The sequence below is a fragment of the Microbacterium oxydans genome, assembly GCF_900095745.1.
In the GTDB taxonomy this organism is placed as follows: domain Bacteria; phylum Actinomycetota; class Actinomycetes; order Actinomycetales; family Microbacteriaceae; genus Microbacterium; species Microbacterium oxydans_B.
Genome location: NZ_FMIR01000019.1, coordinates 1 through 55896, shown reverse-complemented (window position 1 = coordinate 55896; position 55896 = coordinate 1). Strand labels below are relative to the sequence as shown.

The window sequence follows — 55896 nt, the reverse complement described above, 5'->3', positions numbered from 1 at the left end:
TGTCCGGCACCGACCGCTCCCGCCACGAAGCGGGCTTCGTGTACGACGGGTACTCCAGGAGACCGTCCTCATGCGACTCCTCGACAAGACTCTCCGGGTTGCCGACGACACCGGGGATGAGCCTCCCGATCGCCTCGATCATCGCCATCGTGGCGACCTCTCCCCCGTTGAGGACGTAGTCCCCGAGGCTGATGAGGCGCACCTCGCCGAGGTCGGCGGCGTACTCGAAGACGCGTTCGTCGATGCCCTCGTAACGCCCGCAGCCGAAGACGAGGTGCTCGCGGGTCGCCAGCGACCGTGCGGTCTTCTGCGTGAAGACCTCGCCGGCTGGCGAAGGGAAGATGATGGTCGGCCGCTCGGCATCCGACGCCGTTTCCGAACGAGCGGTGACCTCATCGAGAGCGAGTCCCCACGGCTCCGGCTTCATGACCATGCCGGCGCCACCACCGTAGGGGGTGTCGTCGACCGTGTTGTGACGATCGGACGTCCAGGCACGGAGGTCGTGCACGCGAAGGTCGATAATGCCGGCGTGCTGCGCCTTCCCGAGGAGGGAGAGCGTCAGGCCGTCGAAGTAGGACGGGAAGATGGAGAGGACGTCGATGCGCACGGGGGAACCGTATCAGCGGTCACTCAGAGGCTTCGGCGTCCGCGCCCGACGGCTGCTCGGCGTCCCCGGCGTCGGGGAGGTCCTCGAAGAGTCCGGGCGGCGGCGTCACGATCAGACGACCGGCCGCGACGTCGACGGTGGGGACGATGGCGGCCACGAAGGGCACCATCACCTCGGTGTCGGCGGACTTCACGATGAGCAGATCCTGCGCCGGGAAGTGCTCGACACGGATGACCCGGCCGACGACCGCATCATCGCGAACGACGTCGAGCCCCACGAGCTGGTGATCGAACCAGGCGTCGTCCTCGACCTCATCGACGTCCTGATCGATCCAGAGGATCGCCTTGACGAGACTCTCGGCGGCTTCTCGATCATCGACATCTTCGAAGAAGACGACCGGATTCCCGTTCATCAAGCGGTATTCGCGAACGGTGATGTCCTTGCCGTGCCACGGCGATGCCTCGGGCACCTGCACCGTGAAACCGGCACCGGGGGTGAAACGACCAGCCGGATTGTCGGTGTACAGCTCGAGCTTGAGCCCGCCTTTGAGGCCGTGCGCCTTCACGAGGCGCCCGACGCGCAGCTGATTCTTGCCCTGGTTACGGTCCTTCGGCACCACGTCAGTCGTCCGCGACATCGACGCGGACCCGACGCCCGTCAGCGAGCGCGCTGACGAGGGTGCGAAGGGCCTTGGCTGTGCGGCCGCCGCGCCCGATCACGCGTCCACGGTCATCGGGGTGCACGCGCACCTCGAGGAGATCGCCTCGCGGCGATGTGGATTCATTGATACGGACATCCTCCGGGTGATCGACGATCCCCTTGACGATGTGTTCGAGCGCGGCGGCGAGCACGGCGGATTACTCTGCGTCGGCGGCGGGAGCCTGAGCGGCTTCCGCGTCGGCCGCGGCGGGAGCCTCCTCAGCGGGGGCCTCCACCTTCTTCTCGACCTTGGGCTTGACGACGGACTTCTTGGATGCGTCGATCTCGAAGGGAGCCTTGGGCTCCTTCACCTTGAGGGTGGACTTCGCGTCGGCGTCGCCCTTGAACTTGCCCCAGTCGCCCGTGATCTTGAGGATGGCGGCGACCTGCTCGGTCGGCTGTGCGCCGACGGAGAGCCAGTACTGCGCACGCTCGGAGTCGACCTCGATGAACGAGGGCTCCTCGGTGGGGTGGTACTTGCCGATCTCCTCGATCACGCGACCATCGCGCTTGGTCTTCGAGTCGGCGACGACGATGCGGTAGTACGGCGCACGGATCTTGCCCAGGCGCTTGAGACGAATCTTGACAGCCACGATTCTCCTGAATTGTGTGGAAGGAAACGAACTGATCGCCTGGAGAGTGGGGTGCACACCCGGCGGAAGCTCAAATGAGTGTGGACACCTGCTGGATAGAGGGTCGAGCAGGTCGTCCGACCCTCTATTCTGCCAGATCCTCGCGCCCGGCGCGAAACGTGGCGAAACGGCCGTTGTCGTGTCGTGTCGCCCGCATGTCAGACTGTGCGGGTGAAGCTCGAGTTCGCCTCTTCCGCCCGATCCACCGTCGGCCTCGAATGGGAGATCATGCTCGCGGACCCCGTGAGCGGTGACCTCGTCGGACGCGCCCCGGAACTGCTCGCGGCGCTCGAAGCCGAGAGCGAGGATGAGCGCCATACCGTCACGGGCGAGCTGCTCACGAACACGATCGAAGTCACGAGCGGGATCGGCGATTCCGTCGCGCACGCCGTCGACGACATCGCGAACGCCATCACCGCCGTGCGCACCGCGACCGACCCGGCGGGCATCGAACTGCTGTCGGCCGGCAGCCACCCGTTCGCGCAGTGGTTCGATCAGGAGGTCACCGACAAGTCGCGGTATCACACCCTGATCGAGCGCACTCAGTGGTGGGGGCGCAACATGATGATCTGGGGAATCCACGTGCACATCGGCGTGGAGGACCAGCGCAAGGTCTTCCCCATCATCAACGCGCTCTCGGCATACCTCCCCCATCTGCAGGCGCTGTCGGCGTCGAGTCCGTTCTGGGCGGGCGAGCGCACCGGCTACGCCTCGAACCGCGCCCTGGTGTTCCAACAGCTGCCGACGGCCGGACTCCCCTGGCCGCTACGCGACTGGGCACAATACGAGTCGTATCTCGACGACATGGTCCGCACCGGCGTGATGGCGGACGCCACGGAGGTGCGCTGGGACATCCGTCCCGCTCCGCGATGGGGAACCATCGAGGTGCGAGCCTGCGACGGCCTGTCGACGCTGCCGGAGCTCGCGTCGGTCGCGGCGCTCGTGCAAGTGCTCGTCGAGCACTTCTCCCGTCAGCTCGACGAAGGACGGACCCTTCCCGAGCTCCCCGCGTGGTTCCACCGGGAGAACAAATGGCGCGCGGCGCGGTACGGTCTCGACGCACGCGTCATCGTCGATGCCGCCGGAACGCAGCGTCCCGTGCGTGAACACCTCGCCGAAGTGCTGGAAGAGCTCGCACCCGTGGCCGTGGAGCTCGGCTGCGTCCGGGAGTTCGGCAACAACGCCGTCACTCTCGAGAACGGGGCCAGTTACGAGCGTCAGCTCGTGATCGCGAATGCCACCGCCGGAGATCTCACCGCCGTCGTGCAGCACCTCATCCGCGAGTTCCGCTCCGGACCCGAGGCGTCGACAGAAGGCGCGTAGCCACGACCTCTGTCGGCGGTCGACTCAGTCCTCGACGAGGCGCCGGGCGAGTCCTTCATCCAGGACGACGTCGGTGATGAGCCCTGCGGAGAGGGCGGCCCGGAGGCTGACCAGCTTCGGGACGCCCGACACGACGCATATCCGACGAGGAACGCGGCGCAGGCGGTCGAGTCCCGGTCCGGTCGCCCGGGCGTTCACGCGGATATCCCGCCAGGATCCGTCGGATCGGAAGAACACCGTGGCGACGTCGCCGATCGCGTGGTCCTCGCGCAGGCTGCGGTAGTCGTCGCGTCCGAGATATCCGCCGACGTACACGCGACTCGGAACCTCAGCAGCCGGAGACCCCAGGCTGAAGACCGCGACGTCCATCTTCGCCTGCAGATCGAGCACTCGACGGGTGCTGCGCTCGCGCCACATCGCCTCACGGGTGGCGGGATCGTCGAAGAACGCGGGCACGGGGAACTGCTGCACCTGCGCACCGAAGGCGCTGCCGAACCGCTGCAGGATGTCACTGGAGTACTCCACGCCTGTGGTCTGGGTGTTACCGGCCCCGTTGAGCTGGACGAAGGTCGTGTTGTGCGTCTCCTTCTGCGTGAGGCCGCGGCTCACCGCACTGATCGTCGATCCCCAGGCCACACCGATGATCATGTTGGAGTCGACGAACTGGGACAGCAGGCGGCCGGCCGTGAGCGCGACGCGCTCGAGACGTTCCACCTCGCTGAGGATCTCGGGCATGGGAACGACGTGTGCGGCCACGCGGTGCCGGTCGCGGATGCGCTGTTCGAGCATGCCGAGCCGCTCCAGCGGCGAGTTGATGCGGATGTCGACGAGGCCGCTCTCCCGCGCGAAGCTCAAGAGGCGTGAGACCGAGGAACGGGAGGTACCGAGCTCCTGCGCGATCACCTCCATCGTCTTGTCCTGCATGTAGTAGAGCTGCGCGGCCGTGAGCGCCGCGATCAGCTTGCTATCGCGGGTTTCCGCGCTCTGACCGGCCATCGTGACCTCCTCACCCTCGATCCTTGCACATATGTGCAGTGGGCTTGCGCGGGATGCCACACAGGTCGATGCTGGTTGGCAAGTAAGGAAGAGAGGGTCGACGATGATCGATTCCACACACTCGTCAGCGGAGCGCGCAGAGGTTCGTGCCGTCCGCGAATCCGGACGCACCAAGGTGCTCGTCATCGGTGGCGGGATCAACGGCATCTCCACGTTCCGCGACCTGGCGCTCCAAGGTGTCGATGTCGTGCTCGTCGAGCGTGGCGACTTCGCATCGGGCGCATCCGCAGCGTCGAGCCACATGATCCACGGCGGGATCCGCTATCTCGAGAACGGCGAATTCCGGCTCGTGCGCGAGTCCGTCGAGGAGCGCAACGGACTGCTCAAGATCGCCCCTCACTACGTGAAGCCGCTGCAGACGACCATCCCGATCTACTCCACCTTCTCCGGCATCCTGTCCGCTCCCCTGCGATTCCTGACGCACAAGAGCGGCAAGCCCCAGGAACGCGGCGCGTTCCTGATCAAGGTCGGCCTGACGATCTACGACACGTTCTCGCGTGACGGCGGAATGGTGCCCCGACACCGCTTCCTCGGTCGGAAGAAGTCGCTCGCCGAACTGCCGTCGCTCGACCCGAACATCAAGTACACGGCGACCTACTACGACGCGTCGATGCACGACCCCGAGCGTCTCGCGCTCGACGTGCTCCAGGACGGTCGCGCAGCACACCCCGAAGCACACGCGCTCAACTACGTCGAGGCGATCGCGCGCGAGGGCGATGAGGTGGTCCTCCGCGATCGCGAGAGCGGCACCGAGTTCCGCGTTCACGCCGATGTCGTGGTCAACGCGTCCGGCCCCTGGACGGACCTCACGAACGACGCGCTCGGCGAGGACACCCGGTTCATGGGCGGAACCAAGGGCTCGCACATCGTGCTCGACCACCCCGAACTGCTGGAGGCGACGCAGGGGAGGGAGATCTTCTTCGAGCATTCCGACGGCCGCATCGTTCTCATCTACCCGCTCAAGGGGCGAGTGCTCGTCGGCACCACCGACATCGACGCCGACCCGCGCGAGGTCCCGGTGTGCACCGAGGAAGAGGTCGACTACTTCTTCGAACTGATCCACCACGTCTTCCCGACGATTCCGGTCGCCCGCGATCAGATCGTCTACAAGTTCTCCGGAATCCGACCGCTGCCGCGCCACGAGGACACCGCCCCCGGATTCGTCTCCCGTGACTACCGCATCGAGGTCGACGAGAAGGGCGCCGTTCCCCTCGTCAGCCTCGTCGGCGGCAAGTGGACGACGTTCCGTGCGCTCGGCGAATCGCTCTCCGACGTCGTGCTGGGCCTGATCGATCGCACCAGGACCGTCTCCACCGCAGGACGGGCAATCGGTGGCGGCCGAGAATTCCCGCGCACCGAGAAGGCACGCCGCATCTGGGTCCAGGAGAACCTGCCCGGTGCCGGAGCACGTGCCGACCAGCTGCTCGCGCGTTATGGAACCCGCGCAGCCGATGTGTGGGCGCATGTCGAGCAGGGACCGGATTCTCCCCTCGCGGGCGGCGACCTCTCCACGCGGGAACTCGAGTGGATGGTGCAGAACGAGATGGTGGCGCGCCTCGAAGACATCGTGCTCCGCCGCACCAGCATCGCCTTCACCGGGAACGCGAACGCCGAGGTGCTCGATGAGATCGCCGACGCGCTCGCTCCCATGCTCGGCTGGGACCGCGCGCGCCACGACGCCGAACTCGACCAGACCCGCCAATTGCTGAACGAACGACACGGACTCGATATCCGCTCCCGCACCCGCGGCTGACAGGACTTCGGACTGCCGCCCTCCTCGCGGTGCAACCCCATAAAGTGTCGGGGCAGAGGGGCCTCGACACACAAGAAAGGTCAAAGAAGACATGGCTGATGTGAATCTCGGTCTCTACTTCCTCTCGGAGTTGGTCGGTACAGCGATGCTGGTCCTCCTCGGTTGTGGTGTGGTCGCCAACGTGGCCCTTGCGAAGAACAAGGGCTTCGGCGGCGGCTTCCTGATGGTCAACTGGGGATGGGGCCTCGCGGTCTTCGCCGGTGTGCTCGTCTCCGCGTACTCCGGTGCGATCCTCAACCCCGCAGTCGGCATCGGCCTCATGGTCGCCGGCAAGATCAGCGTCGTGATGTTCCTCACCGCCACGGCGGCGGAACTCGTCGGCGCCATCCTCGGTGCGATCGTCGTCTGGCTCGCCTACAAGCAGCACTTCGATGAGGAGCCGGAGGCCGCCAACAAGCTCGGCGTCTTCTCGACCGGCCCCGCCATCCGCTCGTACGGGTGGAACCTCGTCACCGAGATCATCGGCACCTTCGTGCTCGTGTTCGGCATCTTCGCGTTCGCCGACTACGGCGACATCGAGGTCGGCGTGCCCGGAGGCCTCGGGCCGCTCACCGCGCTGCCGGTGGCGCTGCTCGTGGTCGGAATCGGCGCGTCGCTCGGTGGTCCGACCGGCTACGCGATCAACCCCGCCCGTGACCTCGGTCCGCGCATCGCTCACGCGATCCTGCCGATCAAGGGCAAGGGTGCCAGCGACTGGTCCTACTCGTGGGTACCCGTCGTCGGGCCCCTCATCGGTGGTGTGATCGCCGCCCTCGCCGCACCCGTGCTGCTCGGCCTCGCCGGCTGACGCACATCCCATCGCACTGAATTCAAAGGAGAGCACAAGTGGCTGACTACATCATCGCCATCGACCAGGGAACGACGTCGAGCCGCGCGATCATCTTCGACAAGAAGGGCAGCATCGTCGCGACCGGCCAGAAGGAGCACGAACAGATCCTCCCGAAGGCCGGTTGGGTCGAGCACGACGCCGCCGAGATCTGGCGCAACGTGCAGGAGGTCATCGGGCTGGCCCTCGGCCGCGCCGACCTGACGCGTCACGACATCGCGGCAGTCGGCATCACGAACCAGCGCGAGACCGCCGTCGTGTGGGACAAGAAGACCGGGAAGCCGGCCTACAACGCGATCGTCTGGCAGGACACCCGCACGCAGGACATCGTCGACCGCCTGGCGGCTGACGGCGGCGTCGAGCGGTTCAAGCCGGTCGTCGGCCTCCCGTTGGCGACGTACTTCTCCGGCACCAAGATCGCCTGGATCCTCGAGAACGTCGAGGGTGCGCGCGAGAAGGCGGAGGCGGGCGACCTGATCTTCGGCACCACCGACAGCTGGGTCCTCTGGAACCTCACCGGTGGAGCCGATGGCGGCGTGCACGTCACGGATGTCACGAATGCCTCCCGCACGATGTTCATGGACCTCGAGACGCTCGAGTGGCGCGACGACATCCTCGAGGCGTTCGGCGTGCCGCGCTCGATGATGCCGGAGATCCGCTCCTCCTCCGAGGTGTACGGCACCGCCGAGAGCTCGTCGCTGCTGCGCGAGACGCCGATCGCCGGCATCCTGGGCGACCAGCAGGCGGCGACGTTCGGGCAGGCCGCGTTCCAGACCGGCGAGAGCAAGAACACCTACGGAACGGGTTGCTTCCTGATCTTCAACACGGGCGAGGAGATCGTCCACTCGAAGAACGGGCTGCTCACCACTGTGGGGTACAAGCTCGGCGACGGCCCGACGCACTACGCACTGGAGGGCTCCATCGCCGTCACCGGGTCCCTCATCCAGTGGCTGCGTGACCAGCTCGGCATCATCTCCTCGGCCCCCGAGGTCGAGAAGCTGGCCGAGCAGGTCGAGGACAACGGCGGCGTATACATCGTCCCGGCGTTCTCGGGTCTGTTCGCGCCGTACTGGCGCTCGGACGCCCGTGGCGCGATCGTGGGCCTCACCCGCTACGCGAACAAGAACCACATCGCGCGCGCCGCGCTGGAGGCCGTGGCCTTCCAGACCCGCGACGTGCTGGATGCGGTCAACGCGGACGCTGGTGTGGACCTGACCGAGCTCAAGGTCGATGGTGGCATGGTCGCGAACGACGCGCTCATGCAGTTCCAGGCTGATGTGCTCGGCGTTCCGGTCGTGCGTCCGGTGGTCGCCGAGACCACCGCACTCGGCGCGGCATACGCGGCTGGTCTCGCCGTCGGATTCTGGAACGGCCTGGACGACCTGTCCGCGAACTGGCAGGAGGACAAGCGCTGGGAGCCCTCGATGGAGGACGCGGAGCGTGACCGTCAGCTGCGCCTCTGGCGCAAGGCCGTCACGAAGTCGATGGACTGGGTCGACGAAGACGTGAAGTGATCTGACGTCACAGGGAAGCGGGTCCGGAGTTCTCCTCCGGGCCCGTTTTCGCGCCCGCGGGGACGACGTCATCGATGACGGCGAGGAAGGCTCTCGCCACGTTCCGCGGTGCCGCGAGATCCCATGCCAGGTGCTCGACGCGTACGGGACCGTCGCGGACCTCGGCGGTCGCGACATCCGCCGCAGATCGTTCGATCGTCCCCGGTGCGAGCAGAGTCACCGCCAGGCCGGCGGCGACCAGACCGAGGAGGAGGGTGGCGGAGTCCGCCTCGAAGGCGACATCCCGCGACAGTTCTGCGGAGGCGAAGGCGGCATCACTCTGTGCGCGCCCCGAGGTGCCCGCCGGGAAGTCGGCGAACGTCGCACCGGCGAGGTCGTGCAGTGTCACCACACCGGTCTCGGATAGCTCGTGCCCACGAGGGAGCGCCGCCACCAGCCGGTCCCGCGACAGGACGCGCGACGCCACACCCAGCGGCTGAGTCCCTTCGCGGAGACCGAGAAGGGCGACATCGAGGTCGCCGCGACGCAGGCGGGTAATCAGCACGTCGCTGTTCCCCACCTGCAGTTCGACTCGCGCGAGCGGATGCGCGGCCCGGTACGCGACGAGCACCGCAGGGATGTCGACGGCGGTCACCGTCGGGATGACGCCGATCCGGAGTGTGCCGGTCACCACCCCCACCGCCGCGGCTGCTCCCTCCCGCGCCTGCTCCGCCGCCCGGAGCGCGGTCCGTGCATGTCCGAGGAACGCCTCCCCCGCCTCGCTCAGTCGGACGCTGCGGCTCGACCTCACGAAGAGGCGCTGACCGAGCTCGCGCTCGAGAGCGGCGATCTGATGGCTCAACGCCGATTGCGTGACGAAGCAGCGTTCGGCGGCTCGAGTGAAGCTGGATGTCTCCGCCACCTCGACGACGTATCGGAGTTGCTGGAGTTCCATTCATTCATGATGGCACCTCATGGATAACGTGACAAACATGCGTTGGACTCATATTCCCCTGGCGCGCACGCTGGAACCATGAACCGCCTGACGCTCGTGCTGCTGACCGCACTCGCCCCCATCGCCTGGGGAACGACGTACCTCGTCACCACCGAGCTGCTTCCGCCGGGCCATCCGCTCTTCGCCGGCCTGCTTCGCGCCCTCCCGGCCGGGCTGCTGGCCGTGCTCATCAGCCGACGACTGCCCCACGGGTCGTGGTGGTGGAAGTCCTTCGTGCTCGGCGCGCTCAACATCGGCGCCTTCTTCCCCCTCCTGTTCCTGGCGGCCGAGCGGCTTCCCGGCGGAGTCGCCGCTGCTGTTGCGGGAGCTCAACCGCTCATCGTGCTAGTGCTCGGCGCCCTCGTCCTGCAGGAGAGGATCAGACCCCTCACCGCAACGGCGGCAGTCATCGGAGCCAGCGGCGTGGCGCTCGTCGTCCTGGGGCCGGCCGCGGAACTCGACTTCTGGGGTGTGCTGGCTGCGATCGGAGGCGTCACCGCCACCGGAGCGGGGATGATCCTCACCAAACGCTGGGGACGGCCTGACCGAGTCAGTCCCGTCGCATACGCCGGATGGCAGCTGTCGGCGGGAGGCCTGCTGCTCCTCCCGCTCACACTCGCGGTCGAAGGCGTACCCGCCGAGATCGACGGTGGTGCCGCGCTCGGCTACCTGTGGCTCGGCACCGCCGGCGGCATCGTCGCGTACACGCTGTGGTTCCGAGGCATCCAGCAGCTCCCGGTGATCGCGCCGGGCCTGCTCGCGCTACTCTCCCCCATCGTCGCGACGATCCTGGGTGTGCTGGTCGCGGGTGAGCGCTTCACGGTTGTCCAGGCGATCGGCCTGACCCTCACGATCGGTGCGCTCATCCTCGGACAGATCGTCGCCCGGCCGCCGTCCGCAGACGCCAGGCGATCGCGGCAGACGTCATCCGCCGCCCTGGCCGCTCCGCGCTGAGCGCGGTTCAGCCCTTGCCGAACAGCTTCTGGATCTCGGCGAGTTCGGCTTCGCTCGGCGCCTGGCCGGCTCCGCCACCGAGGCCGAAGCCCGAACCGGTCGGCGTCGAGGTCGCGGTGATTCCGGCGTTCTCCGCCGCGCGCTTCGCCGGGTTGCCCGAACGCGAGCCACCGGAGGACTTCGCCTTCTTGCCGCGCTTCGAGGATGCGCCGGGCCGCCCCATGCCAGGCACCGCTCCCATTCCGGGAATGTTGGGCGTGCCACCGCGGGCCACGGTCTTCATCATCTTCGCCGCCTGCTCGAAACGCTGCACCAGCTGGTTCACGTCAGTGACGGTCATGCCGGAACCGCGCGCAATGCGCAGACGCCGCGAACCGTTGAGGACCTTGGGGTTGCGACGCTCCCCCGGCGTCATCGAGCGGATGATGGCCTCGGTGCGGTCGATCTCACGCTCGTCGAAGTCTTCGAGCTGCTGCTTCATCTGCCCCATGCCCGGAAGCATCCCGAGCATCTTCTTCATCGAGCCCATCTTCTTCATCTGCTGAAGCTGCTCAAGGAAGTCTTCGAGGGTGAACGCCTCGGTGGCGAGCTTCTCGGCCATCTTCATGGCCTCGTCCTCGTCGAAGGCCTGCTGGGCCTGCTCGATGAGCGTCAGGATGTCGCCGAGGTCGAGGATGCGGCTCGCCATGCGGTCGGGGTGGAACGGCTCGAGGTCTTCGAGGCGCTCGCCTGTCGAGGCGAAGATGATGGGGCGGCCGGTGACCGAGGCCACCGACAGCGCCGCACCACCGCGGGCGTCGCCGTCGAGCTTGGAGAGGACGACGCCGGTGAAGTCCACGCCCTCTTGGAAGGCCTTCGCCGTGTTCACCGCATCTTGACCGATCATCGCGTCGATGACGAACAGCACCTCATCGGGGTCCACGGCCTTGCGGATGTCGGCGGCCTGCTTCATGAGCTCGGCATCGACGCCGAGTCGGCCCGCCGTGTCGATGATCACGACATCGTGCTGCTGACGACGCGCGTACTCGACGCCCTCGCGCGAGACCTTCACGGGATCGCCGACACCGTTGCCGGGCTCGGGCGCGTAGACTGCGGCACCTGCCTGCTCGGCCACCACCTGCAGCTGGTTGACGGCGTTCGGGCGCTGGAGGTCGGCAGCCACCAGGAGAGGCGTGTGGCCCTCCCCCTCGAGCTGCTTCGCGAGCTTGCCCGCGAAGGTCGTCTTACCGGAACCCTGCAGGCCCGCGAGCATGATGACGGTCGGTGCGGTCTTCGCGAACTGCAGGCGCCGCTGCTCGCCGCCGAGGATCTGCACCAGTTCCTCGTTGACGATCTGGACGACCTGCTGCGCGGGGTTCAGCGCCTTGTTGACCTCGTCACCGAGGGCGCGTTCGCGCACCTTCGCGGTGAACTCCTTGACGACGACGAGTGCGACGTCGGCGTCGAGCAGTGCGCGACGGATCTCGCGCACTGTGCCGTCGACATCGGCAGCAGTGAGCTTTCCCTTCGTGCGCAGATTGCGGAAGGTCTCGGTGAGTCGATCGGAGAGCGTGCCAAAGGTAGCCATGGTGCTGTCGATTCTACGCGAGTGGAGCCTCCACGCTCAGCGCGGCACGGAGGTCGGCCTTCGCCCTCTGGTAGCGCCCCCGCACCGTCGACGCGGGAACCCCCAGCAGTTCTGCCGCGTCGGTCAGGGAGAAACCGTCCCAGTGCACCAGGCGGACGAGTTCGGCGAGGTCCGGGTCGAGACGCGAGATCGCATCGCGTACCTCTGCGCCCGCGTCGGCAGGGGCCGTCGAAAGCTCCTGCGAGACGTGAGAACGAATGCGGTCCGCCAGCGCCCAGCGCCGCCGCTCCCCGCGCGAATGATTGAGCAGCGTTCCGCGTGCAACGCCGAACAACCACATCCGTGCACACTCGGAATCCTCAGGCAGTCGACGAACACGGCGCCACGCGACGACCATGGTCTCGCTCAGGAGATCTGCAGCGTCGTCGGGGCCGACTCGTCGCGAGAGGTACGCGAGTAGATCCGACGCGTTCGCCTCAAAGGCCGCGAGGAGCAACGCATCCTCCGGGTGACGGGTCACGATGCACCCCCCTCGCCGCCCCAGTCCTCCCCTTCGCAGTGGAGCTGGCTGTGCGAATCAGTGCCTGCCAGGTCACCGCGACCGGTGTCTATCCCGTTGGCCTTCAGCTCCTCGTACAGCGCCATGGAGAGGGCCTGATCGTGCGCTCGCCACGCGTTCAAGTCAGGCTGCCGCGGATCCGTGGCTGTCTCCTCCGACGCAGCCAGGTCAGCCTCGACGGCGGCGAGCTGCTCCGCCACATACGGTTCCGCGGCCGCTTCGACATCCGTGTTCGCGAACCAGTCGTCGATGATCCGGTTGACCTGGAGCTGGGTGACCGGGTTGTGGGTATCCCAACCGCTGTAGCGGATCTCGCATTCTCCCCAGGTGGGCGACGTGTACGTGTAGCTTCGGTCGGGATCCTCCAGCCCTGACCCCCAGAGCCAGTCTGACGACGCGGTCGCGATGCCCGCACCGCCGACGAGCAGGAGGCCCAGCGCTCCACTCAGCACCGCTGCTCGGCGGCCCCTCCGCCGCGGCCTCGCGACGGTTCTCGCTTCGGCGAGCATCGCACGCGTGTCGACGGACCGGATCGTCGCGGGCTGCGGTGCCGACGCATCCAGCAGCTCGTCCAACTGGTCTCGAATCATGAGTTCCTCCTCAGGGGTGGGTTCACTCATGACCTGTCCGGTTCACGACGTTTCGTCCGCGGCGATCATTCTTTCCAGGGGAGGTCGTTGATCACGCCGAGCGCCTCATGCAACACGGCCTCCGGCGTTCCTCGCCCCGCCCCCTGCTCAGCCCAGACACGCAGCGCCGAAAGCACGGCAGCGGCGTAGGCAGCTCCGACGATGTCGGCACGGACGACGTCGATTCCGGCACTCCGCGCCGCGACAGCAACGGCATCGGAAAGCCGCGCCAGACGGAGGCCCGTGTCCCTCACGAGCTCATCCTGCAATCCCATCGCCGCGGCGTTGCGGAGCGCGAGGGCGAGCGGATCCGGTTCGAAACCGTGCACGACGAGCAGCAGGATTCGGCGCACCGTCTCTCCGGATGCCCCGCTCCCCAACCCGCCGAGCGATCGGATAGCTTCACCGATGCGCTCGTCCATGCCCGACCACAGCACGTCACTCTTCGACGTGAAGTAATTGAAGAAGCTCGATCTGCTCACGCCGGCTCGCTGGGTGATGTCCGCGACCGACGTCGCGTCGTACCCACGCTCCAGGAAGAGCTCGCACGCCGCCTCCGCGAGAGTCTCTCGCGAAGACGCCTTCGGGCGTCCTGCTCTGCCGGTGGAACTCATGCCCTCACGCTACCGCGACGCGAAGCGCCGGCACCGGGCAACCGCAGAAGGGGTATTGTTGCCCTCAGTCCAATTAACTTGAGAAGGAGAGCGTGATGCTCGAGATCCTCACTCCGGGGTTCGCTCCGACGCCCGTGCCGTACCTCGAAGGGTGGGAGCTGCAGAGACGTGTCCACGCCGACGTGGTCGCGGGCCTCCGCCCGGACACGCTGATCCTCCTCGAACACGAGGCCGTCTACACGGCGGGCAAGCGCACCGAGCCGCACGAGCGTCCGCAAGACGGCACCCCGGTGATCGATGTGGACCGCGGGGGCAAGATCACCTGGCACGGCCCGGGGCAGCTGGTGGGGTATCCGATCGTGCGGCTGATCGAGCCCATCGACGTCGTCGCACATGTACGTCGTCTGGAGCGCCTCCTCATCGAAGTCCTGAAACCGTTCGGGATCGAGGGCTATCAGGTCGACGGTCGAAGCGGAGTGTGGGTGCGGCGCCCGCTCTCCGAGGACAAGGTCGCGGCGATCGGCGTGCGGGTGCAGCAGGGGGTGACGATGCACGGCTTCGCGATCAACTGCGACAACACACTCGCCGGATTCCGCGACATCGTCCCGTGCGGCATCACAGACGCCGGCGTCACGACCGCGAGCGAGGTCGTCGGCGCCGCCGTCTCCCCCCTCGATCTCGTCGATGCGGTGACGGACGCCTTCGTCACCGAGTACACGCACCGCGAGCTGACTGGAGTCCACGCATGACCGCCGCTCCCGATGGCCGCAAGCTCCTCCGTCTCGAGATCCGGAACGCGGAGACGCCGATCGAGCGCAAGCCGGAGTGGATCAAGACCAAGGCGAAGATGGGCCCGGAGTACACCGCCCTCCATTCCCTCGTCAAGAGCGAGGACCTACACACGGTGTGCCAGGAGGCGGGCTGTCCGAACATCTACGAGTGCTGGGAGGATCGCGAGGCGACGTTCCTCATCGGCGGCTCCCAGTGCACCCGTCGATGCGACTTCTGCCAGATCGACACGGGAAAGCCCGATGCGTACGACACCGACGAGCCCCGGCGCGTCGCCGAGAGCGTGGCACGGATGAACCTGCGCTACGCCACGGTGACGAGCGTGGCTCGCGACGATCTGCCCGACACCGGCGCGTGGCTCAACGCGGAGACCGTGCGGAAGATCCATGAGCTCAACCCGAACACGGGGGTCGAGCTCCTCGCGAACGAACACAACGCCGACCCTGCTTTCCTGGGCCAGATCTTCGACGCCCGCCCCGAGGTGTTCGCCCACAACGTGGAGACGGTCCCCCGCATCTTCAAGCGCATCCGTCCCGCGTTCCGCTACGAGCGCTCACTGAACGTTCTCACCCAGGCGCGCGACGCCGGACTGATCACGAAGTCGAACCTGATCCTCGGCATGGGAGAGGAGCCGGAAGAGGTCGTCCAGGCGCTGAACGATCTGCACGATGCCGGATGCGACATCATCACGATCACGCAGTACCTACGCCCCACACCTCGTCATCTGCCCGTTGCGCGATGGGTGAAGCCGGCGGAATTCGTCGAGTTCAAGGAAGAGGCGGAGCGGATCGGCTTCCTCGGTGTACTGGCAGGTCCTCTGGTGCGGTCGTCGTACCGTGCGGGGCGCCTGTGGGCCCAGTCGATGGTGTCCAAGGGACGCGAGATCCCCGACCACCTGTCGCACATCGCCGAGAGCGCCGACCTCGGGTTCGCTCAGGCCGTCTGATCGACCGCCGTCCCGGGTGCATCCCGGGGCGGTGGCTCAGTCGGCGCTCATCACCGACTGCACGGTGCCGTCCGAGCCGAGGTTCACGAGGAGGACGTCGTCGGATGAGCTGTCGTCCAGGGCGTACTCGAGGACGGCGAAGGGCTCTGAGCCGCCGTGCTCGTCGGCGAGGATGGTCATGCTCATCAGGCGCAGCGAGCGGATGATGTCCACGGCCGCATCCCCTGACACGTCCACGAGGACCTCGGGGAGATCGTCGCCGTAGGCCTCCTGCTGCTGGAGGATGTACTCGGTCACCTCGCTGGTGCGGTCATCGACCTCGGCGAGCATGCCCCGACGGGCAGTATCGTCGACGTTCTCCAGTCCGGCGATGAGACCCGCGGCGATGTCCAGCGCGTCCGCGGACACGTCGTCCTGATCCGGAGCGGTCAGATCCACGGTGACGCTCTGGTCACCGAGCTCGACGGTCTCCGACCAGAAGATCGAGCCGTCGGGGCCCGAGGACAGGAGTCCGAAGTAGTCGTGTTCGATCGCCATAACGCTATGAAACCAGCCTCGTGCTCACTGCGGTAGTCCCGTCATCAACCGACCAACGACTGGACGAACACATGGGGGGTGAATCCGGTGAGATCGTCGATCCCCTCGCCCTGCCCGAGCAGCTTCACGGGGATGCCGGTGCGCTCTTGCACCGCAAGCACGAACCCGCCCTTCGCGGAACCGTCGAGCTTGGTCAGGACGAGCCCCGTGACGCCCGCGTGCTCCAGGAACGCCTCGGCCTGCATCACGCCGTTCTGGCCCGTCGTGGCATCGAGGACCAGCAGCACCTCGCTGATGGGCGCCTGCTTCTCGATGACACGGCGCACCTTGGTGAGCTCATCCATGAGCCCGCCCTTGGTGTGCAGGCGGCCGGCGGTGTCGATGATCGCGATCTCGATACCTTCGCGCTTGGCGTACTCGACGGTCTGGAAGGCGACGGATGCAGGATCCTGGCCCTCCTGCTGCGGACGGACGATCGCCGCTCCCCCGCGCTGCGCCCAGGTCGCGAGCTGATCGACTGCCGCTGCGCGGAACGTGTCGGCTGCACCGACGACGACACTGCGCTGATAGCCGCGGAGGAACTTGGTGAACTTGCCGATGGTGGTCGTCTTGCCAACGCCGTTCACGCCGACGACCAGCACGACGGCCGGACGCTCGGTGAGCTTGAGCGTCGTGTCGAACTTCGCGAAGTGCTCTTCGAGGGTCTCGCGCAGCATGCGCTGGAGGTCACGAGGATCGGTCGTACGGTACCTGTCGACCTTGGCCCGCAGCTCCTCGACGACGCGCTCGCTGATGTCGGGCCCGAAGTCAGCCGTGATCAGCGCCGTCTCGAGGTCCTCCCACGTCGTCTCATCGATGGTGGGCTTGACGAACATGCCGCGCAGTGCGCGACCGAGAGACCAGGACTTCTCCGCCATTCCTCCAGCCTACGGGTAGCGCGGGCCGGACCACGCCGTCCCGAGCAGAGCGGGTCAGACGGCAGCTGCGGCCCGGTCCCCCACGCGCTGGCCGACGACCGCGGACACGCCGTCCTGGCGCATCGAGACACCGTAGAGAGCGTCGGCGATCTCCATCGTGCGCTTCTGGTGCGTGATGATCAACAGCTGCGAGCTCTCGCGCAGCTGCTCGAACACGGTGAGCAGGCGTCCCAGGTTCGCGTCATCGAGTGCAGCCTCGACCTCATCGAGGATGTAGAACGGGCTCGGCCGCGCCTTGAAGATCGCCACGAGCAGGGCGACCGCTGCCAGCGAACGCTCACCACCGGAGAGCAGCGAGAGCCGTTCGATCTTCTTGCCGACCGGACGCACCGACACCTCGATGCCGGTCGTCAGCATGTTCTCCGGGTCTGTGAGCGAGATGCTTCCCGTGCCACCGGGGAACAGCAGTGGGAACACCTGACCGAACGCCTCCTTCGTGTCCTCGAAGGCGCTCGCGAAGATGGTCTGCATGCGCTCGTCGAGGTCGGCGATGATCGTCAGGAGGTCCTGCCGCGTCTGCGTGAGATCGGCCAGCTGCTCGGTGAGGAAGGCGTGGCGCTGCTCGAGCGCGGCGAACTCCTCGAGCGCCAGCGGGTTGACGCGGCCGAGCTGAGCGAGCTTCCGCTCGGCGTCGGCCAGGCGGCGCTGCTGGATGCGGCGATCGAACGGGATGGCGGTGTCATCGAGCAGCTCGTCGGCGGCGGGCTCCACGCCCGGATCACGGGGAACCAGCTGATCAGGTCCATATTCCGCAACAAGAATATCTTCGTCGAGGGAGAGCTCGGAAGACACGCGCTCGAGGAGGCTGTTGAGGTGCAGCTTCTTTTCGTGGATCTGCAGTTCAAGGCCGTGCACGCTCTCGGTCAGCCCCGCGAGACGTTCCCGCAGCGACGTCTCCTGGGCACGGAGCCCGACGAGCTCCTCGTTCTGCGCCGAACGCGCGGCCTCCGCTTCGGAGAGAGCGACACGTGCCTCGGTGACCGATCGATCGAGGGAGTCGAGGACCCGCGGCAGCTCCTCCGCGACGCCCGAGGCCGCTTCTCGCTGAGCCCGACGGATCACCGCTCGCCGTGCCGCCTCGGCCGCGGCGTCGCGCTCCTGCTCCCGCTGCCGTTCGAGACTCGTGACCCGCGCCTGAGCCGCACGCACGCGTTCACGCAGAGTCTCGATCTCCAGTCTGGCCCGCACCTCGCCCTCACGGGCCAGCTCGAGCGTTTCGAGCAGCTCGTCTCGCGCAGAGGCGTCGAGGACCGGGCGCGGAGCCGCGATCGCCTCGTCCAGCGCAGCCTTGGTGGCTTCCGCCTTCGCCTCCGCATCGGACACGGCGGCCTGCGCCTGGGCGAGGCCGGTCTCGAGTCGCTCGCATTCGGCCACCGCGGATTCGTGGCGGACGGTGACCCGGTTCACCTGCTCGGCGTGAGTGGCAAGGGCTGCATCGTGTTCGCGCAGTGCGCGGAGCGCCTCCTTGGCCTGCCGCCTGGTCGTCTCGACCGCCTCGTTCGCTTCCTCACGCGCCTCGCGGAGCGAGTCCACCACGACCTGGATCTCGGCCAGCCGCTCGGCAGCCGCATCCCGCTCCGCCGCGAGCTCGAGTCGGGATCGTTCGCCTCCGGAGCCGGTGCGCAGCGTCTGGGCGGTGATCACGTCTCCGCCGACGGTCACGATGGTGGTCGAGGTGTCCCCGGCGGCGTCGAGCGCGGTGCGCGCGACACGCGCGGAACCCAGATCGTCGGCGATCAGAACGTGCGAGAGGATGCCCAACACCCCGTCGGGGGCCGTCACGGTCTCGACCGCGGGTGTGACGCCCTCTATCGGAGCGGCGACCGGCTCAGGACGGAGCGCGTCGGCGACGACGAAGTCGACGACTCCCCTGCGGTTCTCGGCAGCCTCTGCCGCCTGCGCGAACGCGTCGGCGGCGGTGTCGATGAGCACGCCTTCGGCGAGCGGACCGAGGACGGCGGCGATCGCCGCTTCATAGCCGGCCCGGACCTGCACGGCGTCTCCGACAAGACCGCGAACGCCCTTGCCACCCGCCTTGACGATCTCAGCGGCGCCGCCCGACAGAGCCAGGGCACTGCTCAGCGCCGCGGCCTTCGCAGTCAGCGAGTCGACCTCGCGCTCAGCCGCATGCAGTCGCTCACGGAGAGTCTCCCGCTCGGCCTCGGCAGCCGTCGAGGCCCGCTGCGCGCTGTCGTAGGCGGCGGCGTGTTCGACGGCGGTGCCCTCGGGCGCCTCGGCATCGTCGATCGCCTCGAGCGCCTCGGCAGCCTCGCGCCTGCGCGCGTTCGCCGCTTCGAGGGCATTCTCCTGCCGAAGCACCGCCCCTCGCACAGCGGCGAGAGCGGAGGCTGCGGCATCCGCGGTGCCGCGCAGGGTCGAGAGCCGCATGTCGTACTCCGACACCAGTGCGCTCTGCTCCGCGATGTCCACATCGAGCGTGTCGAGCTCTGCTCTGGCATGCACGACGTCACGACTCGCTGATGCGGCGGCATCCTGCGCGTCGCCGAGACCGGCGGAGATCACGTCGATCTCCTCCTTCGCCTCGTCGATGGTGCTCTGCGTCACGGTGACGGCGGTAACGGCGGCATCGTCGTCTTCCGAGCCGAGCAGCGCCAGGCGCTGATTCGCGAGCGTGTAGAGCCCGCGCATCCGCTCCTGTACCTGCTCCAGCCCGAAGGCCACGCTGCGGGCCCGATCGACGGCGACCGAGTTCTGATCCTGTTCGAGTCGCGCGATGCTCGCTCGCACCGTCTCGGCCTGGTCGGACAGGACCAGCCGCTCCGTGTGGCGTTCATGTTCCGTGCGGGTGTGGTCGGCGAGGGCCGTGCGCAGCGCGACGACGTCATCAGCGAAGATCCGCGCCTTCGCATCACGTACCACGGCAGCGATCGTCTGCGCCTCGCGCGCGATCTCGGCCTGGCGACCGAGTGGCTTGAGCTGACGGCGGATCTCCCCCGCCAGGTCGCTGAGACGCGTGAGATTCGCCTCCATCGCATCGAGCTTGCGAAGGGTCTTCTCCTTGCGACGGCGATGCTTCAGGATCCCCGCAGCCTCTTCGATGAAACCGCGGCGGTCCTCCGGAGACGCCTGGAGCACCGTGTCGAGGCGCCCCTGCCCGACGATGACGTGCATCTCTCGGCCCAGACCGGAGTCGCTGAGCAGCTCCTGCACGTCGAGGAGCCGGCATCCCTCACCGTTGATCGCGTACTCACTCGACCCGTTGCGGAACAGCGTGCGGCTGATCGTCACCTCGGCGAACTCGATCGGGAGGGCGCCGTCGGCATTGTCGATCGTCAGCTGCACTTCGGCGCGTCCCAGAGGGCCACGCGTCGAAGTCCCCGCGAAGATGACGTCCTCCATCTTGCCGCCGCGGAGCGTCTTCGCACCCTGCTCGCCCATCACCCAGGCGAGGCCATCGACGACGTTCGACTTGCCCGATCCGTTGGGGCCGACGATGCAGGTCACACCGGGTTCGAAGACGAAGCTCGTCGGCTGCGCGAACGACTTGAACCCTTTGAGCGTCAGGCTCTTCAGATGCATGCGGGCACCGCTCGTCCGGGGAGAATCACGCCGCTACGCTACCGGAATCCCGGGCCTCGGCCGGCATCCCGCGCGGACGTTCATCGAACCGGTACCGCTCGGCGACACGCCGTGCGCGACGGAAATGCTTGACGATGCCCGGCGGAGTTCGCTACCGTGTCCTCCGGATCGACGCACGAAAGGAGGTTACCGATGATGATGATTCAGCTCAACGCACAGGCCACTGGCCTTGCCGCGCCCGCGCACTCTGCGCTGCGCCCTGCGTTCTCGGTAACCGCCGGCGTCCGCATCAGCGCGCTCTCGTAGCAGCGCACCCCGAGAATCACGGCCCTTAGTGGGCCCTCTCCCGTCGGTGCACCCGCGCCCCACCCTCTGATCCGCATCCGGATCATGGATCTCGCCGCCCTTCGGCATCCGCGTTTCGTGGCTCCGAAGTGCCGCCATCCTCCGCACCCCTGGCGGCCTCGCTCGCCACGGAGGTGCGACGTCTTCTGCACCCGCATTTCACTTCTTTATCGAAGGACTTTCTCGTGAATACCACGTTGCGCCGCAACACTGCCCACCCGCCCGATACCGAGGACCGCGAGGTCTTCCAGATCCCCCGCGACGATGAACTCCGCCGCCTAGCCCTCACGGATCGCCTCTCTCTCCGGATCGGCCTCTGGCTGCTCCAACGGTCTCAGCGCCCGCGTCGGCAGCGTCGCACCGTGCACATCGAGTCGGCGGAGCTGCTGATCTCCGAGCAGCGCCGCCGCGCCGAACACGAGCTGGGCGTCCTCACGGCCTTCGCCCTGCAGCGCGGAATCCGCTGATCCTGTCGCCCGAGGGACGCCGAGTCCCGCATCTCCCGTGAATCCACACCAGTAAGGACCTGACATGACCATCGCTGAACCGACGATCACGCCGTTGATCGTCCCGACCTCGATCGATGACGACACCGCGGCGGAGTTCCGGGCGTACGGAGAACTCAACCGCCAGATCTGCGACGAGCAGGTCGGGCTTCCGGGCCTCGCGCTGGAAGCGGCGCAGGTTCTGCCCGGCTGGCAGGACGACACCGACTCGCTGGACCGCGGCTTCGTCGCCCGTGTCGACGGCGAGATCGTCGGCATGGCGACGATCTCCTTCGCGCAGGAGGAGGAGGCGAATGCCGGCGAGATCGACATGCTGGTGCCGGAGGCGCACTGGGGTCACGGCATCGAGAATGCGCTGCTCGCGCGCTCCGAGGAGGAGGCAAGGTCACGCGGTCGCACTGTGCTGCAGCTGTGGAGCCTGCACCGGCCGGAGCAGGCCGAGCGCATGCTCGTGCCGCGGACGGGGTGGGGTCGCGTGCCGGCCACACCCCTGAGCGATCTGGCGGAATCCGCCGGATACACGCTCGAGCAGGTCGAGCGGAACAGCGAGTTCGATCTGCACTCCGACCCGGCGCTCCTGCGCACGGCGCTGGCGGAGGCATACGCCCATGCCGGTTCGGAGTACCGGACGGTGGAGTGGATGCTGCCGACGCCGCCGGAACTGCGCGCGGCATACGCCGGCATCCTTGCAGGCCTGTCGACAGACGCCCCGAGCGGCGAGATGGACTTCGTCGCCGAGGTGTGGGACGCGGATCGCGTCGCGCGGCGGGATGCACGGATCATCGACTCCGGGCGCGTCGTCTCGGTCTCCGTCGTGCAGCACGTCCCGACCGGCGACATCGTCGCCTATAACGAGCTGCTGATCGGGACAGATCACACGGGTGTCACCCATCAGTACGGCACCCTGGTGTCGAAGGACCACCGCGGTCATCGGCTCGGGACGATCGTGAAGTGCGCGAACCTTCTGCGGTGGCAGGAGTTGATGCCGGAGTCGCCCGTCGTCTCCACGTTCAACGCGGAGGAGAACCGTCCCATGCTCAGCATCAACGAGAAGATCGGCTTCCGCGCGGTCTCGTACGCCGGGGGGTGGCAGAAGAAGCTCTGATGCCCGTGCGGGCCCGATCTCATTCTTCGGGATGAGGTCGGGCCCGCTCCGTCATCCGCCGGATCGACGACACCGGCCGGCCGGCTGACGAGAGTGGAAACATGAACATCCCCGTGATCGAAGCCCATGCCCTGACCAAGACCTTCGGGATGACACGCGCCCTCGCCGGAGTCGATCTCGCCATCAACCGTGGTGAGTCCGTTGCGATCATGGGCGCCTCGGGCTCCGGAAAGACGACCCTGCTGCACGTGTTGGCGGGAATCACCGCACCCGATGCGGGCAGCGTCCTCTTCCGCCCGGCAGAAGGCGCCCCCATCGAGGTCACCGCGCTCAACGAGTCCGCACGCTCCCGCCTGCGCCGCGAGCGGTTCGGCTTCGTCTTCCAGCAGGGCCTGCTGATCCCGGAGCTGACGGCGGTGGAGAACGTCGCCCTCGCTTCGATGATCAACGGCATCCGGCGCCAGGATGCCATCCAGCATGCGGCCTCCTGGCTCGCCGCCCTCGGTCTCGCGGGCATGGAGGATCGCCGGATCGGCGAGCTCTCCGGCGGTCAGGCGCAGCGCGTCGCCATCGCTCGCGCGCAGGCCACGGGCGCGGAGCTCGTCTTCGCCGATGAGCCGACCGGTGCACTCGACTCGCACACGTCCTCCGAGGTCATGGACGCCCTGCTGTGGTCCACCACGAGCCAGGGCCGCACTCTCGTCGTGGTCACCCATGACCCCGAGGTGGCCGGTCGCTGCACTCGCACCCTCGCCGTCCGCGATGGCCGCATCGTCTCCTCGGCGGTGACGGCGTGAACCGCAACGTCCTCGCTCTGCTGCTGCGCCCGGCGCCCGGGCAGAACAGCGTCCTCGCCCTCCCCGTCGTCGCCTTCGGCGTGGTGACCACGCTGGTGCTGACCGTGATCGGAGGCGCCCAGTCGTTCTGGGCCTGGACCGATCCGGAGGCTCCGATCTATCAGGCGCTCGCCGCCATCGCCCTCGTCCTCCTCGTCGTCCCGCTGATGTCTCTCGGCGGGGCAGCGGCGCGACTCTCCGCCCGCCGCCGTGACGAGCGCCTCTCGACTCTCCGGCTGCTCGGGGTCTCCCCTGCCGGCGTCACGGTCGCCACCGTCACCGAGTCCGTTCTCGTCGCCGCTGCAGGAGCCCTCGCCGGCGTGGTCGGACACGTCGCATTGAGTCCGCTCATCGGCCTGATTCCGTTCCGTGGTGAGGCACTCGGCTTCGGTGCGGTCGTTCTTCCTCCACTGCAGATCGCCATGGTGCTCGCCGGCGTCCTCCTCCTCGCATCGACGAGTGCGGTCATCGGGCTCCGTCGCGTGGTGATCTCGCCCCTCGGGGTCCGCACCCGTGCCACGACAACCAACGTGCACTGGATCCGCGCATTGATCGCTGCGGGCACCATCGCGATCGCTGTCGTGCTCATCAAGGTCTTCCCGTCCATCGGCGGGCTGGTCACCACCATCGTCGTGCTGGCCGGACTGTTCGGTGCCGCGCTCGCGGTGCTCAACGTCGTGGGCCCGTGGGTCCTCAAGGTGTCGGCATCGCGACAGCTTCGCCGGGCCGAACAGCCGGAGCGGCTGCTCGCAGCGCGCGTGGTCCTGGATTCTCCCAAAGCCGCGTGGCGGCAGGTCGGTGGCATCGCGATGGCGAGCTTCATGGCCGTCTTCGCCGGAACGGGCGTGGCCCTGATGAACGTGATGACCGGATCGGAGGCGGCCGAGGCCGACATCGCCCTGGCCACCGATATCCGCACAGGTCTCGTCATCACCCTGATCGGGTCGTTCCTCATGGTGGCGGCATCCGTCGGCGTGAACCAGGCGTCCGACGTGCTCGACCAGCGCGAACTGCACCGCAGCCTCCACCACCTGGGCATGCCGCTGGAGACCGTGGACCGTGCCCGGAGACGTGCGATCATGTCCCCGCTGCTGATCACGGCGATCGGCTCGGCTCTGGTCGCGGCCGTCCTCGTGATCCCGCTGCTCGGCATCGCACTGATCACGGCGCCGCTCTCGCTCCTCACGATCGCGGCGGTGGTCGGTGCGGGGATCGGGATCGTCTGGGCGACCACGTGGGCCACGCGTCCGCTGCTGCGGGGAGCGTTCCAGACCGCATGACCGTCCGCGACCCCCGCTGACCTGCTCGTTCCGGTACAGGTCAGCGGCGTCGCTGGCAGGACGGGCAGAAGTGCGAGCCCCTGTTCATGAAGCTCTCCCGCACGATCGCCTTTCCGCAGCGCGGACACGGCTTGCCCTGCCTGCCGTAGGCGTTGAGAGAGTGGGCGAAGTAGCCTGCCTGACCGTTGACGTTGACGTACTGCGCGTCGAAGCTGGTTCCGCCCTCCGCCAGGGCCTTCGCGAGCACGAGCCGCACTTCCACCAGCAGTCGGCGCACAGCCTGCGTGGACAGGTGGTCGGCAGGTGTCTCCGGATGGATGCGCGCAGCCCAGAGAGACTCGTCAGCGTAGATGTTGCCGATCCCGCTCACGACGCCCTGGTCGAGGAGAACACGCTTGATCGCGCTTCCCCTCCGTGCGAGCGCGACACCGAAGGCGCGATCATCGAAGGAGGGATCGAGAGGATCGCGGGCGATGTGCGCGACCTGGGTGGGGATCCGCGATCCGTCGTCATCGATCAGCGCATCGACGGCGAGCGAGCCGAAAGTGCGCTGGTCCGCGAACACGATCGCCAGCTCGCCGTGCACGGGATGCTCGACGCCGATGCGGATCCGTTCATGACGTTCCGCGTCGGCATTCGGCGCCCGCAGCAGCATCTGACCACTCATACCGAGGTGAGCGATCAGCGCGGAATCCTCGTCGTCGAGAGGGAGCCAGAGGAACTTGCCCCGGCGGGACGCGGCAGTGAAGGTCCGGCCTTCGAGCCTGCCGACGAAGTCCGCGGCCCCGGCGACATGCCGCGTGAGCGCTCGCTCGTCGAACACGCTCACCGACGTGATGACCGATCCGACCGCGGCCGGCTCAAGACCGGCTCGGACGACCTCGACCTCGGGAAGCTCAGGCACGCTCGCTGAGAGTGCGCCAAGCGCTGAGGGCCGCCGCCATCTCTGCGGTCTTCTTGCTGCTGCCGCGGCCGGTCATGCTGACGTCGCCGACCGACACCGTCGCGATGAACCGGCGGTCGTGATCCGGTCCGCTCGCCTCGACCGAATACTGCGGCGGGGTCGCGCCGACACGGGCAGCGAGCTCCTGCAGACTGGTCTTCGGGTCCATGGCCGCGCCGTAGCGCTCCGGATCGGCGAGCAGTGGCTCCGTGAGACGCAGCACGAGCGCGGTGGCAGCCTCAGGACCGGCCGACAGATACGTGGCACCGATCACGGCTTCCATCGTGTCCGCCAGGATCGAGTCCTTGTCGCGACCGCCGGTCTGCTCCTCACCGCGCCCCAGCAGCAGATGGCTGCCGAGGTCGATGCCCCGAGCCACCTCCGCGAGAGCGACGGTGGACACGACGCTCGCACGCCGCTTCGCCAGCTCGCCCTCGTCGAGGTCGGGGTGCGTGGTGAAGAGCATCACCGTCACGGCCTGACCCAACACCGAGTCGCCGAGGAACTCCAAGCGCTCGTTGTGCGGGATCCCGCCGTGCTCATACGCGTAGGAGCGGTGGGTGAGGGCCAACTCCAGAAGCTCCGCGTCGATATCGACGCGGAGCTTATCTGGGAGAGGTCTCGTCCCCCCGGGGACCTCCGTCACGGTACGCGACTCAGACGTCGGCGACCTTGCGGCCCTTGTACTCGAGGAAGAGCTCGGTGCCCTGCGAGTCGGTGACGACCTTCGCCTGGTGGGGACGGCTGTAGACGACCTCACCGTTCTCGATGGTCTTCACGAGGGCGACGGGAGCCGCCTTCCACTGCGCGCGACGCGACCGGGTGTTCGAACGGGAAACCTTGCGCTTCGGGGGGTTACCAGCCATGACTAGCTCTCTTCTTTCTCGGCGGCACGAGATTCTTCCGCGCCGTCTTGGTCTGTGATGTTCTGGAGCGCGCTCCACCGAGGATCGATGGGAGCCACCTGCTCCGTTCCGGTGCTCACGGCCAGTCGTTCACCCGTTTTCGGGTCGAGACCCGGGCAATCCGGCTGACACACCGGCTGAAAAGGAAGCGACAATACGGCCGCATCCCTGACGAGAGTTTCAAGATCCACGTGGTCGTCTTGAACCTCGAAGTCAGTTTCTTCCTCACCAGGATACGCGAAAAGCTCCTGGAACTCGACTTCGACGGGCCGGGCGATGTCGATCAGGCATCTGCCGCACACGCCGACGTACTCCGCGTCGGCTGTTCCGGAGACCAGAATGCCCTCGTGGACCGACTCCAGACGCACATCGAGATCGATGTCCGAGCCTGCGTCGAAGGTGACGATCCCCTCCCCCCACGTCTCTTTGAGAGCCACGGTGAACTCGTGTTCACGCATCTCTCCCGGACGTCGGACGATGTCACGGACGGGGAGCACGAAAGGGCCGTTCATTCGAGAGCGCACGGTTCCATGCTACTCGGCTGCACCTGCGGCCGGGCTGACCGTCACCCTCCAGGAGGACTCAGATCCCGCGTCCGCCGGTGTCGAGGAAGTCGGCCACCGCAGGCGGGACGAACGGTGTGACGTCGCCGCCGAGCGATGCGACCTGGCGCACCAGCGAGCTCGAGACCATCGCGTGCGACGGATCCGGCAGGAGGAACACGGTCTCGATGCCGGCGAGGTGGCGGTTGACGATCGCCATCGGGGATTCGTAGGCGACATCGATCTGCGAGCGGATGCCCTTCACGAGGACCCCGGCATCGACATCGCGGGCATAGTCCACGAGCAGTCCCATGCTCCATGACCCGATCACGATGTTGCCCGGCATGCCGTCTTCGGCGATCGAACGCTCGAGGAGGGAAAGCCGCTGCGCGATCGGGAGCATCGCCTCTTTGCCGGGGTTGTGCACCACCAGCACGTGCAGTTCGTCATAGAGGGCTGCGGCCCGGCGGATCACATCGAGATGACCCAGGGTCGGCGGATCGAAGGAACCCGGGACGACGGCGATCCGGCTGCTCATGCCACCAGCCTAGGGCAGGAACGAAGCTCAGTTCTTCGCCAGGGCCGCCCGATCTTCGTCGGTCACCCGCCGTGCGATGGCCTCACGAAGACCAGGGTGCTGCTGGAGCGTCGGGTCGTCGGTGAGGATCGTCTCGGCCACCTCGCGGGCACGCGTGATGAGCGCTGCATCCTTGACGACACGCAGCAGTTTGAGCGACGAGCGGACGCCGGCCTGTGCGGCACCGAGCACATCGCCCTCGCCCCGCAGCTCGAGATCGACCTCGGCGAGGGCGAACCCGTCGAGCGTCGCTGCGACGGCGTCCACACGGTCTCGAGCGAGGGAACCGGATTCCGCCTCGGTGACCAGCAGGCAGAGCCCAGGAACCCCGCCTCGGCCCACGCGTCCGCGCAGTTGGTGCAGTTGGGAGACACCGAAGCGATCGGCGTCGAGCACGATCATCGTGGAGGCGTTGGGAACGTCCACGCCGACCTCGATCACGGTGGTGGCCAGCAGCAGGTCGATCTCGCCGCGGGCGAAGGCCTGCATGACGGCATCCTTCTCGTCAGACGGCATCCGACCATGCAGCACGGCGCGACGGATCCCGCCGAGGGTGGGATGCGTCGCGAGAGCCTCGTCGAGCTGCACCACACCCCACCGGGGACCGGACGCGCCCTCGGGGACCAACGCGGAGGGCTCAGCCGCCTCAGCGGTCTTCTTCGTCGTGTCGATCGCGGCGCAGACCGCGAACACCTGACGCCCCTGGGCAATTTCCTCTGCGGCGCGCTCCCAGACGCGGTTGAACCATCCGGGGTGCTCGGCCAGCGGGGCGACGAACGACTCGATGCCCGCACGTCCGGCGGGCATCGTGCGGATGACGGACGTGTCGAGGTCGCCGAACACCGTCATCGCCACGGTTCGCGGGATGGGCGTCGCCGTGAGCACCAGCGCGTGCGGACTCGACCCCTTCGCGCGGAGCGCCTCCCGCTGTTCGACCCCGAAACGGTGCTGCTCGTCGACCACCACGAGGCCGAGGTCGGCGAAGGTCGTCTTCTCACCCAGCAGCGCATGCGTGCCGACGACGATGAGCGCCTGCCCCGAGGCGACCCGGAGCGCCGCCTTGCGTCGCTCCGCGGCCGGAAGCTGGCCGGTGAGCAGCGTCGGCATGAGCAGCGGCGCGAGATCGGGACCGAGCATCTTCGCGATCGAGCGCAGATGTTGTCCGGCCAGCACCTCGGTCGGTGCGATCAGCGCCGCCTGCCCGCCGCTCTCGGCCACCTGCAGCATCGCCCGCAGCGCCACCAGCGTCTTTCCGGAACCGACCTCACCCTGGACGAGCCGGTTCATCGGCCACGACCCGACGAGGTCTGCGGCGATCTGCGCCCCGACGGTCTCCTGATCGGGCGTGAGCGTGTATGGCATCGCGGCGTCGAATCGCTCGAGGAGGCCTCCCGGCCCCGCGGGCCGCGACGTGGCGGAGAGCGCGCGCACCGCGTCACGCTGCTGCAGGAGCGCAGTCTGCAATGTGAGCGCCTCGTGCATCCGGAGGGTGCGAACGGCCGGATCGATGTCGTTGCGCGTGCGTGGGCGATGGATCCGCTCCAGCGCCTCGTCGGCTGTGAGCAGTTCCTCGCGCTCCCTGATCTCGGCCGTCAACGGGTCGGGCACCTCGACGAGATCGTCCAGCACCCGTCCGATGAGGCGGGCGATCTGCCACGTCTGGATCGCCGAGGTCGCCGGGTAGATCGGGATCGGAACCGCCGCACGCGCATCCGCGCTGCGCCGGGCGGAATCCTCATCGTCGAACAGCTCGTACTCGGGATGCGCGAACTGAGTGACGCCGTTGAACTCCCCCACCTTGCCCGAGAAGACTCCGCGGCGGCCGACCGCGAGGTCTTTGGAACGCCACTCCGCCGCACCGACGTTCTTCGCGAAGAACGTGAGGGACATCCGTCCGATCCCGTCGCCGATGACCACGTCGACCATCGCGCCCGGCCGATTGCGCATCCGTCGGAAGCTCGAGGACAGGACCTCGGCGACGATGGTCACCGTCTCGCCGAGGGGGAGGTCGCGGATCGGCGTCAGCTCGCCCGGATCGGCGTAGCGACGCGGATAGTGCGAGAGCAGGTCGCCCACGTTCTGCATGCCGAAAGCTCGTCCGAGCGTCTTGGCAGACGCCGCACCGAGCGCATCCTCCAACGAGGAATCGAGCGTGAGCGACATGCTCCGAGTCTAGGGAACGCGACCGACACCGCCGGCACCCGGGCTGTCGTATCGTGAAGTGGTGACGAGGATCATCGCAGGCGCCGCCAGAGGCGCACGCCTGGAAGTGCCGGGTGTCGGCACGCGACCGACCAGCGACCGGGTGCGGGAATCGCTCTTCGGCGCACTGGAGGCGCTGAGCGCCATCGACGGCGCGCGCGTTCTCGACCTGTATGCCGGTTCCGGCGCCCTGGGCCTCGAGGCGCTGAGCAGGGGCGCCGCCAGCGCGGATCTCGTCGAGCGAGGCCGGCAGGCGGCAGCCATCGTCCGCCGCAACGCCGCCGTCGTCGCCAAGGCCGGAGGCCCGTCGGCCGGTCGGGTGCACGAGGGCGCGGTCCATGCTTTCCTGCAGCGCGCGGCCGGGCCCTTCGACCTGGTCTTCACCGACCCGCCCTACGATCTCGACGATGCAGCCATGACAGCCGACCTCGTCGCCCTCGCCCCGCTGCTCTCCGCAGACGCGGTCGTCGTCGTCGAACGCGCGCGCCGCTCCACTCCTCCCGACTTCGGCGCCGCAGGTCTGGAGCTGTTCCGGGAGAAGGGCTACGGCGACACCACGCTGTGGTGGGCGGAGCCTGCGGCCGACGAGAGTTCGTCAGCGGACGATCAGCCCGAGACCGAGTCCCAGTCCCGATAGGGATCCCATCCGCTGATGTCGACGGGAAGTCCGTCGCACAGCAGATCCTCGTCTCCGCTCGGAATGACCCGTCCGATCACGCGGAACCCCGGCGGGAGCATTCCTTCGGGGAAAGTGGCGAGCAGCGCGTGGTCTTCTCCGCCGGCGATCGCACGCTCCGGATCCGAGCCCAGCGCGGCGCGGTCGAGAGCGATGGTGACCCCCGACGCCGCGGCCATCCGACGGGCGTCGAGAGCGAGTCCGTCGGAAATGTCCATCATCGCGGTCGCACCGACCGTCGCCGCCACGGCGCCGAGACCGATCGGGGGCGACGGGCGCAGTTGCGCGGCCAGCGCAGCGGACTCCCCCGCGGCCAGCTTCGCGACGTCGACCGGCACGGGGGCATCGCCGTCACGGAAACGACCGAACAGCACGGCGAGTCCGTGTGCCGCGTTGCCCAACTCGCCGGCGACGGCGACGACGTCGCCGGGACGGGCGCCGCTGCGGGTGACCGGAGCGCGACCTTCGAGATCTCCGAGCGCTGTCACCGCGATGGTCAGCACATCGGACACTGTCAGGTCACCGCCCACCACCGCGCAGCCCGGCGCCAATGCGGCACATGCCTCGCGGAAGCCGTCAGCGAGACGCTCGACGAAGGAGAGACGCAGATCCCGGGGAACGGCCAGGGCGACGAGTAGAGCGGTCGGGCGGGCGCCCATCGCCGCGACGTCCGCGAGGTTCACGGCCGCGGCCTTCCACCCGAGGTCATAGCCGCTGGACCACGCGAGGCGGAAGTCCGGCCCATGCACAAGTGTGTCGGTCGTCGCGACGACACTGCCCGAGGGAGTCGCGATGACGGCCGCATCATCACCCGGCCCGATCAGGGTGTGCGCGCCCGGTGCGGTGCGGCTCAGGATCGCCTGCAGTATGCGTCCTTCGGAAACATCGCCCAGGCGCGGATCATCGGCTTCGGGTCGGGAGGGCATGCTGTCAAAGGTAGCCTGGAAGCATGCCTCGTTCCCGTCGCCTCGCTGCCCTCGCAGGCGCGGTGATCCTCTCCGCCGCCCTCGCCGGATGCTCCACGACCGTGCACCTCGAACCGGCCGATGACGCGAACGATCCGGCGTGCGCCTCGGTCTCGGTGCTGCTGCCGGACAGCGTCGCCGGGTTCGACCGGGTGTGGACGGATGCCCAGGCCACAGGCGCATGGGGAGAGCCCACCACCGTCGCCCTGCGCTGCGGTGTCGAGCCGCCGGCCCCTTCCGCACTCGTCTGCACCACGCTCGGCGGCGTCGACTGGCTGGTCCTCGAGCAGGAGGAGGAGCGGCAGCGCCTGGTCACTTACGGGCGCGAGCCCGCGGTCGAGGTCAACATCCGTCGGGGCGAGCAGATCGACTTCCAGTCCATCGTGGACTCGATCTCCACGAGCATCCAGTCCGGACTGGCGCCGGCGACGGCGAAGTGCACCGACCGCGTCGAATTCCCCGCGAGCTGACTGAGGGCGGGTACGCCAGGGTCAGCGGCGCAGACCCGCCTCGACGAGCTCGGTGATCAGTTCGCCATAGCTCAGGCCGGACGCCACCCAGCACTTCGGGAACATCGAGATCGGGGTGAAGCCCGGCATCGTGTTGAGCTCGTTGACGACGAGGGTGCCCTCGGGGGTCAGGAACATGTCGACGCGGGCGAGCCCCCGGCCGTCGACGGCCTCGAACGCGCGGAGGCCGGCCTCCTGGATCGCGGCCGTCTCGGCGTCGGTCACCTCTGCCGGGCAGACGACATCGACACCGTCACCGCCGAGGTACTTGCCCTCGAAGTCGTAGAACCCCCGCGAGGTGAGGATGACCTCCCCGGGAAGGGAGGCGCGCACCCCTTCCGCCGTCTCGAGAACGGCGACCTCGATCTCCCGGCCGCTCACCCCGGTCTCGATGAGCACCTTGTCGTCTTCGGCGAACGCCACGGCCAGTGCGGCATCGAGTTCGTCGGCCACCTCGACCTTGGAGACGCCGACGCTCGAGCCCGCACGAGCAGGCTTCACGAACAGCGGCAGACCGAGGGCGGCCGCGCGGGTGCGGATGTCTGCCGCATCCCGCTCCCAGTCCGTGCGACGCACGGTCACCCAGGGCGCCACCGAGATGCCGGCCGCCTCGAGGGCGATCTTCATGAAGTGCTTGTCCATGCACAGCGCGGAGTCGAGGACCCCGCCACCGGCGTAAGGCACCTCGAGCGTGTCGAAGAACCCCTGGATGGTGCCGTCCTCGCCATGCTGCCCGTGCAGGATCGGGAGCACGACGTCGACGGCGCCGAGACCGACGATCGATCCGTCGACCTGGACGACGCGCAGCGTGCGGTCGCCACCCGGCTCGGGCCACATTACGCGCGTGCCGTTGTCGACGACCTCGGGAAGGTGTGCGGCATCCAGCGGGAACTTCGCGGGATCATCGTCTTCCAGGACGAAGGCCCCCTCGCGGGTGATCCCCACCGGGATCACGGAGTAGCGGTCGCGATCAATCGCGCCCAGCACGCCCCCCGCCGTTGCGGAACTGATCGAATGCTCGCTGGAGCGCCCGCCGAAGAGCACCACCACCGTCTGCTTGTCCATGGTTGGTCCTCTCACCCTGCGGGGTGTCGTCGTCCGTCGTCAGGTGGGGTGCGATGTCTCTCGGATCCATCTTGCCGTCGAGCACCATCTTCACCTGCTCGACGATGGGCATGTCGACCTCGGCCTCGCGAGCGAGCTGCAGGATCGGGGCGACCGAGGCCAGTCCCTCCGCCGTCTGCTGCATCTGCTTCACGACGTCCTGGAAGCTGTATCCCTGGCCGAGCAGGCGCCCGGCCGTGTTGTTGCGGCTCAGCGGCGACTGGCAGGTGGCGATCAGGTCGCCGAGGCCGGCGAGGCCCTGGAGCGTCTCCGGATGCGCGCCGTTGGCCACGGCGAAGTCCGTCATCTCGACGAGACCTCGCGTGATGATCGAGGCCTTGGTGTTCTCGCCGTAACCGACGCCGTCGACGATGCCGATGGCGACCGCGATCAGGTTCTTGAGCACTCCGCCGAACTCGGTGCCGATCACGTCCGTGTTCACGAACGTGCGGAAGTAGCTGTTCCGCGCGGCACGCGCGACGATCTCCGCCGTCTCCCGACTGCGCGACGAGATCACGGCAGCGGTCGGCTGTTCGCGGGCGATCTCGAGCGCGAGGTTCGGACCGGACGCGACAGCGATGCGGTCGGGGTCGCACCGGAGCTCCTGCTGGATCACCTGGCTCATGCGCAAGCCGGTACCGCGCTCGACGCCCTTCATCAGACTGATGATCTTCGCGTCGCTGTCGGCGAGCAGCGGGCGCACTGCCTTCAAGTTCTCGCGGAGCGACTGGCTCGGGACCGACAGGTAGACCTGTTCGACGCCCTCGAGCGACGTCGCGAGCTCATGCGTGGCCGCCATCGTGCGCGGGAGGTTGATGCCCGGCAGGTACCGGGAGTTGCGCTTGGCCTCGTTGATCTCCTGGGCGAGCTCGGCTCTCCGGGCCCACATCGTCACCTGGGCGCCGCCGTCTGCGAGGATCTTGCCGAAGGTCGTCCCCCAGCTGCCGGCGCCGATGACGGTGGCGCGCGGACCGACGGGCGCTGTTCTCTTAGGAGTCAAGGCGTCCGGTCTCCTTCTGCCCATGGCTTGCGGGGTTCCAGCGTTCCGCGGGCGCCTTCTCTCCGCGCAGCTCCTCGAGGAGTGCGGTGATCGCGTTCATCAGGCGGTTCGTCGCCTCGTTCAGCGCCGCGGGCTCCCCCGCGCGTCCGCGCAGATCGGAGACGTCCACCGGATCGCCGACCAGCACCCGGACCGGCTTGCGCAGCGGCCAGAAGCTGAGGCCCTTCTGGTAGCGCCCCATGATCTCCTGGGTGCCCCACTGCGCCATCGGGATCAGCGGGATGCCGTCGGCGAGGGCCAGACGCACCGCGCCGGACTTGCCGCGCATCGGCCACAGATCGGGATCACGCGTGAGGGTGCCCTCGGGATACACGATCACTCCGCGACCGTGCTCCACCAGCTCTTCGGACTGCTTCATCGTCTGCCGCGCAGAAGCCGCAGACGAAGTGCGGGCCACCGGGATCATGCCCGTGCGGCGCAGGAACCAGCCGAGAACAGGGACCTTGAAGAGACTTTCCTTGGCCATGAACCGCGGCGCACGCCCGATCCGCCACACGGCAACCGCCACGATGAGCGGATCGAACTCCGAGTAGTGATTCGGCGCGAGGATGAACGACCCCTCCTGCGGGAGCTTCTCGCCGCCGGAGACACGGATCTTCGCGATCAGCGCGACCGGCGGGATCACCAGTGCGGCGAGCGGCCAGAAGACGCTCGGCCTGGTCGTCTCCGCCGACCGCCGTTTCATCCGGGTCACCGGATGACGTCGAAGTCGGCGCCGAGCGCGTCGAGCTTGGCGAGGAACTTCTCGTAGCCGCGGCTGAGGATGTCGACACCCGACACCTGCGACTCGCCCGTGGCGGTCAGCGCCGCGATGATGTGGCTGTAACCGCCGCGAAGGTCCGGAACCACGATGTCCGCACCGTGCAGCGGCGTCGGGCCCGTGATGACGGCGGCCTGCTCGAGGTCGCGGCGGGGAACGCGGCGGGGTCCGTCCTGCAGACCGCGCGGGTGCACGACGATGTCGGCGCCCATCTTGACCAGCGCGTCGGTGAAGCCCATCCGGTTCTCGTACACGGTCTCGTGCACGACGCTTCGGCCGTGCGCCTGCGTCAGCGCGACCACGAGAGGCTGCTGCCAGTCGGTCATGAAGCCGGGGTGCACGTCGGTCTCGATGACGACGGGCTTGATATCGCCGTCACGACGGAAGAGGATGCCGTCTTCCTGGATGTCGAACCAGCCGCCCGCCTTGCGGAAGATGTTGAGGAACGTCAGCATCTCCTGCTGCTTGGCACCGCCGACGAAGATCTCGCCGTCGGTGGCCAGAGCCGCGGATGCCCACGAGGCCGCCTCGTTGCGGTCGAAGATCGACCGGTGGTCGTAGCCGCGGAGCTTCTCGACGCCCTCGATGACGATGACGCGGTTGGGCTCGTAGGAGATGATCGCGCCCATCTTCTGGAGGACCGCGATCAGGTCCATGATCTCCGGCTCGATGGCGGCGTTGCGGAGCTCCGTGACGCCCTCGGCGCGGACAGCGGTGAGGAGCACCTGCTCGGTCGCGCCGACACTCGGGTACGGCAGGTGGATGTTCGCCCCGTGCAGGCGGTTCCCACCCGTCGAGAGACGGATGCCGCTGGGGAGCTTCTCGACGATGGCGCCGAACTTGCGGAGCGCGTCCAGGTGGAAGTCGATGGGGCGGTCGCCGATACGGCATCCGCCGAGGTCGGGGATGAACGCCTGACCGAGACGGTGCAGGAGCGGCCCGCAGAAGAGGATCGGAATGCGGGAGGCGCCGGCGTGGGCGTCGATCTCCTCGAAGTGGGCGGACTCCACGTCGCTCGGGTCGAAGATGAGCGAGCCGGGCTCATCGCCCTCGCTGACGCGCACACCGTGGACCTCGAGCAGTGAGCGCACGACGGCGACATCGCTGATCGCCGGCACATCGCGCAGGGTGCTCACGGTCTCGCCGAGGAGCGAGGCGACCATGGCCTTGGTCGCCAGGTTCTTCGCCCCCTTGACGTCGACGCGACCGCGAAGCGGGCGTCCGCCTCGAATGGCGAGGACGTCTCCGGTGAGTGCAGGGACTCCGTCCGGGAGAGCGTCGCGCACAGGTGTCGTCATTCGGAGCCTCACTTCATTTACGGATTTCGGGGGCGGGTTGCCCCTGGGCTCCCCCGCCCCCACCGTCTACTGAACGGGAAGGGTTCGGGGCCGCCACGACTCGCGACGGGCCTCGAACTGCGCGATCTTGTCTTCGTTGCGCAGCGTGAGCCCGATGTCATCGAGCCCTTCGAGGAGCCGCCATCTAGTGTAATCGTCGATCCCGATCTCGGCCTGGACGTCACCGATCGACGCGCTGCGCGCCTCAAGGTCGACCGTCATCTGTGCCCCGGGATTCCGGTCGATCTCCGCCCAGATCCGCTCGAGATCCTCTTCCGAGATCGTCGCGGCAAGAAGGCCCTGCTTGCCCGAGTTGCCCCGGAAGATGTCGGCGAAGCGCGGGCTGAGGACCACGGTGAATCCGAAGTCGCGCAACGCCCACACGGCGTGCTCACGGCTGGATCCGGTGCCGAAGTCCGAACCGGCGACGAGGATCGACGCGCCCTGGAATTCCGGTTGGTTGAGCACGAACTCGGGGTCCTGCCGCCAGCCGTGGAACAGCGCGTCTTCGAAACCCGTCTTCGTGACACGCTTCAGGAAGACGGCGGGGATGATCTGGTCGGTGTCGACGTTCGAGCGCTTCAGCGGTGCCGCGATGCCCGTGTGCGTGATGAACTTCTCCATGGGTCAGATCCCTTCCGTCAGGTCGCTGGGGCTGGACAGCGTGCCGCGGATCGCGGTCGCGGCGGCGACGAGCGGCGACACGAGGTGCGTGCGCCCTCCCTTGCCCTGTCGTCCTTCGAAGTTCCGGTTCGACGTGGACGCACAGCGCTCCCCCGGTGCGAGCTGGTCGGGGTTCATGCCCAGACACATCGAGCATCCGGCGAAGCGCCATTCCGCCCCGAAGTCGGTGATGACCTTGTCGAGGCCCTCGGCCTCGGCCTCCAGGCGCACGCGCGCCGACCCGGGGACGACCATGACGCGCACGCCGTCGGCCTTCTTCTTGCCCTGGATGATCGATGCGAAGGCGCGCAGGTCCTCGATGCGGCTGTTGGTGCAGGAGCCCATGAACACGGCGTCGACCGGCACCTCTTTGAGAGGCGTCCCCGGCGTGAGGTCCATGTACTCCAGCGCGCGTTCTGCGGCAGCCCGCTCGTTGGGATCGACGATCTCGGCGGGGTTCGGCACCGAGGACGACAGCGAGCTGCCCTGACCGGGGTTGGTGCCCCAGGTCACGAACGGCTCGAGTTCGTCGGCGTCGATGAAGACCTCGGCGTCGAAGGTCGCGCCCTCGTCGGTCGGCAGGGTGCGCCAATAGGCCACGGCCTCTTCCCAGTCCTGCCCCTTGGGCGCGTGCGGACGGCCCTCGAGGTAGGCGAAGGTGGTCTCGTCGGGGGCCACCATCCCGGCCCGCGCTCCGGCTTCGATCGACATGTTGCAGATCGTCATGCGCCCCTCCATGGAGAGGGCGCGGATGGCGCTGCCGCGATACTCGAGCACGTAGCCCTGTCCGCCTCCGGTGCCGATCTTCGCGATCACGGCGAGGATGATGTCCTTCGCGGTGACGCCGTCGCGCAGAGTCCCCTCGACATTGATCGCCATGGTCTTGAACGGCTTCAGCGGCAGTGTCTGCGTGGCCATGACGTGCTCGACCTCGCTGGTGCCGATGCCGAACGCCATCGCTCCGAACGCCCCGTGCGTCGAGGTGTGCGAGTCGCCGCAGACCACCGTGATGCCGGGCATCGTGAGCCCGAGCTGGGGCCCGACGACGTGCACGATGCCCTGCTCCGCATCGCCGAGCGAATGCAGACGCACCCCGAACTCCGCGGCGTTGCGGCGCAGGGTCTCGATCTGCGTGCGGCTGGTGAGATCGGCGATCGGCTTGTGGATCTCCAGCGTCGGGGTGTTGTGGTCCTCGGTCGCGATCGTCAGGTCGAGGCGGCGCAGCGGCCGCCCCTCGCTGCGGAGGCCGTCGAACGCCTGCGGACTTGTGACCTCGTGCACGAGGTGCAGGTCGATGTAGATGAGGTCCGGCTCGCCGTTCTCGCCCTTGACGACCAGGTGGTCGTCCCAGACCTTCTCGGCGAGGGTCCGGCGGCGTGCGGAATCGGCACCGTTTGCGGGGGTGGTCATTGCGTGTCTCCTGTAGCTGGCGGTTCGGCCCACGATGGACTCCGCGACGAGGAGGGGCTCAGATCGAGGTCTCGTCGCGGCCGCTAAGAAGAAGGAGCACGGTCCGCATGACGTCAGATTACCACCGCTCGGACACGCTCCGACCCGTCATGACACTCTGTTGAGCACCCGAACGACCGAGAGGCACCGCATGACCGTCGACACCGCCCGCTTCGCCACCCGTGCGGTCCACGCGGCGAGAACCCGTGAGACGGCGTCCTCGCGCGCGACGCCCATCTATCTGACGGCGGGGTTCGAGTTCGACGACTTCGACCACGCGGCCGACCACTTCAGCACCGGGGCCGGCTTCGGATACACGCGCACGGGCAACCCGACGGTGCGAGCCGTGGAGCGTCAGCTCGCAGCCCTGGAGTCCGGCGCGGACGCGGTGCTGGTCGCGAGCGGACAGGCGGCGGTCGTGACCGCCCTGCTCACCGTCGTGGGGGCCGGCGACCACATCGTCTCCTCCACCCACATCTATGAGGGCACCCGAGGGCTCTTCCTCGACAACCTGGCGCGCCTCGACATCGAGACGACTTTCGTCGAAGACATCGCCGATCCGGATGCCTGGCGGGCGGCGATCCGCCCGAACACCCGCGCGGTGTTCGCCGAGTCCGTGGCGAACGCGCGCAACGACGTGCTCGACATCCGTGCCATCAGCGACATCGCCGACGAGTTCGCGATCCCGCTGATCGTGGACAACACCCTGGCGACCCCGGCCCTGCTGCGTCCGATCGAGCACGGCGCGGCGATCGTCGTCCACTCCGCGTCGAAATTCCTCGCCGGACACGGATCCGTTCTCGGCGGCGTGATCGTCGACGACGGCCGCTTCGACGCCGAGCACGCGGGCCACAATGCGCCGCACCTCGTGCTGCCGGGGCGGGGCGACGCTCCCAGCGTCTTCGCTCGCCACGGCGGTCGCGCACGCATCGCCTACGCCCGGGAGTCGGTGGCGCCGCGATTCGGCGCGTCCCCGTCTCCGCTCAACGCCTTCCTGATCGGCCAAGGCGTGGAGACACTCAGCCTCCGCGTCGAGCGGCAGTCCCGCAACGCGCTCCAGATCGCGCAGTGGTTGGAACAGCACGACGCGGTCGAGAGCGTGGACTACGTCGGGCTCCCCTCGCATCCCGACCATGAGATCGGCTCCCGCTACCTCGAGGGCGGATCGGGGTCGATCTTCACCTTCACCCTGCGGGGCGGATTGCCCGCCGCACGACAGTTCGTCGAGGGCGTGCAGGTCTTCACGCACATGACCCACATCGGAGATGTCCGCTCCCTGGTGCTGCATCCGGCGACCACGAGTCACGCGCAGCGCACGGACGAAGAGCGCGAGATCCTGGGCGTGCACCCCGGCACGCTGCGGGTATCGATCGGCATCGAAGACGTCGAGGATCTCGTCGCCGACCTCTCGCAGGTGCTGAACGCCGTGCGGGAGACGGTCGCGTGAGCCGACCCCAGCACTTCGGCTGGTTCCTGGCGCGCGGTTTCGGGCCGCAGGGCTGGGGCTATCCGTCACTCGACTGGGACTACGACTGGACGCGCCCTGAGGTGTACCAGGACGCTGCCCGCACCCTGGAGCAGGCGGGCTTCGACCTGGTCATCATCGAGGACGCGCCGTCGTTGGGGTCGCCGTCGACGATCGATCTGCGGGTCCGTCACGCCTTCGGCGGCCCCAAGCACGATCCGCTCCTGCTCGCTCCGTATCTCTTCCAGGCGACGAAGCACCTGGGCGTCGTGCCGACGGTGAACCCGGCGGCGTATCTCCCGTACACCGCGGCGCGCCAGTTCGCGACGCTGCAGCATCTGAGCGGGCATCGGCTGGGTCTCAACGTGGTCACCGACACCGGGAGCGCACGACACTTCTCGGACGCGCCGCAGCTCGGTCACGACGAGGCGTATGACCGCGCGGAGGAATGGCTCGCCGGAATCCGCGCACTGTGGCACAGCTGGGACGACGGCGCACTCGTCGCCGACCGCGAGACCGGGGTGTACGCCGACGGTACGAAGCTGCAGCCCGTCCGGCACCGGGGCGAGCACTTCGCATTCGACGGCCCCCTCAACGCGCTCCCGTTCACGGACGGGGATCCCGCGATCGTCTCCCCCGGCGGCTCCGGCCGCGGACTCGGGTTCGCCGGCGCGAACTCCGATGTGCAGCTCGCGCTGGCTCCGCTGAACGAGAAGTCCGTGCGCGACTACCGTGCCCGGGTGCACGAGGCGGCGATCGCGAAGGGGCGGCAGCCCGAGGACATCAAGATCCTGTTCGCCATCCAGCCCGTGATCACGTCGTCGAGCGAGGAGGCGGACCGCATCGTCGCCGCATCCGCCCATCCCGACGACGCCGCGCTGGTGCAGATCGCCCGCAAGCAGTCCAGCGACCTCGAGACCGACCTCACGTCGCTCGACCTCGACAAGGCGCTCGATCTCTCGCTCTTCGGCGCCCACGTCTCGCGCGGGAGCATCCAGCGCCTGATCGGAGACCGCGGCGAGGATGCCCCGCTGTGCGCCCATCTGACGGCGCTCGCCCGCACAGGCCGGATCACGGACCGCTCCGGCTTCGTCGGAACGGCCGAGGAGTTCGCCGACCTGATCGAAGAGCTCGGCGAGTGGGGCAACGACGGCGTGCTGCTCTGGGGCGACTTCCATCCGGTCACCCTGCATCGCACGCTCGACGAACTCGTGCCCGTCCTGCGCCGCCGCGGCATTCTCCGCCGGGAGTACGTGGACGGCGGTCTGCAGGCGAACCTGCGCGCGTTCTGAGGCGCGCAGGTCGCCTGCGGGACTACTCGCTGAGCGCTGCCTTCTTCTCCGCGCGCTTGTCGTGCGAGGAGGCGATGAGGCTCGCGACCGTGGCGATGGTCATCGAGGCCAGGATCACGCCGAGCGAGACCATGTTGCTGATGTCAGGCACCCACTCGACGTGCTGACCGCCGTTGATGAACGGCAGCTCGTTGACGTGCAGCGCGTGCAGGATCAGCTTGATGCCGATGAAGCCGAGGATCACCGCGATGCCGTAGTGCAGGTAGCGGAGGCGATCGAGCAGGTCACCCAGCAGGAAGTAGAGCTGACGCAGCCCCATGAGCGCGAAGATGTTGGCCGCGAAGACGAGGAATCCGTTCGTGGTGATCTCGAAGATCGCGGGGATCGAGTCGATCGCGAAGATGAGGTCGGTGACGCCGATCGTGATGAAGACGATCACCATGGGCGTCCACATGCGCTTGCCGTTCACCGTGGTGCGGATCTTCGATCCGTCGTACTCCTCGCTGATGTCGACGCGACGACGGAGCAGGCGCACGATGAAGTTCTCGCGCTTGACCTCACCCTCATGATCACCGTCGGGCATCGCCTGACGGATCGCCGTCCAGATGAGGAATGCGCCGAAGATGTAGAAGATCGGCGAGAAGTTCTCGACGATCGCGACGCCGGCGAGGATGAAGAGGCCGCGCAGGATCAGCGCGATGATGATGCCGACCATGAGGACCTGCTGCTGCAGGCGCCGCGGCACCGCGAACTGGGCCATGATCAGGACGAAGACGAACAGGTTGTCGATCGACAGGCTGTATTCCAGTGCCCAGCCGGTGATGAAGTCGCCGGCGTTCTGCCAGCCGCCGACGTTGCCCAGGAGCACGGCGAACAGCAGTGCGAGACCCACGTAGAAGACCACCCACAGGGTGGACTCCTTCGTCGAGGGGATGTGCGGCCGCAGCCGGATGAGGAGCAGGTCGGCGATCAGGATGATCGTGAGGACGACCATCGAGGTGATCTCGAACCAGACGGGGATTTCCAAGGGGCGCACAGGCCTTTCGCGGAGGGGTCGGGAATCAGTCGAAAGTCTCTCCCCCGCACAGATGTGCGTCGCGCGCCCGGAGCAGCGATGACGGTGCTCGTGATGACGTTACGCGCGGATCCGGGATACTCCCTCTCGCCCGGGCAATGCTACCGGAGCCGCGGCACCGCGGGGAACAGCGATCGAGACGAATACGGCGACCGGATCTGAGACGATGAGGCAGCGATCGACACCTCCCTGGTGAGAGACACCGAACGGAATCAGGATGCCCGTGCAGACGAGTGATCAGAAATGGGCGGCGCAGGCCGCGGCCGGCGACGAGAGCGCCTTCCGCGAGCTGTACCGCGCACACGTGCGGCCGGTCTACTGGATCGCCCAGGGCATCCTGGCGTCGCCCGCCGACGCGGAGGACGTCACCCAGGAGACGTTCGTCGTCGCCTGGCGCAAGCTCCCCGCTCTCGAGCTCCAGGGCGAGTCGATCCTGCCCTGGCTGGCCACGATCTGCCGCTTCCAGGCCGCGAACCGGTTGCGCCAGCGCCGCCGCGATCAGGCGCACACCGCCGAGGCCGTCGACGAGACCCTGTTGCCCGACACGATCAGCGTCGAGGAACAGGTCATCACGGCCGAGCTCGCCGCCCGGATCGCCGTCGAGGTGGGGACCCTGAACGATCTCGACCGCGAGATCTTCCGTCTGTGCGCGTCCGAGGGCTACGCGTATCAGGCCGCGGCCGAGGAATTGGGCATCACGCACGCGGTCGTCCGCAATCGTCTCTCCCGAGTGCGCACCCGGTTGCGCGGCGCCGTGAAGGAAGTGAGAGACGCATGAACGACCAGAATCCCCGCAGCGAGCTGCCGGTGCTGTCGGACGACACCATCGCCCGCATCGAGACCGCCGTGTTCACCGAGATCGCCGCAGAACGCTCCCCCGCGCATCCGCAGGCCGAGCGCGCCAGGAAGCGCCGCCGCCGCTGGCTCACCGGCGGCGGCATCGCCGCGGCCTTCGTCGTCGGCGTCCTCGTGACGCCCCCGATCCTCGGCGCGGTCGGTGGCGCCGCAACATCGACGGCCGAGGGGCTGAGCATGCCGGGCGGCGTCTCGATGGATTCCTCGTCGTCATCGCCGGAGCAGATGTCCGACTCCGCACCCGAATCGCTCCCCGGGAGCATCTCCGACTCCACCATCGCCGGCGCCGACAGCAGCGAGGGCGATCGGGAGATCATCGCGACCGCCCAGGCGACCGTCCAGGTGAAGAGCATCGCGGACGCCGCTTCGGCGATTGCGAACCTCGCCGAGGAGCACGACGGCTACGTGGAGAGCACCGAGATCGGGAAGTCCGTCGCCATCGACGGCACGTCCGAACCGGCTCCCGCCGACTCGGCGTACGGCTGGATCAGCATCCGCGTGCCCTCCGCAGATCTGCCGGAGGTGATCGCCGCGCTCGGAGAGACCGGTGACGTCCTCTCGTCGTCGACGTCGAAGCAGGACGTGACCTCGGTGTCGATCGATCTTCAGGCGCGCGTCGACTCGACGCGCGCGTCCGTCGACCGTCTCACCGAGCTGATGGCGCAGTCGGGCAGCGTCTCCGAGCTGATCGAGGCCGAGGTCGCGCTGACCGACCGACAGGCGCAGCTCGAGTCGTATGAGCAGCAGCTCGAGTCCCTGCAGGATCAGGTAGCGATGTCATCGCTTCAGGTGCAACTCACCAGAGCGACGACGGCCACCACCGCCGATCCCGCCGGGTTCGCCGATGGCCTGCTCGCCGGATGGAACGGCCTCGTCGTCTCGCTGAACGCCCTCGTCATCGCACTGGGCTTCGTCCTCCCCTGGGTCGCGGTCGTCGGTGTCGTCGTACTGATCGTGTGGCTGATCCGTCGAGCGCGCCGGAACCGTCGATCCGCACCCTCGTCGGTGGCGGAAGAAGCCGGTCCCGACCAGATCTGACTCCCGCCGCCCGAGCGGGCGCCGATCCGCCGGCGGTTAGAGTCGTTGCCATGAGCAGAGCCGCCATCGATCCCCGGTCACGCGCCGTGCCGGTCGGCCGCGACCTCACTCTCGACCTGGTCCGTGTCGCCTGCGTGCTGCTCGTCGTGTTCGTGCATGTCCTCTTCACCGGGGTCGGGCGGGAATCGGACGGGTCGCTCCTGATCGAGAAGACCGTCGAGACCCAGTCGTGGTTCACCGCCGCCTCCTGGATCGCGAACATCATGCCGCTGTTCTTCGTGGTCGGCGGATACGCCGCACGAGCCGGATGGCGATCAGCCGTCGCTCGTCGCGAGAGCGCAGACACCTTCGTGCGCGTGCGACTGGCACGCCTCGCCCGCCCTGCCCTCCCGCTCTTCCTCTTCTTCACGATCGCCCTCGGCGCGGCACGGATGCTCGGCGTCGATCCGGCACTCGTGGACACGGTCGCGATCGGCGTCGGGTCGCCGCTGTGGTTCCTCGCCGCCTACATGATCGCGCAGGCCCTGGCACCGACCATGATGCGGCTCCATGAGCGACACGGTGCATGGATCCTGCTGATCCTGTTCGCCGCGGCTCTGGCCGTCGATGCCTTCCGATTCCTCTTCGTCGGCGGCATCCTGGGCATCGACCCCCTTCCTCCCACGGGGTATGGCCTCGGCCAGGAACTCTCCGGCATCCCGAACATCCTGTTCGCGTGGCTGTTCGCACAGCAGGTCGGATTCTTCCTCTACGACGGCTGGTTCGCACTCCGCACCTGGTGGCAGCTCGTACTGATGATCGCGGGCGGATACGTGGCCCTGTGGGCTCTCGTGTCTCTCGGCGGCTACACGCAGAGCATGCTCGGCAACCAGTGGCCGCCGACAGCCACGATGGCTGTCCTCGCTGTGATCCAGACCGCGGCGCTGACCATCCTGCACCGCCCTCTGACCGCCATCATGCGCACCAGAGCGGCGCAGGGAGTTGTCTTCCTCATCGGGTCGCGGCTGATGACGATCTACCTCTGGCATCTCCCGGTGATCATGGTGCTCGTCGGCATCGAGCTCCTCCTGCCGTTGCCGTTGCCGTCGCCGGGAAGTCCGCTGTGGTGGTGGACGCGACCCCTGTTCTTCGTGGTCGTGCTGGCTGCCGTATGGCTGCTCTCCCTGTGGCTTGGTCGGTTCGAGAGAGTGCCACGATTCGGCGTGCCGCGCCGCCCGTCGACGGCGGTCACGGTCGCTGCCGTCGTGGTCTTCGTCACGCCGATCATCGCGATCACCGCGTACGGACTCGACTTCCCGCTCGCTGCAGCGGCCGCCGTCGGAACGGGCGCGGCGCTGTGGTTCACGAAGGCGTCCGCGCCGTGATCTGAGCGTGAAAAGCAAGAAAGCCCCCGGCGAACCGGAGGCTTTCTCATGTTGTGTGACCCCAGCGGGATTCGAACCCGCGTTACCGCCGTGAGAGGGCAGCGTACTAGGCCGCTATACGATGGGGCCGTCTGGCGGACGTTTCCGTCGCGCGACAACCGTTCAAGTATGCCATGGCATTTCTCGGTCCGCCAAATCGACGCCACCCCGACCTGACTCCCGGGCGTGGCGCGCAGAATCCGTTTGCCGTGCGCCGGTTGAAGGAGTTGACTCGTCTCATGCGCGTCACCAAGTTCGAACATGCCGCCCTTCGCCTCGATGCCGGCGGGAAGACCCTGCTGATCGATCCGGGTTCCTTCACCGCACCGCTGGTGGATCTCGACGGCCTGGTCGCGATCGTGATCACCCACGAGCACCCCGACCACTGGACCTCCGATCACTTCGACCGGCTCCTGCGCGCGGCGCCGGGCACGCCGATCTTCGCGCCGTCCGGAGTTGCCCGGGCGGCGGAGGGGTACGACATCACCGTGGTCTCCCCCGGCGAAACCGTCGAGATCGGCGGCTTCTCGCTCCGGTTCTTCGGCGGCACGCACGAGGTCATCCACTCGTCGCTGCCCGTCGTCGAGAACGTCGGCGTGCTGGTGAACGACGAGCTCTACTACCCCGGCGATTCCTACGCGGTTCCGGAGGGGGTCGCGGTCGGCACGCTCGCTGCTCCGCTCGGAGCGCCCTGGCTGAAGATCGGCGAGGCGATGGACTATGTGCTCGCTGTCGCGCCGCGTCGCGCCTTCGGCACCCACGACATGACGCTCTCGGTCATCGGGAAGAACATGCACCGCCAGCGGCTGCAGTGGGCGACCGAGCAGGGCGGCGGCGAGTTCTTCGTTCTGGAGCCCGGCGAATCGCTCGATCTGTGAGCGGCGCGGTACGACGCCTCCTCCCTCCGCCGACCGAGCGACTCGTCTTCCGGGAGATGACGGAGGACGACCTGGACCTGATGGCCGATCTGCTCGGCGACCCGGAGGTGATGGCGTTCTATCCGGCGCCCAAGAGCCGCGCCGAGAGCGCCGAGTGGATCGCGCGCATGCAGGAGAGCTATCGGAAGCACGGCCACGGACTGTGGATCATCGAGACGCGCGGCGGCGAGTTCGTCGGCGACTGCGGTCTGACCTGGCAGTCCGTGAACGGCGATCCGGTGCGGGAGGTCGGCTATCAGGTGCGCCGGTCGATGCAGCGCCGGGGGTACGCGACCGAGGCCGCGCGCGCGTGCGTCGAGCTCGTAGCTCGGGAGTTCGCGCCGACGCTGCTCACCGCCATCATCCACCCCGCCAACGACGCCTCACGCGGCGTCGCGGAGAATCTCGGGATGACTCACATCGACGATGACCGCGCGCACCCGTGGATCGTGCGCACGGTCATGGGGATGCAGGTCGCTCCCGCTTAGTCGCGGTGGCTAGCGCCCTGCGCGGCGCGCACACGGAGATCGCGTTCCAGATGGTCGCGCTGCTCGACGACGAGCCGCCGCAGCGCCGCGGGCGCCCCCGCGTTCTCGGCGATCCAGGCGTCGACGGCACTCAGCGAATCGGCCGCGGGGAAGAACCCGAGGACCAGCCGACGCGCGATCTCGATACTGCGGTCACCCCAGACTCCCGCAATCCGCGCGAAGTACTCCGCATCGAAGACCTCGGTCAGATCACGGCGCCCACCGGCTCGGAATCCGTCGATCTCGGCGTCGAGGTGATCGTTGCTCAGCGTGAGGTCGGTCCAGGCGGTCTCCCAGGCCTCGCGCCGCACGGCGGCGTCGGGCCGCGACGCCCGTGCGCGTCGCGCTGCCGTGCGTCCGCTGCCCGTGTCGTCGCGGTCCTGCTCGGCGCTGATGTCGGCGAGGTCGGCGTGCCCCGTCGTGACGAGTGCCGTCAGCAGGTGCCAGCGCAGATCCGGGTCGACCACGAGACCCGCGGGCACGTCACCGTCGAGGAGGGCGCGCACGTGCTCGTGGTGCACGTCATCGTATGCCGATGCGGTCGCGAGAGCCCGCGCCCACGACAGCTGCGCGTCGCTGCCCGCGTCGGCGGCCTGCAGCGCGCTCCACACGGTATCCGTCCAGCCGCGCTGCTCCGCAGCACGGTCCGCATCCGCCACGAAGTGCCGGATGGCGTATGCGGCGTTCGCGAGGACACCCGCCAGCAGCCCGATGTTGGACTCCGCGGGGCCGTGCGTACGCACGATCGCCACGTACCGCGCCGCATCGAGCTCACCGTCCCTCGTGGCGTTCCACAGCGACGACCACACCAGTGCCCGCGCCAGCGGCTCCTCGATCTCCGACAGCGACTCCTCGACCGTGCGCAGCGACCGCTCGTCGAGCCGCGCCTTGGCATACGTGAGGTCGTCGTCGTTCAGGAGCACCAGATCGGCATCGGGCAGATCCAGCGGGGTCCGCTCGCCGATCAGGTCGAGTTCCTGCTGCTCGCGACGGACGACGCGCCCGTCCAGGCGCTCGTACAGGCCGATGCGCAGTCGGTGCGGACGCGGATCGGTCTGGACGAGGAAGCTCCGACCGTCGTCATCCGTCTCGGTCCACAGCGTCGACACACCGGAGGTCTGCAGCCATGCCGCCGACCAGTCGCTCATGTCGCGGCCGGAGACGGCGCTGAGCTGCACCAGGAAGTCGTCGAGCGTGGTGTTCCCGAACGCATTCGCAGCGAAGTAGCGCCGAGCACCCTCGAAGAACGCGTCATCGCCGACGAAGGCGACCAGCTGCTTGAGGACCGCGGCGCCCTTGGCGTAGGTGATCCCGTCGAAGTTCAGCTTCGCCGCCTCGAGGTCGGTGATGTCCGCCACGATCGGATGCGTCGTGGGCAGCTGATCCTGCTGATACGCCCAAGCCTTGCGGCTCGCGGCGAACTTCACCCAGGCGTCATGGAATCGGGTGGCGACCGCGGAGGCGTGCGCACCCATGTAGTCGGCGAACGACTCCTTGAGCCACAGGTCGTCCCACCAGGTCATCGTGACGAGGTCGCCGAACCACATGTGGGCCATCTCGTGCAGGATCGTGTTCGCCCGTGCGGCGCGCTGCGCTTCCGTCGCCGCGCCGCGGGAGAGATACGACTCCGTGAACGTCACGAGACCGGGGTTCTCCATCGCACCGAGGTTGTACTCCGGCACGAAGATCTGGTCGTACTTGCCCCACGGGTACGGGTAGGCGAAGGCATCGGTGAAGAAGTCGAGTCCCTGCCGGGTGACCTCAAGGATCTCGTCGGCCTCCAGGTAGGGCGCCAGCGAGCGGCGGACGAAGACGCCGAGGCTGACCTGCTGCTCTTCGCGCCGCCACTCGCCCTCGACACGCGTGTAGGGGCCGGCGGCGACCGCGGTGATGTAGCTCGAGATCGGCAGCGTCGGGGCGAACTCCACCCGCTGCACCCCGACGCCGAGGTCGGTGTGCGCCGCGGTCTGGTTGGAGAGCACCTCCCATTCGGAGGGGGAATCGACGACGAAGGTGTACTCGGCCTTCATGTCGGGTTGCTCGAAGCACGCCATGACCCGACGCGAATCCGCCGGCTCGTACTGCGTGTACAGGTACGTCTCGTCATCGGCGGGGTCGTGGAAGCGGTGCAGTCCCTCGCCGGAGCGGCTGTACGCCCCGACCGCCACGACGCGCACCACGTTCGAGGAGGCGAGACCGGCGAGCGTGATCCGGGCTCCGTCCCACACGACATCCTGGTCGACGCCGTTCACCTCGACGCGGCGCACCTCTTCGCCGATGAAGTCGAGCCAGGTCCTTTCCGCCGTCGCATCGAACTCGAGCGTCGTCACGGTCGGGAACCCGGTGCGCGCCCGCTCGGGCGCCCCCGTCAGATCCAGTTCGACACGGATGCGGTGCAGGGTGACCGCTGCGGATCGCGCGGCGGTCTCCTCCCGGGTGAGGTTGGCGGTGTCCATTCCTCCATCCTGGCATCCGGACGAGACGCAGACGGCCCCACCTTCACGCCTCACTCGTTGCGCAGGCGATGGCCGATCTCCGCGTAGAGCTGCGCCGAGGCCGCCGCGAGTGCCTCAGCCGACGCCTCATCGCCCCGCGCAGCCGCGATCGACGAGAGGACGCCGTCACTGCGCGCCACCTCCGCACGATCGCCGGTCGCCTCGGCGATGCTCCGTGCCTCCTCGGCGTGCCGCGCCGCATCGTCGAGCAGGGGGCGGGCTGCGCCCGAGTCGATCGACGCAGCGCGCACCAGGATCTCGGCCAGTGAGTTCGCCGCCTCGGTCGCGATCAGGGGCGAGCCGGCGCGTTCCGCCTCGCGCAGGGTTCGTTCGGCGGCGGCTCGCGCTCTCACGAGGTCGCCGGCGCGCCCGTCCAGCCGCGCTTCCAGCAGGTCGAGGTCGGCCGAGGTCGCGAACTCCCCCGCTGTCCGCAGGGTCTGTCTCGCGGTCGCGCACAGTTCGCGAGCACGCACGTCATCTCCCGTCGCCTCCGCCACCAGTGCCAAGGTCCTGCGCACGAACGGCAGCGAGTCGACGCTCGACTCGTCGAGCAGCCCCTGCAGCTCGACGGCCGCGTCATCGAGCTGGCCGATCGCCAGGAGGAGCAGCGGCCGGTTGCCGCGAACGACCGCGACGTTGAGATCGTCGCCCTCTTCCCGCGCCATCGTCAGCGCCACCGCGTAACGGTCGCGTGCCTCCGGGTAGCGGGCGAGGATGCGCAGCGTATCGGCATGATTGCCCGTCGCCCGCCCCTCCACGATCCGATCCCCGGCCGCCCGCGCGTGTCCGATCGCGAGCTCGTACGACCGCAGTGCCTCTTCGAGATGGCTCATCCACCGTTGGACGTTGCCGATCTGATTCCACGTGCGCGCGAGTGACACCCCGGTGGCGATGCGTCGCACCCGATGCAGCGTGATCAGCGCTTCGTCCAGACGCCCGAGCTTCTCGGCGCAGTGCGCGACGCCCAGGGCGATCTCCGGCACGAGGTCGAGTCCCTCTCCGCGCGCTGCGAGGTCATGCAGGCGCAGCGACTCGTTCCACATCGACCACCGGGAGAGCCCGGGGTGCGCTTCGATGGCGAGCTGCTCGACCGCGGAATCGGCGGCATGCTCTCGAGCCGCCGCGGCGACGGCGAGCACGGTCACCACCTCCCGCGCCGCGTAGTCGGGATCGGAGCGGATCCGCTCGAGCACCGCGGCCGCTGCTGTGCGCACGAATGTCCGGCGCTCCGAAGAGGGTCGAAGCGAGCGTGATCTCTCCGCGGCGAAGGCGAACACCGTGGCATGGATCTGCACATGTCCGTCGCGGAGTTCGACGAGATGGCGACCATGAAGGCGATGCAGATCGGCTTCCGCCGACGGACCGCCGGCAGCGAGCAGCACCGCGGCGTCGATGTCCCTGTCCAACAGCGCAGCGTCCGCCAGCAGATCGGCCTCACCCTGCGACAACGAGCGGGTGGCGGCTTCGAGCACGGGACGGATCCGCGCAGCACGCGGCTCGTGTTCGAAACGCGACGCGAGATCCTGGAACGACCAGCCCTCGTGCTCACGGACGATCCCCGCGAGCATCACCAGGTCGAGCGGGAGACCGCCTCCCACGGCCACGATGCGCTGGAGCGCGTCTGTGCCGACGTCGATCTCCGAGGGGGACAGAGGCGCCGCCGTCCCCTCGACCGTGATGAGATGCGCGAGGAGCCGTTGCGCGTCGATGTCCGTCATCGGAGAAACGACGACACGAGCGATGGTGAGCGTCTGCGGTCGCACACGCTGCTCCAGATCGGCGAGGTCGACCCGGGAGGTCACGACGTACCGCACCCCGGGGACGATCAGTGCGGCGAGGCGCCGGGCGTCACCCGCGTCTTCCACGATCACGGTCGTACCGCGAGCGGTGACCTGCAATGTCTCGCGCAGGCGGGGCAGCTCGTAGGGCAGCGCACGGACTCCGAGCGCGCCCAGCATGCGCCGCAGGACGTCGATGGGGTCGGCGTGCGGACGGTCCGGCTCGGATTCGCGCAGCTGCACCGTGAGCACCGAGTCCCTGCCGACCAGCGCGGAGGCGAAGGTGCTCTTCCCGGCGCCCGGCAGCCCGGTGAGAATCAGGACATCCGCCGCGGGCACCGAGGCCAACAGCGCCTCTCGACCGATCTCCGCGCCAGGAGCGTTCCGCGGAGCATGCGTCACCTCGATATGCACTCCGGATCGCTCGCCGTTGAGCACGCGCGCCGTCTCGCTCCAGCGTTCCGATTCGGCCTCCCCGCCACCGAGCGCCCGGACGATGTCTCCGACGAGCCGATCATCCACCCGTCGTCGACCGGGACGGAAGCAGTCGTAGACCGTGACCTTCGCCGGTTCCGCTCCCCCGCGCAACCGTCCGATGCGCCGTGCGATCTCCGCGTACGAGGGGGATCCGGCATCCGCGCGCATCCGCCCGAGCCCGCTGCAGAGCTCGTCGAGGGTGCGCGGGGCGGGCATGAGTCGAGCCTATGGCAGGCTGCGGGGGCGCTCGGCCGGCGCGTCGTTCGGGCTCGTTCGGGGTCCGACGGCGCCCGGTGGTGGGCATCTAGGCTCGCTCGACGGAGAGGCCGCCCGACCTCCCGGACAAGGAGACACTCCCCATGACGACACGCGCAGAGATCGCCGCGAAGCTCGACGACTTCTCGTTCCAGAAGGTGAACTTCGGCGGGTTCCTGATGAACAAGCGTGCGAAGAACTCGCACGCGCTGTGGACCCGCACCTCCGACAAGGGGGTCACGGAACTGACCATCCTCACGACGCGGGACTTCGGTGAGGGCAACGTATACGACGTCGCCGCGTTCACCCTGGATGGCACGGTGCCCGCCGACGTCGTCGCCGAGCTCCGACAGCAGGCCGAGAGCCTGACCGACCGGATCAACCTCCGCGAGCACGGGTATGTGTACTCGTGCCTCGAGCCGTGGGACGGCGGGGGCACCATCTGGATCTCGAAGAAGCCGGAGTTCCGCGCGCTGAGCCGGATCGATCAGGGCATCTACGTCATCCCGATCCAGCGTCTCAACGGGCTGAACGAACCGCGCTGGCTCGCGTGGGCGCGCGACAACGGCCAGCTGAACATCGCCATCGTCTACAAGCCCTGACGGTGCTCGCGCACTCGGAACCGACGCCCGCCCCGCACGCAGGAACCCCCGTGCGGGGCGGTTTCCGACTGATCGCCGCGTCGGCGGCCTATCTGGCGATCGCCGCCGGCGTCGCGTTCTATCTGCTGCCTGTGGGTTTCGGGCTCGAAGGTGCCGCCCTGCTCCTCGCACAGCTGGCGACGATCGTCGCGGGCGCTGTACTCGTCGCCACCTCGACCTTCGCAGTCGTGCAGCATCGACGGCGACGCGCGAACCTCGAAGCCATCGCGCAGGCGCTCGGGTGGACGTACCGCGCAGACATCGGCGACCGTATCTGGGGCGGATCCATCGACGAGCAGATAGACCGTGGGAGCCGCACCGCCCAGGACCATCTCGATGCGCTCCACACCAGCCTCCCGTTCGACAGCGTCGAGCGCATCTTCGTCGTCGGCGACCGCGAGGGAGCGACCACGCACACCGTGCGCGCCGTGCGTATCCCCCTCCCGTCGGAAGCGCCGAGGATCACGCTCCGCTCGCGTCGGGGCGGTGGAGCGCTCAGTGTGCTTCCGCGACGACCGACCGGCCGCTCGCAGCTGCGGTTGGAGGGCAACTTCAGCGATGTGTTCGAGGTGTCCGTCCCGCACGGTTACGAGACCGACGCGCTGTATGTGCTCACGCCTGATCTGATGGCGATCCTTCTCGATGAGAGCGCCGACCTCGATCTGGAGATCGTCGACAGCACACTGCACCTGTACCTCCCCGCCGTCGACCTCACAGACGAGAGCGAGCTCCGCGGGTTCCTCACCGTGATCGCCGCGCTGCACGATCGGTTCGGACGACGGACGCTGCTGTACCGCGATGAGGCCGCCGCACCGCTCGACCCGCAGTCCTACCGCCGCGAAGGCGACACTCTCACCGAGCGCGCTCGGACCGTGGACTCCCGTGCACGGTGGTGGCCAGTGATCGCCGCAGTGGCCACACCACTCATCCCGATGCTCATCGCTGTCGTCTGGCTGCAGCTCGCCGGTTGACGTTCTTCGAGATCTCCGGCCCACCCAGGAGCCGTCGGATGGCCGTCTCGGGCGTCACCGAGAGGTCCAGCGTGCGTCCCCGTGCGTACTGGCGGAAGACCCGCGGATCGATGTAGCTGCCGCGTGCGACGGCCGTCGTGTTCCCGAGCGCGGTCGCGGCGGCCTGCACGGCGAGTCGCTCGGCCTGGTCCCGATCTTTGCGACGGTCGAGCTCGCCGATCCGCGCGAGTGCATCGGCCGCGATGACGGTCCCGTGCAGGGTACGGAAGTCCTTGGCCGTGAAAGACGCCCCCGTCACCTCGCGGAGGTACGTGTTGACCTCGGCGGGAGTGATGCGCACGCGGCGACGACCGCGGCGATAGGCCAGAAGGAAGGCTCCCGACTTCCCTGCGGCGAAATCGGTCAGCGCGTCGGCGAGCGACTCGTCGGTGATCTCGATCGAGGCGGTGCGGCCGCTCTTCGCGGGGAAGGACAACGCCACGTCGCTGCCGGACACGCGCACGTCGCGCCGGCGAAGGGTCGTGAGCCCACGGCTGCCGTGCCGCACGAGGTATCGCTCGGAGCCGATGCGGAGCGCCGCGTCGTCGAGCAGCCGGAACGCGATCGCCAGAGCGCGCTCCTTGGTCTGTCCCTCTTCCTTGAGCGCCCTGGTCACCTGAGCTCTGGCGCTGGGCAGAGCGGCCGCGAGGTCGAGCGCTCGCACGAACTTGCGGCGATCACGGCTCACGCGCCACAGCGGGTGGTAGAGGTACTGCTTGCGCCCCGCGCCGTCGATCCCCACCGCCTGGATGTGCGCGAGCGGATCCGCGGCGATCCACACGTCGTGCCACGCGGGCGGGATGACCAGATCGCTGATGCGCTCGCGATCCGCCTCCGGTGCGGTCTCGCCGGCAGGATCGACATAGCGGAACCCCGACCCCGAGCGAACACGCCGGAATCCCGGGTCCTCATCCGGTGCGACTCGAACCAGTCTGGCCATTCGTGATCCTCCCCTGAAATCGTCTCCGTCGAGGATGCCGGTCTCCGAAGGGCAGCGGTAGGGAGTGGCGTCGCGCGCCCCGCCGTGCTATCCGACGTCGGCCGGGGGTCGTGCAAAGGTACGGCGCATGTGATCGCTCGTGAGGAAGTCGGCGATGCCGATCATGATCAGGCTGAAGACGATCTGCTCGGACACCATCCAGAGCGGGTACAGGCCGGGGATGGCGGCCATCACGAGCGTGATGACGGGAAAGATCTGCGCGAACAGTCTCAGGCGCTGATAGGCCCATCGCCAGCCGCGCTGCGCACGCCAGGCGAAGTAGAACAGCGTCGCGGTCATCGCGAGGACGACCAGCGTTCGCATCCAGACGGCGAACGAGACGGACTCCCCGTCGACCGCCAGCAGCAGCGCGACGATGACGGCCCCCACCCCGATCACGAGTTCGACGACGAGAAGCCAGAGGATCCACGTGAACGCTCGCACGGTCTTGGGGTGAGTGCGGTCGGCCTCACTGATCGCGACGCCGGCCTGCCGCCCGCCCGCGATCCGGTCGAGACGGAGGAAGAGAGACTCGAGCGCCATGCTCGGAGCCTATTGCGTACGAAAGCCGCCGGCCTCGTCCGTTCGATGGATGTCGGCCCCGCGGCGGCGGGGTCAGCCCCGCGTGTCCGGATCGCCGAACGCGAGTCCGACGGCGGCCAGAGCAGCCTTCGCCTGTGCACGTGCCGCTGCCGCATCGGGCGCGTCGCGCAGACCGAGCAGACGCCGGCGGTGGGGCTCCCCCAGCAGCAGCTCGAACAGCGCCTCGGCGCGGGCGCGGTCATGATCGGGCATCAGGCGCTGCAGCGCGGCGATGTAGCTCTGCGGGCCTTCCTCGTAGAAGCGCCGGGCGAGTTCCGGGAATCGGCGAGCCTCCGCGATCATGAGCCGATGCAGGCCGACTGCTTCGTCTGAGTGCAAAGTCAGGACGACTCCTTCTGCCACGTGCGCGAGGGACTCGTCCACCTGGTGACCCGGATGCAGGGTCTGCTCGCGGAGACGCTCGACAGCGGCGAGGAAGATGTCCGTGCGATCCCCGATGTATCCGTAGATCGTCCGTTTCGTCACGTGGGCCTCGGCGGCGATGTCGTCGAGCGTCACCTGCTCGAACCCGTCGCGGACGAAAAGCCGGACCGCGGCATCGATGATGTCGTCGCGTCGCTGAACGCGCTCATCGACGGTGGGACGACCTCGTTTCCGGCGGGGCGGACCGCTCTCGACTTCGTTCACTTCGTCCTCCTCCTCCACGGATCAACTATGCTCGATACACGAATGATACGCAGAAAGTGTCATTCATGAATGCGCCCGTCCCCGCATCCACACCCGGCAAGAAGGAGAACACGCATGCCCACAGCCGCCCGCCCCCGCAA

54 protein-coding genes and 1 tRNA gene (1 of these 55 only partly in view) are annotated in these 55896 nt (G+C 68.1%); 22 read left to right on the top strand and 33 right to left on the bottom strand.

Annotated features, from left to right (window positions below):
• The 4 genes in view from trmD to rpsP are tightly spaced (at most 19 nt apart) and all read right to left on the bottom strand, a layout consistent with a single transcriptional unit that may run on beyond the window.
• Positions 1-607, bottom strand: the 5' portion of a protein-coding gene (gene trmD / locus BQ2383_RS15765; protein WP_091036101.1) for a tRNA (guanosine(37)-N1)-methyltransferase TrmD. Its footprint begins 116 nt before the window's first position; the window shows 607 of its 723 coding nt (coding positions 1-607); its start codon is at positions 605-607; its stop codon lies off the left edge, out of view.
• Between the two features lie 19 nt (positions 608-626).
• The gene (gene rimM / locus BQ2383_RS15760) at positions 627-1244 is read right to left on the bottom strand and encodes a ribosome maturation factor RimM (protein ID WP_091036099.1); all 618 of its coding nucleotides are present in this window, start codon (positions 1242-1244) and stop codon (positions 627-629) included.
• Positions 1228-1458 (bottom strand): RNA-binding protein, encoded by a 231-nt coding sequence (locus BQ2383_RS15755; protein ID WP_017830729.1) that lies wholly within the window; start codon positions 1456-1458, stop codon positions 1228-1230. The genes rimM and BQ2383_RS15755 overlap by 17 nt, the downstream gene beginning before the upstream one ends.
• A 6-nt stretch (positions 1459-1464) precedes the next feature.
• On the bottom strand, positions 1465-1899 hold the full coding sequence (gene rpsP, locus BQ2383_RS15750) for a 30S ribosomal protein S16 (RefSeq protein ID WP_091036095.1): 435 nt from the start codon (positions 1897-1899) through the stop codon (positions 1465-1467).
• Between the two features lie 210 nt (positions 1900-2109).
• Between rpsP and BQ2383_RS15745 the strand changes: the two genes are divergently transcribed.
• On the top strand, positions 2110-3261 hold the full coding sequence (locus BQ2383_RS15745) for a glutamate--cysteine ligase (RefSeq protein ID WP_091036092.1): 1152 nt from the start codon (positions 2110-2112) through the stop codon (positions 3259-3261).
• Positions 3262-3285: 24 nt separating this feature from the next.
• Here the strand turns inward: BQ2383_RS15745 and BQ2383_RS15740 are convergent, their stop codons facing one another.
• Complete coding sequence (locus BQ2383_RS15740; protein ID WP_029263513.1) at positions 3286-4257, bottom strand: sugar-binding transcriptional regulator; 972 nt, start codon at positions 4255-4257, stop codon at positions 3286-3288.
• A 103-nt stretch (positions 4258-4360) separates the two neighbouring features.
• On the opposite strand from BQ2383_RS15740, the gene BQ2383_RS15735 reads away from it, so the two are divergent.
• The 3 genes from BQ2383_RS15735 (at position 4361) to glpK (ending at position 8470) form a co-directional block, all read left to right on the top strand.
• Positions 4361-6070: a glycerol-3-phosphate dehydrogenase/oxidase gene (locus tag BQ2383_RS15735; protein WP_091036090.1), complete on the top strand. Its 1710-nt coding sequence runs from the start codon at positions 4361-4363 to the stop codon at positions 6068-6070.
• A 91-nt stretch (positions 6071-6161) separates the two neighbouring features.
• Positions 6162-6917 (top strand): MIP/aquaporin family protein, encoded by a 756-nt coding sequence (locus BQ2383_RS15730; RefSeq protein ID WP_091036087.1) that lies wholly within the window; start codon positions 6162-6164, stop codon positions 6915-6917.
• A 38-nt stretch (positions 6918-6955) separates the two neighbouring features.
• Entirely contained in the window at positions 6956-8470 is a 1515-nt protein-coding gene (glpK, locus tag BQ2383_RS15725; RefSeq protein ID WP_091036084.1) for a glycerol kinase GlpK, read from the top strand.
• A gap of 7 nt (positions 8471-8477) precedes the next feature.
• Here glpK and BQ2383_RS15720 read toward each other — a convergent pair whose 3' ends face one another.
• Positions 8478-9404: a LysR family transcriptional regulator gene (locus BQ2383_RS15720; RefSeq protein WP_091036082.1), complete on the bottom strand. Its 927-nt coding sequence runs from the start codon at positions 9402-9404 to the stop codon at positions 8478-8480.
• Positions 9405-9482: 78 nt separating this feature from the next.
• Between BQ2383_RS15720 and BQ2383_RS15715 the strand changes: the two genes are divergently transcribed.
• A complete protein-coding gene (locus tag BQ2383_RS15715; RefSeq protein WP_091036080.1) occupies positions 9483-10397 on the top strand; it encodes an EamA family transporter in 915 nt (304 codons plus the stop codon).
• Positions 10398-10404: 7 nt separating this feature from the next.
• Here the strand turns inward: BQ2383_RS15715 and ffh are convergent, their stop codons facing one another.
• The 4 genes from ffh to BQ2383_RS15695 all read right to left on the bottom strand — a co-directional run bounded on the left by ffh (position 10405) and on the right by BQ2383_RS15695 (position 13766).
• Positions 10405-11964, bottom strand: coding sequence for a signal recognition particle protein (gene ffh, locus BQ2383_RS15710; RefSeq protein WP_091036078.1), 1560 nt, complete (start codon positions 11962-11964; stop codon positions 10405-10407).
• A gap of 13 nt (positions 11965-11977) precedes the next feature.
• Positions 11978-12484, bottom strand: a complete 507-nt coding sequence (locus BQ2383_RS15705) for an RNA polymerase sigma factor (protein WP_091036075.1) — start codon at positions 12482-12484, stop codon at positions 11978-11980.
• Positions 12481-13113 carry a hypothetical protein gene (locus tag BQ2383_RS15700; RefSeq protein ID WP_091036072.1) on the bottom strand — a complete coding sequence of 211 codons (633 nt, stop codon included), beginning with the start codon at positions 13111-13113 and terminating at the stop codon, positions 12481-12483. The genes BQ2383_RS15705 and BQ2383_RS15700 overlap by 4 nt, the downstream gene beginning before the upstream one ends.
• 65 nt (positions 13114-13178) lie before the next feature.
• A complete protein-coding gene (locus BQ2383_RS15695) occupies positions 13179-13766 on the bottom strand; it encodes a TetR/AcrR family transcriptional regulator (protein ID WP_091036069.1) in 588 nt (195 codons plus the stop codon).
• A 95-nt stretch (positions 13767-13861) separates the two neighbouring features.
• Here BQ2383_RS15695 and lipB point away from each other — a divergent pair, with 95 nt between their 5' ends.
• Both lipB and lipA read left to right on the top strand, forming a co-directional pair.
• Positions 13862-14515, top strand: a complete 654-nt coding sequence (gene lipB / locus BQ2383_RS15690) for a lipoyl(octanoyl) transferase LipB (RefSeq protein ID WP_091036065.1) — start codon at positions 13862-13864, stop codon at positions 14513-14515.
• A complete protein-coding gene (gene lipA, locus BQ2383_RS15685) occupies positions 14512-15501 on the top strand; it encodes a lipoyl synthase (protein WP_091036062.1) in 990 nt (329 codons plus the stop codon). The genes lipB and lipA overlap by 4 nt, the downstream gene beginning before the upstream one ends.
• 36 nt (positions 15502-15537) lie before the next feature.
• Here the strand turns inward: lipA and BQ2383_RS15680 are convergent, their stop codons facing one another.
• The 3 genes from BQ2383_RS15680 to smc are packed head-to-tail and all read right to left on the bottom strand — an operon-like array spanning position 15538 to position 20555.
• On the bottom strand, positions 15538-16038 hold the full coding sequence (locus BQ2383_RS15680) for a DUF2004 domain-containing protein (protein WP_029263525.1): 501 nt from the start codon (positions 16036-16038) through the stop codon (positions 15538-15540).
• 44 nt (positions 16039-16082) lie between these two features.
• The gene (ftsY, locus tag BQ2383_RS15675; RefSeq protein ID WP_091036058.1) at positions 16083-16955 is read right to left on the bottom strand and encodes a signal recognition particle-docking protein FtsY; all 873 of its coding nucleotides are present in this window, start codon (positions 16953-16955) and stop codon (positions 16083-16085) included.
• A 54-nt stretch (positions 16956-17009) separates the two neighbouring features.
• The gene (gene smc / locus BQ2383_RS15670; RefSeq protein ID WP_091036056.1) at positions 17010-20555 is read right to left on the bottom strand and encodes a chromosome segregation protein SMC; all 3546 of its coding nucleotides are present in this window, start codon (positions 20553-20555) and stop codon (positions 17010-17012) included.
• A gap of 530 nt (positions 20556-21085) precedes the next feature.
• Between smc and BQ2383_RS15665 the strand changes: the two genes are divergently transcribed.
• The 4 genes from BQ2383_RS15665 to BQ2383_RS15650 all read left to right on the top strand — a co-directional run bounded on the left by BQ2383_RS15665 (position 21086) and on the right by BQ2383_RS15650 (position 24627).
• Positions 21086-21367: a hypothetical protein gene (locus tag BQ2383_RS15665; RefSeq protein WP_091036053.1), complete on the top strand. Its 282-nt coding sequence runs from the start codon at positions 21086-21088 to the stop codon at positions 21365-21367.
• A gap of 64 nt (positions 21368-21431) precedes the next feature.
• Positions 21432-22511 carry a GNAT family N-acetyltransferase gene (locus BQ2383_RS15660; protein WP_091036050.1) on the top strand — a complete coding sequence of 360 codons (1080 nt, stop codon included), beginning with the start codon at positions 21432-21434 and terminating at the stop codon, positions 22509-22511.
• A gap of 101 nt (positions 22512-22612) precedes the next feature.
• Complete coding sequence (locus BQ2383_RS15655) at positions 22613-23308, top strand: ABC transporter ATP-binding protein (protein ID WP_091036047.1); 696 nt, start codon at positions 22613-22615, stop codon at positions 23306-23308.
• Entirely contained in the window at positions 23305-24627 is a 1323-nt protein-coding gene (locus BQ2383_RS15650) for an FtsX-like permease family protein (RefSeq protein ID WP_091036045.1), read from the top strand. The genes BQ2383_RS15655 and BQ2383_RS15650 overlap by 4 nt, the downstream gene beginning before the upstream one ends.
• 40 nt (positions 24628-24667) lie before the next feature.
• On the opposite strand, the gene mutM is transcribed toward BQ2383_RS15650, so the two are convergent.
• The 6 genes from mutM to BQ2383_RS15620 form a co-directional block, all read right to left on the bottom strand.
• The gene (mutM, locus tag BQ2383_RS15645) at positions 24668-25531 is read right to left on the bottom strand and encodes a bifunctional DNA-formamidopyrimidine glycosylase/DNA-(apurinic or apyrimidinic site) lyase (RefSeq protein ID WP_091036042.1); all 864 of its coding nucleotides are present in this window, start codon (positions 25529-25531) and stop codon (positions 24668-24670) included.
• Complete coding sequence (gene rnc, locus BQ2383_RS15640) at positions 25524-26216, bottom strand: ribonuclease III (protein WP_091036039.1); 693 nt, start codon at positions 26214-26216, stop codon at positions 25524-25526. The genes mutM and rnc overlap by 8 nt, the downstream gene beginning before the upstream one ends.
• 10 nt (positions 26217-26226) lie before the next feature.
• Positions 26227-26436 (bottom strand): 50S ribosomal protein L32, encoded by a 210-nt coding sequence (gene rpmF, locus BQ2383_RS15635; protein ID WP_091036036.1) that lies wholly within the window; start codon positions 26434-26436, stop codon positions 26227-26229.
• A gap of 2 nt (positions 26437-26438) precedes the next feature.
• Positions 26439-26987 carry a YceD family protein gene (locus BQ2383_RS15630; RefSeq protein WP_091036034.1) on the bottom strand — a complete coding sequence of 183 codons (549 nt, stop codon included), beginning with the start codon at positions 26985-26987 and terminating at the stop codon, positions 26439-26441.
• 70 nt (positions 26988-27057) lie between these two features.
• Entirely contained in the window at positions 27058-27555 is a 498-nt protein-coding gene (coaD, locus tag BQ2383_RS15625; RefSeq protein ID WP_091036031.1) for a pantetheine-phosphate adenylyltransferase, read from the bottom strand.
• A 27-nt stretch (positions 27556-27582) separates the two neighbouring features.
• Positions 27583-29757: an ATP-dependent DNA helicase RecG gene (locus BQ2383_RS15620; RefSeq protein WP_029263538.1), complete on the bottom strand. Its 2175-nt coding sequence runs from the start codon at positions 29755-29757 to the stop codon at positions 27583-27585.
• A 61-nt stretch (positions 29758-29818) separates the two neighbouring features.
• Between BQ2383_RS15620 and rsmD the strand changes: the two genes are divergently transcribed.
• A complete protein-coding gene (gene rsmD, locus BQ2383_RS15615; RefSeq protein WP_091037576.1) occupies positions 29819-30433 on the top strand; it encodes a 16S rRNA (guanine(966)-N(2))-methyltransferase RsmD in 615 nt (204 codons plus the stop codon).
• Here rsmD and thiL read toward each other — a convergent pair.
• The gene (thiL, locus tag BQ2383_RS15610) at positions 30403-31398 is read right to left on the bottom strand and encodes a thiamine-phosphate kinase (protein ID WP_091036029.1); all 996 of its coding nucleotides are present in this window, start codon (positions 31396-31398) and stop codon (positions 30403-30405) included. The genes rsmD and thiL overlap by 31 nt on opposite strands.
• 23 nt (positions 31399-31421) lie before the next feature.
• Between thiL and BQ2383_RS15605 the strand changes: the two genes are divergently transcribed.
• Positions 31422-31907 (top strand): DUF3515 family protein, encoded by a 486-nt coding sequence (locus BQ2383_RS15605; RefSeq protein WP_029263541.1) that lies wholly within the window; start codon positions 31422-31424, stop codon positions 31905-31907.
• Positions 31908-31928: 21 nt separating this feature from the next.
• Here the strand turns inward: BQ2383_RS15605 and BQ2383_RS15600 are convergent, their stop codons facing one another.
• The 6 genes from BQ2383_RS15600 to leuC form a co-directional block, all read right to left on the bottom strand.
• The gene (locus BQ2383_RS15600; RefSeq protein WP_091036025.1) at positions 31929-33011 is read right to left on the bottom strand and encodes a D-alanine--D-alanine ligase family protein; all 1083 of its coding nucleotides are present in this window, start codon (positions 33009-33011) and stop codon (positions 31929-31931) included.
• Positions 32917-34074: an NAD(P)H-dependent glycerol-3-phosphate dehydrogenase gene (locus tag BQ2383_RS15595; protein WP_374225437.1), complete on the bottom strand. Its 1158-nt coding sequence runs from the start codon at positions 34072-34074 to the stop codon at positions 32917-32919. Before BQ2383_RS15595 ends, BQ2383_RS15600 begins: the two co-directional genes overlap by 95 nt.
• Positions 34040-34795, bottom strand: coding sequence for a lysophospholipid acyltransferase family protein (locus BQ2383_RS15590; RefSeq protein WP_432206346.1), 756 nt, complete (start codon positions 34793-34795; stop codon positions 34040-34042). Before BQ2383_RS15590 ends, BQ2383_RS15595 begins: the two co-directional genes overlap by 35 nt.
• A 5-nt stretch (positions 34796-34800) precedes the next feature.
• Positions 34801-36168, bottom strand: coding sequence for a UDP-N-acetylglucosamine 1-carboxyvinyltransferase (gene murA / locus BQ2383_RS15585; RefSeq protein ID WP_091036018.1), 1368 nt, complete (start codon positions 36166-36168; stop codon positions 34801-34803).
• A 66-nt stretch (positions 36169-36234) separates the two neighbouring features.
• Positions 36235-36831, bottom strand: coding sequence for a 3-isopropylmalate dehydratase small subunit (leuD, locus tag BQ2383_RS15580; protein ID WP_091036015.1), 597 nt, complete (start codon positions 36829-36831; stop codon positions 36235-36237).
• A 3-nt stretch (positions 36832-36834) separates the two neighbouring features.
• Positions 36835-38280 (bottom strand): 3-isopropylmalate dehydratase large subunit, encoded by a 1446-nt coding sequence (gene leuC, locus BQ2383_RS15575; RefSeq protein WP_091036012.1) that lies wholly within the window; start codon positions 38278-38280, stop codon positions 36835-36837.
• 190 nt (positions 38281-38470) lie between these two features.
• Between leuC and BQ2383_RS15570 the strand changes: the two genes are divergently transcribed.
• Together BQ2383_RS15570 and BQ2383_RS15565 are read left to right on the top strand one after the other, a co-directional pair.
• Positions 38471-39766 (top strand): O-acetylhomoserine aminocarboxypropyltransferase/cysteine synthase family protein, encoded by a 1296-nt coding sequence (locus BQ2383_RS15570; RefSeq protein WP_091036008.1) that lies wholly within the window; start codon positions 38471-38473, stop codon positions 39764-39766.
• Complete coding sequence (locus tag BQ2383_RS15565) at positions 39763-41076, top strand: LLM class flavin-dependent oxidoreductase (RefSeq protein ID WP_091036005.1); 1314 nt, start codon at positions 39763-39765, stop codon at positions 41074-41076. The genes BQ2383_RS15570 and BQ2383_RS15565 overlap by 4 nt, the downstream gene beginning before the upstream one ends.
• 22 nt (positions 41077-41098) lie before the next feature.
• On the opposite strand, the gene BQ2383_RS15560 is transcribed toward BQ2383_RS15565, so the two are convergent.
• Positions 41099-42103 (bottom strand): TerC/Alx family metal homeostasis membrane protein, encoded by a 1005-nt coding sequence (locus tag BQ2383_RS15560; RefSeq protein ID WP_091036002.1) that lies wholly within the window; start codon positions 42101-42103, stop codon positions 41099-41101.
• A 265-nt stretch (positions 42104-42368) separates the two neighbouring features.
• On the opposite strand from BQ2383_RS15560, the gene BQ2383_RS15555 reads away from it, so the two are divergent.
• From BQ2383_RS15555 to BQ2383_RS15545, 3 genes are read left to right on the top strand one after another with little or no spacing between them, the layout of a single operon-like run.
• A complete protein-coding gene (locus BQ2383_RS15555; RefSeq protein ID WP_091036000.1) occupies positions 42369-42929 on the top strand; it encodes an RNA polymerase sigma factor in 561 nt (186 codons plus the stop codon).
• Positions 42926-44044 carry a DUF4349 domain-containing protein gene (locus BQ2383_RS15550; RefSeq protein WP_091035997.1) on the top strand — a complete coding sequence of 373 codons (1119 nt, stop codon included), beginning with the start codon at positions 42926-42928 and terminating at the stop codon, positions 44042-44044. Before BQ2383_RS15555 ends, BQ2383_RS15550 begins: the two co-directional genes overlap by 4 nt.
• 50 nt (positions 44045-44094) lie before the next feature.
• Positions 44095-45408 (top strand): acyltransferase family protein, encoded by a 1314-nt coding sequence (locus BQ2383_RS15545; protein ID WP_167381650.1) that lies wholly within the window; start codon positions 44095-44097, stop codon positions 45406-45408.
• A gap of 56 nt (positions 45409-45464) precedes the next feature.
• On the opposite strand, the gene BQ2383_RS15540 is transcribed toward BQ2383_RS15545, so the two are convergent.
• Positions 45465-45537 (bottom strand) — tRNA-Glu (locus tag BQ2383_RS15540).
• A gap of 149 nt (positions 45538-45686) precedes the next feature.
• Between BQ2383_RS15540 and BQ2383_RS15535 the strand changes: the two genes are divergently transcribed.
• The gene (locus tag BQ2383_RS15535; protein ID WP_091035992.1) at positions 45687-46325 is read left to right on the top strand and encodes an MBL fold metallo-hydrolase; all 639 of its coding nucleotides are present in this window, start codon (positions 45687-45689) and stop codon (positions 46323-46325) included.
• Positions 46322-46852, top strand: coding sequence for a GNAT family N-acetyltransferase (locus tag BQ2383_RS15530; RefSeq protein WP_279627359.1), 531 nt, complete (start codon positions 46322-46324; stop codon positions 46850-46852). Before BQ2383_RS15535 ends, BQ2383_RS15530 begins: the two co-directional genes overlap by 4 nt.
• Here the strand turns inward: BQ2383_RS15530 and pepN are convergent.
• Together pepN and BQ2383_RS15520 are read right to left on the bottom strand one after the other, a co-directional pair.
• On the bottom strand, positions 46849-49347 hold the full coding sequence (gene pepN, locus BQ2383_RS15525; protein WP_091035985.1) for an aminopeptidase N: 2499 nt from the start codon (positions 49345-49347) through the stop codon (positions 46849-46851). The genes BQ2383_RS15530 and pepN overlap by 4 nt on opposite strands.
• Before the next feature lie 50 nt (positions 49348-49397).
• Complete coding sequence (locus BQ2383_RS15520; RefSeq protein ID WP_091035983.1) at positions 49398-51857, bottom strand: tetratricopeptide repeat protein; 2460 nt, start codon at positions 51855-51857, stop codon at positions 49398-49400.
• A gap of 143 nt (positions 51858-52000) precedes the next feature.
• Here BQ2383_RS15520 and BQ2383_RS15515 point away from each other — a divergent pair, with 143 nt between their 5' ends.
• Both BQ2383_RS15515 and BQ2383_RS15510 read left to right on the top strand, forming a co-directional pair.
• On the top strand, positions 52001-52498 hold the full coding sequence (locus tag BQ2383_RS15515) for a hypothetical protein (RefSeq protein WP_029263558.1): 498 nt from the start codon (positions 52001-52003) through the stop codon (positions 52496-52498).
• 50 nt (positions 52499-52548) lie between these two features.
• A complete protein-coding gene (locus BQ2383_RS15510) occupies positions 52549-53508 on the top strand; it encodes a hypothetical protein (protein ID WP_091035980.1) in 960 nt (319 codons plus the stop codon).
• Here the strand turns inward: BQ2383_RS15510 and BQ2383_RS15505 are convergent.
• The 3 genes from BQ2383_RS15505 to BQ2383_RS15495 form a co-directional block, all read right to left on the bottom strand.
• Positions 53474-54487 (bottom strand): DNA topoisomerase IB, encoded by a 1014-nt coding sequence (locus BQ2383_RS15505; protein WP_091035978.1) that lies wholly within the window; start codon positions 54485-54487, stop codon positions 53474-53476. The genes BQ2383_RS15510 and BQ2383_RS15505 overlap by 35 nt on opposite strands.
• Before the next feature lie 87 nt (positions 54488-54574).
• Positions 54575-55069 (bottom strand): hypothetical protein, encoded by a 495-nt coding sequence (locus BQ2383_RS15500; protein ID WP_091035976.1) that lies wholly within the window; start codon positions 55067-55069, stop codon positions 54575-54577.
• Positions 55070-55141: 72 nt separating this feature from the next.
• Positions 55142-55756: a TetR/AcrR family transcriptional regulator gene (locus BQ2383_RS15495; RefSeq protein ID WP_091037571.1), complete on the bottom strand. Its 615-nt coding sequence runs from the start codon at positions 55754-55756 to the stop codon at positions 55142-55144.
• Between the last annotated feature and the right edge of the window lie 140 nt (positions 55757-55896).

What these genes read in the sequence shown, in the direction of transcription:
- BQ2383_RS15570 (WP_091036008.1), top strand. Translation starts at nt 38,471, where the DNA reads ATGACCGTCGACACCGCCCGCTTCGCCACCCGTGCGGTCCACGCGGCG.
- BQ2383_RS15515 (WP_029263558.1), top strand. Translation starts at nt 52,001, where the DNA reads ATGACGACACGCGCAGAGATCGCCGCGAAGCTCGACGACTTCTCGTTC.
- BQ2383_RS15600 (WP_091036025.1), bottom strand. Translation starts at nt 33,011, where the DNA reads ATGGACAAGCAGACGGTGGTGGTGCTCTTCGGCGGGCGCTCCAGCGAG.
- coaD (WP_091036031.1), bottom strand. Translation starts at nt 27,555, where the DNA reads ATGAGCAGCCGGATCGCCGTCGTCCCGGGTTCCTTCGATCCGCCGACC.
- ffh (WP_091036078.1), bottom strand. Translation starts at nt 11,964, where the DNA reads ATGGCTACCTTTGGCACGCTCTCCGATCGACTCACCGAGACCTTCCGC.
- rpmF (WP_091036036.1), bottom strand. Translation starts at nt 26,436, where the DNA reads ATGGCTGGTAACCCCCCGAAGCGCAAGGTTTCCCGTTCGAACACCCGG.
- thiL (WP_091036029.1), bottom strand. Translation starts at nt 31,398, where the DNA reads ATGCCCTCCCGACCCGAAGCCGATGATCCGCGCCTGGGCGATGTTTCC.
- BQ2383_RS15545 (WP_167381650.1), top strand. Translation starts at nt 44,095, where the DNA reads ATGAGCAGAGCCGCCATCGATCCCCGGTCACGCGCCGTGCCGGTCGGC.
- rimM (WP_091036099.1), bottom strand. Translation starts at nt 1,244, where the DNA reads ATGTCGCGGACGACTGACGTGGTGCCGAAGGACCGTAACCAGGGCAAG.
- BQ2383_RS15720 (WP_091036082.1), bottom strand. Translation starts at nt 9,404, where the DNA reads ATGGAACTCCAGCAACTCCGATACGTCGTCGAGGTGGCGGAGACATCC.
- BQ2383_RS15520 (WP_091035983.1), bottom strand. Translation starts at nt 51,857, where the DNA reads ATGCCCGCCCCGCGCACCCTCGACGAGCTCTGCAGCGGGCTCGGGCGG.
- BQ2383_RS15505 (WP_091035978.1), bottom strand. Translation starts at nt 54,487, where the DNA reads ATGGCCAGACTGGTTCGAGTCGCACCGGATGAGGACCCGGGATTCCGG.
- BQ2383_RS15740 (WP_029263513.1), bottom strand. Translation starts at nt 4,257, where the DNA reads ATGGCCGGTCAGAGCGCGGAAACCCGCGATAGCAAGCTGATCGCGGCG.
- BQ2383_RS15680 (WP_029263525.1), bottom strand. Translation starts at nt 16,038, where the DNA reads ATGGCGATCGAACACGACTACTTCGGACTCCTGTCCTCGGGCCCCGAC.
- BQ2383_RS15605 (WP_029263541.1), top strand. Translation starts at nt 31,422, where the DNA reads ATGCCTCGTTCCCGTCGCCTCGCTGCCCTCGCAGGCGCGGTGATCCTC.
- murA (WP_091036018.1), bottom strand. Translation starts at nt 36,168, where the DNA reads ATGACGACACCTGTGCGCGACGCTCTCCCGGACGGAGTCCCTGCACTC.
- BQ2383_RS15655 (WP_091036047.1), top strand. Translation starts at nt 22,613, where the DNA reads ATGAACATCCCCGTGATCGAAGCCCATGCCCTGACCAAGACCTTCGGG.
- BQ2383_RS15555 (WP_091036000.1), top strand. Translation starts at nt 42,369, where the DNA reads ATGCCCGTGCAGACGAGTGATCAGAAATGGGCGGCGCAGGCCGCGGCC.
- smc (WP_091036056.1), bottom strand. Translation starts at nt 20,555, where the DNA reads ATGCATCTGAAGAGCCTGACGCTCAAAGGGTTCAAGTCGTTCGCGCAG.
- BQ2383_RS15630 (WP_091036034.1), bottom strand. Translation starts at nt 26,987, where the DNA reads ATGAACGGCCCTTTCGTGCTCCCCGTCCGTGACATCGTCCGACGTCCG.
- BQ2383_RS15620 (WP_029263538.1), bottom strand. Translation starts at nt 29,757, where the DNA reads ATGTCGCTCACGCTCGATTCCTCGTTGGAGGATGCGCTCGGTGCGGCG.
- BQ2383_RS15735 (WP_091036090.1), top strand. Translation starts at nt 4,361, where the DNA reads ATGATCGATTCCACACACTCGTCAGCGGAGCGCGCAGAGGTTCGTGCC.
- BQ2383_RS15695 (WP_091036069.1), bottom strand. Translation starts at nt 13,766, where the DNA reads ATGAGTTCCACCGGCAGAGCAGGACGCCCGAAGGCGTCTTCGCGAGAG.
- lipB (WP_091036065.1), top strand. Translation starts at nt 13,862, where the DNA reads ATGCTCGAGATCCTCACTCCGGGGTTCGCTCCGACGCCCGTGCCGTAC.
- BQ2383_RS15590 (WP_432206346.1), bottom strand. Translation starts at nt 34,795, where the DNA reads ATGAAACGGCGGTCGGCGGAGACGACCAGGCCGAGCGTCTTCTGGCCG.
- BQ2383_RS15700 (WP_091036072.1), bottom strand. Translation starts at nt 13,113, where the DNA reads ATGATTCGAGACCAGTTGGACGAGCTGCTGGATGCGTCGGCACCGCAG.
- BQ2383_RS15500 (WP_091035976.1), bottom strand. Translation starts at nt 55,069, where the DNA reads ATGGCGCTCGAGTCTCTCTTCCTCCGTCTCGACCGGATCGCGGGCGGG.
- leuC (WP_091036012.1), bottom strand. Translation starts at nt 38,280, where the DNA reads ATGACCACCCCCGCAAACGGTGCCGATTCCGCACGCCGCCGGACCCTC.
- BQ2383_RS15595 (WP_374225437.1), bottom strand. Translation starts at nt 34,074, where the DNA reads ATGGGCAGAAGGAGACCGGACGCCTTGACTCCTAAGAGAACAGCGCCC.
- BQ2383_RS15535 (WP_091035992.1), top strand. Translation starts at nt 45,687, where the DNA reads ATGCGCGTCACCAAGTTCGAACATGCCGCCCTTCGCCTCGATGCCGGC.
- pepN (WP_091035985.1), bottom strand. Translation starts at nt 49,347, where the DNA reads ATGGACACCGCCAACCTCACCCGGGAGGAGACCGCCGCGCGATCCGCA.
- BQ2383_RS15715 (WP_091036080.1), top strand. Translation starts at nt 9,483, where the DNA reads ATGAACCGCCTGACGCTCGTGCTGCTGACCGCACTCGCCCCCATCGCC.
- ftsY (WP_091036058.1), bottom strand. Translation starts at nt 16,955, where the DNA reads ATGGCGGAGAAGTCCTGGTCTCTCGGTCGCGCACTGCGCGGCATGTTC.
- BQ2383_RS15730 (WP_091036087.1), top strand. Translation starts at nt 6,162, where the DNA reads ATGGCTGATGTGAATCTCGGTCTCTACTTCCTCTCGGAGTTGGTCGGT.
- BQ2383_RS15660 (WP_091036050.1), top strand. Translation starts at nt 21,432, where the DNA reads ATGACCATCGCTGAACCGACGATCACGCCGTTGATCGTCCCGACCTCG.
- leuD (WP_091036015.1), bottom strand. Translation starts at nt 36,831, where the DNA reads ATGGAGAAGTTCATCACGCACACGGGCATCGCGGCACCGCTGAAGCGC.
- lipA (WP_091036062.1), top strand. Translation starts at nt 14,512, where the DNA reads ATGACCGCCGCTCCCGATGGCCGCAAGCTCCTCCGTCTCGAGATCCGG.
- BQ2383_RS15550 (WP_091035997.1), top strand. Translation starts at nt 42,926, where the DNA reads ATGAACGACCAGAATCCCCGCAGCGAGCTGCCGGTGCTGTCGGACGAC.